We start from the raw sequence: 47557 nt of genomic DNA on the forward strand, positions 1-47557 counted from the left end.
GGACGGACCGAGGTGCGGTACCTCCCCTGCGGGGGAGGACCGGGCAGCCCGATCAGCCTCGTCAGCAAGGAGAGAGTCGCCGCGTGGGTGATCCCCCCCTCGAGTCGATAGTGTCGATGTTGTCGCCGGAAGCACTGGCGAAGGCGGTCAACGCCGCTCAGCAGGCCATCGCGCTGGCGGACAATCTGGACGCGTTGGCGCGTATCAAGACCGAACACCTCGGTGACCGCTCGCCGCTGGCGCTGGCGCGCCAAGCGCTCGCCACCCTGCCCAAGGCAGAGCGCGCCGACGCCGGCAAGCGGGTCAACATCGCGCGCGGCGACGCCCAGCGCAGCTACGACGAACGGTTGGCGACGCTACGCGCGGAGCGTGACGCGGCGGTGTTGGTCGCCGAAGGAATCGACGTCACGCTGCCATCGACGCGGCAGCCGACAGGGGCCCGGCATCCGATCACAATCCTGGCCGAGCACATCGCCGACACCTTCATCGCGATGGGCTGGGAACTGGCCGAGGGCCCAGAGGTCGAGACCGAACAGTTCAACTTCGATGCCCTGAACTTCCCAGCCGACCACCCGGCCCGCAGCGAGCAGGACACTTTCTACATTGCGCCCGAGGATTCCCGCCAGCTGCTGCGCACCCACACCTCGCCGGTGCAGGTGCGCACCCTGCTGCAGCGCGAATTGCCGGTCTACATCATCTCGATCGGCCGCACCTTCCGCACCGACGAACTTGATGCCACCCACACGCCGGTCTTCCATCAGATTGAAGGCCTGGCGGTGGATCGCGGGCTCACCATGGCGCACCTACGAGGAACGCTGGACGCGTTCGCGCGCGCCGAGTTCGGACCGTTGGCGCGCACCCGGATTCGGCCGCATTTCTTCCCATTCACCGAACCCTCCGCGGAGGTTGATGTCTGGTTCGCCAACAAGAAGGGGGGCGCCGACTGGGTGGAATGGGGCGGCTGCGGAATGGTGCATCCAAACGTGTTGCGTGCCGCCGGAATTGACCCGGAGGTCTACTCCGGCTTCGCGTTCGGGATGGGCCTGGAGCGAACCTTGCAGTTCCGCAACGGCATTCCCGACATGCGCGACATGGTCGAGGGAGACATTCGATTCACGTTGCCGTACGGGGTGGGGGCGTAGTGCGCGTTCCGTATAGCTGGCTGCGCGAGGTCATTTCGGTCGGCGCACCCGGTTGGGATGTTGACCCCGGCGAGCTTGAGCAGACGCTGGTGCGCATCGGCCACGAGGTCGAAGAGGTAATCACCCTGGGGCCGGTCGAGGGCCCGCTGACTGTCGGTCGGGTGCTCGAGATCGAGGAGCTCGCCGGGCTCAAGAAGCCGATCCGAGCCTGTCTGGTAGACATCGGCGACGGCCAACAGCACGAGATCGTGTGCGGTGCAACTAATTTCGCTGCCCGTGAGCTAGTCATGGTGGCGCTGCCCGGCACCATATTGCCTGGCGGATTTACCATCACGTCCCGCAAGACCTATGGCCGCAACTCCGACGGCATGATCTGCTCGGCGGCCGAACTCGGATTGGGCGCGGACCACTCCGGCATTCTGGTGCTACCACCCGGAACGGCCGAACCCGGAACCGCGGGTGCCGGGGTGCTGCAACTCGACGATGTGGTCTTTCACCTGGCCATTACCCCTGACCGCGGTTACTGCATGTCGGTGCGTGGCTTGGCGCGTGAAATCGCCTGCGCTTACGACTTGGACTTCGTAGACCCGGCCTCTAATACCGTGGTGCCTGCGCTGCCGGTCGAGCGGCAGGCATGGCCGCTGACGGTGCAGCCGGAAACCGGGGTGCGCCGCTTCGCGTTGCGCCCGGTCACCGGGATTGACCCGACCGCCGTATCGCCCTGGTGGCTGCAGCGCCGGCTGCTACTTTGCGGCATCCGCGCGACCTCGCCGGCCGTGGACGTGACCAACTACGTGATGCTCGAACTTGGCCACCCGATGCACGCGCACGACCGCAATCGGATTACCGGGGGCTTCGGCGTGCGCTTTGCCCGGCCCGGCGAGACCGTCGTCACTCTTGACGACGTCGAGCGCCGACTGGACCCGGCCGATGTCCTCATCGTTGACGACGTCGCGACCACAGCGATTGGCGGCGTGATGGGGGCGGCAAGCACCGAGGTGCGCTCCGAATCGACCGACGTGCTGCTGGAGGCCGCGGTATGGGACGCCGCGGCGGTGTCGCGCACCCAGCGGCGGCTACACCTGCCCAGCGAGGCGGCCCGTCGTTACGAGCGCTCGGTAGACCCGGCCATTTCGGTGGCCGCCCTGGACCGGTGCGCCGCATTGCTCGCCGACATTGCCGGGGGAGCGGTGGACCCGACCCTGACCGATTGGCGCGGGGAACCGCCGCGTGATGACTGGTCGTTGCCGCCGATCAGGATCGCCGTCGATCTGCCGGATCGCCTTGCCGGAGTGGCTTATCCGCAAGGCACGACCGCTCGCCGGCTGGCCCAAATCGGTGCCCGGGTAACCCAAGACGGCAACAACTTGACCGTGACGCCGCCGAGCTGGCGCCCGGATCTGCTGCAGCCTGCCGACCTTGTCGAGGAGGTGCTGCGATTGGAGGGCCTGGAGGTGGTTCCGTCGGTGCTTCCCGCGGCACCCGCGGGTCGTGGGCTCACGGCGGTACAAAAGCGTCGCCGCGCGATCGGTAAGTCGCTGGCGCTGTCCGGCTATGTCGAGATTCTGCCGACGCCTTTTCTGCCCGCCGGTGTGTTCGACGTGTGGGGGCTTTCGGCGGATGACCCGCGACGTATCACGACGCACGTACTGAACCCGCTGGAGGCCGATCGTCCGCAGCTCGCTACCACGCTGTTGCCAGCTCTGCTGGAAGCGTTGGCGCGCAACGTATCCCGAGGTCTCGTTGACGCCGCGCTGTTTGCCGTCGCCCAGGTGGTACAGCCCACCGAGCAGACTCGTGGCGTCGGGCTGATCCCGGTGGACCGCCGACCGACCGAAGCCGAGATCGCCATGCTGGACGCGTCTTTGCCTCGGCAACCGCAACATGTCGCCGTGGTACTTGCCGGCCTGCGCGAACCGCGCGGTCCGTGGGGTCCCGGGCGACCAGTGGAAGCCTGGGACGCCTTCGAAGCCGTGCGAATCATCGCGCGCGCCAGCGGTGTTGACCTAGCCCTCCGGGCGGCCCAGTACCTGCCGTGGCACCCGGGCCGGTGCGCGGAAGTACGCGTCGGTGAAATTGTTGTTGGTCACGCAGGGCAGCTACATCCCGCGGTGATTGAGCGCTCGGGCCTGCCGAAGGGGACCTGCGCGATCGAGCTGAACCTGGACGCGATTCCGATCGTCGAGGCATTGCCGGCGCCCAGGGTCTCGCCCTTCCCGGCCGTATTCCAGGACGTCAGCTTGGTGGTGTCCGCGGATGTTCCCGCTCAGTCGGTGGCGGACGCCGTTCGGGAAGGGGCCGGCGCCCTGCTCGAGCACATTGAGCTGTTCGATGTCTTCGCCGGCCCGCAGATCGGCGAGCATCGCAAGTCGCTGACGTTCGCCCTGCGGTTTCGCGCGCCGGATCGCACGCTTACCGAAGACGACGCCACCGCGGCCCGCGACGCCGCGGTGCAACGCGCGGCCGAGCTGGTCGGCGCCGTGCTGCGCACCTGATCCGCGTCACCCTCATCGACCAGCAGAAATGCATTCACATTCGCGATCCGTGTGTCGCTGACGAACGCCGGTTCTGGCATCACCTGTCGAAAACCGTACGAAATACTGGCAATTCCCTGAAAATTCGACACATGTAGAGCTGTGCGGGCGACGTGAGATTTAGATTCATCTGTGGATGACCATCGGTCATTTTGGGGATGAATCAGGGAGATGAATATGTCGTATGTGATCGCGGTGCCGGAACTCGTCGAGGCGGCGGCCCAAGAACTTGCCAGTATTCGCTCGGCGCTGAACGAGGCCGCTGCGACCGCCGCAGGCCCCACGACTGGGGTTGCTGCTGCGGCCGCCGATGAGGTGTCGATGGCGATCTCGCAATTGTTCGGTGCGCATGGTCAGGAATTTCAAGCACTTAGCGCCCAGGCTGCGGCGTTTCATGACGAGTTCGTCAACTTGCTCAACGCTGGTGCCGCTGCCTACGGCAACGCCGAGGCCACCGGCGTACAGGCCATGCTGAGCGCGGTGAACGTGCCCGCACCGATTCAGGCGGTCGCGGCGCCATACGAAACGCTCTTGTCGCACACCGCTACCAACCTGCAAAGCCTCGGAAGTGCCGTCGCCGCGAACCCGGCGCCCTTCCTGCAACAGCTCGTCAACAACCAGATCGGCTACGGCCAGTTAATCGGCACCTCGTTGCAAAACACGGTGACCAACTTGCCCGCGACATTGGCCGAGTTGCCGGCGGACGTCCAAGCTGCATTCCAGGGCCTACAGGCTGTCAATCCGGCTGCCGTCGTGCAGCAGCTGGTGACCAACCAGGCCGGCTTCGCTCAAACGATTTCCTCGGCACTGCAGAGCGCCGGCCAGGACTTTGTCGTCGGGGCGCAAGCTTTGCCGGCGAGCCTCCAAGCCGCGTCGCAAGCCCTTTCGGTGGGTGACTTCACCGGCGCGGCGGACGCTGTTGGCGCTGGCGTAACAAACCTGTTCATAACGGGATTCGACGTGACGGCAGGGGCGGATGGAGTCTTGGCCATCACGCCCACCGGGACATTGGGAGAGTTGTTACCCATCTTCTCCATCCCCGGACAGATGGCGCAGAACTTCACCAACATGTTGCCCGCAGGCTCCATTTCGGCAATGGTGTCGCAGAACTTCACCAACTTGGTTCAGACCGCCACGGATGCCGGTGTCACGTCAACGATCAGCATCTTCTTCGACCCAACAACCCCGACGGGCATTGGAGTGGCCATCGACGCCACCGTGGGTTTGCCGCTCGCGTTGGGTATCGATGCGCTCGGCGGGCCAATCAACGGGCTGAATGCGCTGGGCTCCAGCGCGATCACGTTCGTCAACGCCGTGCAGACCGGCAACGCGCTCGAAGCCGCCACTGTAGTCCTGGGTGCTCCAGCCGTCGTCGCCGATGCCTTCCTCAACGGCCAGTCAACCTTCCCCCTCACAATTGACGCGCTGGGGATTCCCACCACCCTCAACTTGCCGTTGGATGGAATTCTTGTTCCGCCAGGGCCCTACACCGCAACGATTCCACTTCTTGGTTCAACCGCTACCGTCACGGGCACGCCCCTTGGCGGCATCGTTCCCGCGCTGCTGACCTTCCTGCCCGAACAGCTAGCGGAGGCAGTTGGCGCGGCTGCGTAACCTCTGGTGCCAAGTCGCTAAAGGTTGACAACCCTCGTCGAATGCTACGTACTGCCGCCCATGTAATTGCGCGCAAATGTTTGCTGTGCGCCTCTGTGGGGAGTGCGGATGACCGTCGAGTTCCGGTTGCTCGGCGACGTCGAAGTTCGAGTCGACGGGCGCCGGCTCGACGCTGGCCATGCGCGGCAGGTCGGATCGCGCCCCATATTCCGCACGAAGTTCGTTGACCCGTTATCTGTCTCGGCTGAGGAGTTTGATTGCACCGATTGCACCGGTAGATGGCGTGGTGATTTCACGTGGGCCGGGGGGATATGTGCTCATGACGGATGCGTCTTCGGTCGATTTGCATCGGTTCCGAAACTTGGTCGCTACGGCGAGGGCTACCGACAACCCCGTTGGGGCGGCTGCATTGTTCGATCGCTCGCTGGCTCTGTGGTCTGGTGAGCCGTTCGCGTCCTTGGACGCGCCGTGGGTAAACGATTTGCGCGGCGCTCTTGTTGCCGAGTGGCGTTCGGCCACATTGGATCGCAACGACGCCGCGTTGCAAGCCGGGCGGCATGCTGAGTTGCTGGTGGAGCTGACCGCTGCGCATGCGGCCAGCCCGCTCGACGAACGCTTGGGCGGACAGTTGATGTTGGCCCAATACCGCGGTGGGCGGCAGGCCGATGCGCTGGAGACCTACCGGCAGATGCGCAAGCGGTTGGTCGACGAACTCGGAGTTGAACCCGGACCTTCATTACGCAAGGTGCGCCAGCAGATTCTCACCGGCGATGAGGCGAACCGCCGGCAGCAGAGCAGGGCTGAATCGCTGGTCCGTGCTGTGGTGTCGCCGGGGCCTAACTTCGATCGGTCGCGTTCGGGACTGCCGCGGCGGGCAACCAGCTTTGTCGGCCATGAGCAAGAGGTGAAGCGCGCCGTCGACGCGCTTCGTGCGGGACCGCTGGTGACGTTGACCGGGGTTGGGGGCGTCGGCAAGACACGGCTGGCTATCGAAGTCGCGCGCCACGAGGAAGAGCGATTCAGCGATGGAGTAGCGATTTGCGAACTGGCGCCGGTGGAGCACGGAGGCGCGATCGGGCACACCGTCGCAACGGCCTTGCGGTTGCGCCAACAGTCACACATGGACATCGAGGAATCGGTAGTCGAGTATCTGCGGGCGCGTCAGGTTCTGTTAGTCGTCGACAACTGCGAGCATCTCCTCGACGCGACCGCAGGTTTGCTGGAGCGCATTGTGCAGCACTGCCCGGGTGTGTCGGTCCTGGCGACCAGTCGACAACCGCTGGGCGTGGAGGGGGAGCGGATTGTCGTTCTGCCGCCGTTGTCGGTGGAGGATGCCACGCGGTTGTTTGCCGACCGCGCGCGCCTGCAGGCCGGACTTCAACCTTGACCAGCAGCCGACGGGCGCGGTGGCTGAGATTTGCCGGCGGGTTGACTGCTTGCCGCTGGGTGTGGAGTTGGCCGCAGCGCGGATGCGGATGATGAGCACGTCGGACATGGTCCGGCGGTTGGACGGCCTGGGCATGTTGCGTGGCGGGATGCGAAGTAGCCTTCCCCGGCACCAGAGCCTGACCGCGACTATCGAGTGGTCTTATCGAATGCTCACCGAATCCGAGCAGGCGTTGTTTGCGCGGCTTTCGGTGTTCGCCGGCTCGTTCGACTTGGATGCCGTCCACGGTGTGTATGGGGCCGACGACGGCCGGGGGGTCGAAGCCGTTGACGCGCTCGAGGACACGCTCGAGTCGCTTGTCGGTCTGGTCGACAAGTCGATGGTGGTCGTGCGCAGCGTCACCGACCGGACCCGGTACGGGGTCTTGGTAACGCTGCGCGCCTACGGTCGGGACCGTCTGAAAGAGCAAGGGATTGACAAGCAAGTGGCCAAGCGCCACGCGGTTTATTTCACCGAGCTTGCCGAGCGTGCTGGGATCGGCCTGCACACAGCCGAAGAGCGGGCCTGGGTCGAGCGGATGTTGCCCGACTACGACAACCTACGTACGGCATTCGAGCACGCGATGGCCGACAACGACACCGACCTGGCGTTGCGAATGGTCGCCGCGGGCGCGGAGGTGCTCGGCGTACGCGTCGGCTGGTTGCTCTTGCTCACGGGCACGTTCCTGGCCGCGGTACCTTGCGTGTTGCCTATCCCGGAGACGTGCTGGCCGACGTGGCTCTTTTTGAGGGTGACGCGAGCGGCTTTCTGGCGTACTGGGAGAAGGAGGTGGCCCGTGCACGTAGCGACGCCGACCCGATCCGGCTGGTGCACACGATCTGCGTCCTGGCTACCTGTCAGGTAGTGCTGGGCAATCCTGATACCGCGTTACCTGCCGCCGAGGAGGCGGTGGAAGTCGCCGACAGCACGGCCAACCCTACGACACAGTCGACGGCCTACTTCACGCTTGCCTACTCGCTCAAGAAGTCTGAACCAGAGCGTGCTTTGAAACTGTTCGACGAGGCTGCCCGGCTGGCCGGCGAGGTGCAGAATTTCTGGTGGTACGGCATCGCGTTGATGGAGGCAGCGGCGACGCGTGCTGTGCATGGTGATCCCGTGGCTGCGGCGGGATTGTTTATCGAGGGGCTTGACCACTGGGATCGGGGTGGGGACTGGGCCCAGCAGTGGATCACACTGCGTCACGTCACCCGGTTGTTGGCTCGGCTCGGCGCCGACGACGACGCGGTAGTCGTGCACTGCGCATTGCTGTAAGCGGGCAAGCCGTCACCGCTGCACGCCGCGCAATTGAGCATCCTGCAAGACCGGCTGGGAGCAGACCGGTTCCAAGCCCACGTTGCATCCGCCGCCGACGGCACTGCCGCGGTCGCTCGGGCGCGATCCGGACTGCAGCAATTCGCCGAACGTACCGCCATGTTTGCGGTGTAACAGCTAGATTGAACCGAGGGAATTGCGCCGGTGGATTCAGCCGGAAATATGGTGCAATTTGGGAGTTTGAATAGTGGGTCTCGGCGGGTATAGACCGCAGCAATACCCGCTGTCGTGTCGAGACGACGGTTGAGGGTGCCCGGTTGAGTCGAGGAGAGGCCAAAATGTCGTTTGTTATCGCGCCGGAATTGGTGAGTGCGGCAGCTGGGGAAATGGAAGGAATTGGGTCCGCACTTGGCGCGGCAACCGCTGCGGCGGCGGCTCCCACGACAGGGGTGGCCGCGGCAGCAGCCGATGAGGTATCAGCGGCCATCTCGAGGCTTTTCGGCGCTTATGGGCAAGAATTTCAAGCTATCAACGCCCAGGCGGCGGCATTTCATGCCGAATTCGTGCGGCTGTTGAACGGTAGTGCGGCCGCCTATCTCAGCACCGAAATCGCCAACGCTGAGCGGAATCTCCTCAACGCGCTCAGTGCTGGCGGCTTGGCCGCCGCGTCGAGCGGCGCGGCTGCGGCCGCGGCCGAGCCCCTTCTTGGCTTGCCGATCCTCGGCGGTGGCAGCGGCGGAATTGGCGAGATCCTCGGCGGTAGCGGCGGGCTGCTGGACCCGATCATCTTCGGGGGCACTGGGGGACTGCTGGGTCCGCTCATCGGCGGCAATGGCGTCCTCACCTCGCTTGTCTCGGGTGGTCCGTTGGGCCCGTTCTTCAGCAGCCTTGGTCAGCAATTCGGTACCGCGTTGTCCGCTCTGATCGGCGGCAATGCGGCCAGCCTGCTGGCCAACCCGCTCCCGCTGCTTACCGGCAGCCTCCCCAGCCTGCCCGTGCTGGGGCCGCTACTTCCAGGCCTGCTACCCGGGCTGTTCCCAACGCCCACCGGTGGTGCTCCGGCACCCGTCAGCCCGTGGTACCTGCTCATCTCGAACACCAACAACAACTTGGCCGCACTCGGCAGTAATTGGGCTGCCGACCCATTCCCATTCCTGCGTCAGATCATCGCCAATCAACAGGGTTATGCGGTGCAGGCAGGCAATGAGATCTCACTTTTCGTCCAGAACCTGCCCAACGAGATAGCGCACTTACCGGAGAACATTCCACAGCGTCTACAGGACCTCGCGAACGTTAATCCGGCCGCGTTCGCGCAGATGATTGCCAACGACACGGCCAATGACTGGCAGACAATCGGCAGGTCGCTCGCAGAGGCGAACCGAGACCTGCAGACCGGACTGGCCGGCTTCCCGGCCGATTGGCAGGTGGTCCAACAGGACATCGCGACAGGCCAGTACAACCTGGCGGTTAATGACGCGACGAAGGCCTTGCTCAATGTCTTCATCACCGGATTCGACACCAGCAACTTGAACGACGTCAGGTTGCTCGGGCCGGTGGCCGATCTGTTCCCGATACTGGCCATCCCCGGCGAGAACCTTCAGGGTGCCGCCACCCTCATGCCTCCTGGCTCCATCCCTGCACAGATGACGAATAACTTTGCCAACGTGCTTAATACCCTGACGGATACCAGTATCTCGACGACGATCACCGGAACCCTAGATCCACCCGCCTTGGTGCTCGGCGCCAACTTCGGGTTGCCCCTATCGGTTCTTTTTGGGGTAGCGGGTGCGCCGGTCGCCGCACTCGACGGGCTGGCTACCGCAGGAACGGTAATCGGAACGGGCATTGCTACCGGAAACCCGTTGCTGGTGCTCGGCGGTTTCGCGGATGCTCCGGCCTACGTGCTGAACGGATTCCTCAATGGCGAAACCATCGTCGATATGGCGCTGCCGGTAACGTTCAGCGTGCCGCTGCTTGGGGACATCAACATACCCGTGGTGGTCCATCTGCCCTTCCAAGGGCTGCTTGTCCCGCCGCACCCCATAACGGCGACGGTGCCGCTGGAGATCCTTGGAATCGATATCCCCATCAACCTGACCCTCGGTGGAACGCAATTTGGCGGGCTGCTTCCTGCTTTGGTGAACACCGTGCCCCGGGCCCTAGCCGATTCGATTACACCCGCCGCATAGTCGCCGCTGACCCTGGCTCAATGTTTGGCTGTTGCGCCGCTAGATCGGACGCAACGAATACGTGCCTGAACTGAACACTCAGAAGTGCGGCTACCCGAGGCGGACGGATCGGCTGTCGCGGTAATTTTGCAGGTGTTCGGCTCATGCAGCCCGGAATTTCAAATGCATACCGTTCGCTGTCAGCGATTCAGCAAGCTTACAAATTCACAAATCTGTTGCCTGCTGGCTTCTATTTCTGTCCAAATGTTGCGGAACTCACCGATGTGGCCAAGTCGCTAGCCGACACAACCATCGCGACGAGATATGGCCGAAACACATGCGTCCACTTTCCCGACTCTCTTCGATGCGCCGGGGGTCGTCGCGAACGGCTTCCGGTGACACTGCAGTTTCGTTTCGACTGGATTCTCGGATGACGCATGGCATTACGGCGACTCCAACAGTTTCGGTGCTGGGCCTCAACGGCTCGGCAGGTAATCGCACGCGCGGGGTAGTCGGCCCCGACCTCGACCGGGATGGCGGGTCGGGGCACTGCGGCACAGCGCTGGCGTCGAACGCCACAACTGTGCGGCCATACTTGAGTCAATGTCTGGACATGCTTTGATGGTGAATTCGTGCACACTTAACCGCAGATCTGCACATGTCTGACCTTGGATACAAAATACCTCGACCCCTATTGCTCTGGTCAACGTGCCTTGATGGCAATTGAGTGAATGCTTATTTGCGTCGAGGCGAGGCTGAATATGTCATTCGTCCAACGCGCGGCAACACCTGCGGTGTGATCGCAGCCAAGGCTGCCAGCGTGCGATGCATGCTCGCACAACCCATGTTTGCTGCGTGCCTTTGTCACGAGGCTGTACCCGATGACGGTTCAGTTTCGCTTGCTCGGTGACGTCGAGGTGCACGTTGATGGGCGGCTGCTGAATATCGGTCATGCGCGTCGTCGGTGTGTTTTGTTGAAGCAGGAGCGCTTCGATTGGGACGTATGCCTGTGCGAATTGGCGGTGGAACACGGTGAGGCAGCGGAGCACACGAGAGAGGTGCTCGACCACTGGGATCGCGCCGCGGACTGGGCGCAGCAGTGGCTCAGCGTGCGCTCCATCACCAGGTTGTTGGCTCGCCTCGGCGTCAACGATGACGCGGTGTTCCAGCACTGCGCATTGCTGAAACGGGCAAGCCTCCGTCGTTGCGCGCGGCGCAGTTGGACGTCCTACAGGACCGTCGGGGCGCAGACCCGTCTTTGAGGCCTACCGCGCATCGGCCGTGGACCGGGCTACGGCGGTCATCCGGGTGCGTGCCGCTCTGCAGCGGATGTGATGCCGGGATCCATATCTACTCGAAAAACACGCGACGCCTACGCCACAGCCTCTGACATCTTCCGGCGGCTTATGCGGTTTCCGGCGGCTTATGGCGGCCTAGGCGGCCGCGTTGAACCCGATGCTGGCCCTCAAGGCCGCTTCAAGAGCGAGCTGAAGGTTGATCAGGATATCGCGAACGTCGGCAGCAATTTCTACACCCGCAACGTTTACCGCCGTTAAGAACGCGACGCCGGTTTCGCTGAGCTCAGCGACGGCACCCTCAACGCTCGCCACCAGGGCCTCGCCGGTTTGTCCAAGTCCGGCCAGCCCGACACCGAAGCTTGCACCCGTAGCGCCCTCAATTGCGGCGGTTATTTGGGCGCTGGCATTCAACCAAATCCTCGCCAGCGAGTTGCCGGTCTGCGCCACGCTGGCCAGCCCCGCACCGAGGCCGCCGGCTAGGGCCTCACCGGTCTGCACCAGCCCCGTCAACCCTGCACCCAAGCTGGTTACCAGCGCGCCGCCGGTTTGCACCAGCCCGGAAAGCCCGCTGCTCAGGCTCGCAGACAATGCCGCACTGAGCTCTGCGGCCAGTTCGGCGCTGAGGCTTGCCGATAGGGCTGCGTTGAGGCCGCTGAAGGCCGCGTTCACGGCGCCACTGAGGCCTGAGAGCCCACCGGTAAACATGGCACTGAGGGCGGCGGACAGGCCGTCGAATCCGCCGCTGAAGGCGCCATTAAGGGCGGCGTTGAGGCCGGCCAGGCTCGCGCTGAAACTGCCGCTGAGTTGAGCCGCCAGGCCGGGCAGCGCCGCGGTGAAGCTGGCGGCGAAGTTTTGGCTGGCGTTGATCAGTGCGGTTAGTGCCGCTTGGAAGGCTGGGGCGCCGCTCAAAGCGGCGTTGAGGGCGGCCTGGAAGGCGGCGTTCAATCCGGTCAGGCTGGCTTGGAAGGCGGGCAGGCTGCCGGACAGGATGGCGTTGAGGGTGGCGTTGAAGGCGGCGCTGAGGGCGGGCAGGGTGGCCCCGAAGGCGCCCGAGAGCGCGGCATTGAGTTGAGCGGCCAGGCCGGGCAGCGCCGCGCTGAAGCTCGCGGCGAAGTTTTGGCTGGCGTTGATCAGTGCGGTCAGCGCCGCTTGGAAGGCTGGGGCGCCGCTCAAAGCGGCGTTGAGGGCGGCCTGGAAGGCGGCGTTCAATCCGGTCAGGCTGGCTTGGAAGGCGGGCAGGCTGCCGGACAGGACGGCGTTGAGGGTGGCGTTGAAGGCGGCGCTGAGGGCGGGCAGGGTGGCCCCGAAGGCCCCCGAGAGCGCGGCATTGAGTTGGGCGGCCCAGGCCGGGCAGCGCCGCGCTGAAGCTCGCGGCGAAGTTTTGGCTGGCGTTGATCAGTGCGGTCAGCGCCGCTTGGAAGGCTGGGGCGCCGCTCAAAGCGGCGTTGAGGGCGGCCTGGAACGCCGCATTCAATCCGCTCAGGCTGGCTTGGAAGGCGGGCAGGCTGCCCGACAGGACGGCGTTGAGGGTGGCGTTGAAGGCGGCGCTGAGGGCGGGCAGGGTGGCCCCGAAGGCCCCCGAGAGTGCGGCATTGAGTTGAGCGGCCAGTCCGGGCAGGGCGGCGGTGAAGCTGGCGGCGAAGTTTTGGCTGGCGTTGATCAGTGCGGTCAGCGCCGCTTGGAAGGCTGGGGCGCCGCTCAAAGCGGCGTTGAGGGCGGCCTGGAACGCCGCATTCAATCCGCTCAGGCTGGCTTGGAAGGCGGGCAGGCTGCCGGACAGGACGGCGTTGAGGGTGGCGTTGAAGGCGGCGCTGAGGGCGGGCAGGCTGGCCCCGAAGGCCCCCGAGAGTGCGGCATTGAGTTGAGCGGCCAGGCCGGGCAGCGCCGCACTGAAGCTCGCCGCGAAGCTTTGGCCGGCATTGAGCACTGCGGTCAAACCGGCTTGGAAGGCTGGGGCACCGCTCAAAGCGGCGGTGAAGGCGGCGTTGAGGGCAGCGTTGAGGCTGGCTAGGCCAGTGCCGAAGCCGCCGCTGAGTTGCGCGGCCAGCGCCGGCAGCGTGGCGCTGAAATTGCCGGCCAGGTTTGCACCGGCCGTGATCAGTCCGTTCAAACCGGCGCCAAAATTGGCCGCCAAGGCGCCACCGGTGGTCGCGAGCTGTGACAGCGCAGCAGAGAAGTTGCCTATCAGGATCCCGCCGGTTTGGGCGAGTTCAGCGAGCGTGGGGAGCTGAGCACTCAGGCTTGCCGTGAGGGCCGCGCTGAGGTTGGCGCCCAGTGCACCGTTTAGGAGAGCCGAAAGGGCGGCATTGCCCTGGGCAGTCAACGCGGCGCCGGTTTGCGACATGGCGGCACCGATGTTCTCGAAGGTCAACCCAGCGTTGATGATGGCCTGGCCAGTCTGGGCCAGCCCACCGCCGAACCCCGACGCGAGCGCTCCACCGGTTTGTAGGGCCAGCCCAGCGGCGAGGCTCGGAAGGGCATTCAGAGCACGGAGAAGAAGCGAAATATCGAAGCCAAACGTTAGCGTGCCACCGAGTTCACCGCTGACCCCAGCAGCGGCGGCTACGGTATTTTGCGCGGCGGCCGCGAAGGAACCACCTCGGAGCAGCGACGCGACATTAGCTGCCTCGGCGGCGACGTAAGAGGACGCGCCACGGCTCAACAGATTGACGAACTCGTCGTGAAACGCGGTCGCCCGAGCGCTCATGGCTTGGTAGTCCTCGCCGAAGGTGCCGAACAACGTCGCAATTGCGGCCGATACCTCGTCGGCGGCCGCAGGCGCCAACCTGGTAGTAGCGCTTGCTGCTGATGCAGTGACCTCGGCCAACGCCGTCCGAATGCCTGCTAAATCCCGGGCTGCTTCCTCTACGAACTCCGGCACCGCGACCACAAAAGACATGTCCACCACCCCGTTGGACCCACATGAACAAGCTCTGACAGTGACCCGACGACCCCGCGACCATCGAGGCAACATGTGCCCAATTGGTGCCCCGTTGTGGGCCTGGTTAAACCGACATTTTCAATAAATGTTTTTTCCCGATACGCAGGCATTTCGAGCGATCGAGCGGTAGTATCCGACCCCCGAATTCGACTGCGGGAAAGAGCAATTGCTCCGTTCGTAGAGACCCGGATGCGCGCGCGAAGATCCCCGACCACCCGAGCCAGGCCCCCAGGGAGAGCCGCCAGCAGCGCTGGACGTGCGAAAGAATGGATTTGCAAACATCTGCATAACCATGCAGAATCGCCAAATGGCCGATCCGACAAAGGTAGCGGTTGCGGGTGCCAGCGGTTATGCGGGAGGTGAGATCCTTCGGCTGCTGCTGGGCCATCCGGCGTACACCGATGGCCGACTGATAATCGGCGCACTGACCGCCGCCGCCAGTGCCGGTAGCGCGCTCGGTGAGCATCATCCACACCTGACGCCGTTGGCCCAACGGATACTCGAACCTACCGAGTCCGATGTACTCAAAGACCACGACGTTGTCTTCTTGGCGCTGCCACACGGCCATTCGGCGGTGCTGGCCGAGCAACTTGCCGCACAGACTGTGATCATCGACTGCGGTGCGGACTTCCGGCTGACGAACCCCGCTATATGGGAGCGCTTCTACGGATCTCCCCACGCCGGCAGTTGGCCATACGGGTTGCCCGAGTTGCCCGGTGCGCGGAAGCGATTACAAGCGGCGCGCCGCATTGCAGTGCCAGGCTGCTACCCGACCGCGGCATTACTGGCTTTGGTACCTGCCGTGGCCGAGGATCTCGTCGAGGCCGCGGTCACTGTTGTCGCCGTCAGCGGTACCTCCGGCGCCGGTCGTTCGGCCAAGACCGAACTGTTGGGTTCGGAGGTCATTGGGTCGGCGCGCGCCTACAACATCGCCGGCGCCCACCGGCACACTCCCGAGATCGCGCAAGGGCTACGGACCGTAACTGATCGCGACGTCACGGTGTCGTTCACGCCGGTCCTCATCCCGACCTCGCGCGGCATCTTGGCAACCTGTACCGCACGCACCCGCGCTCCTCTGTCGCAGCTGCGAGCTGCCTATGAAAAGGCCTACCAGGCCGAACCTTTCATCTATCTGATGCCCGATGGGCAGCTGCCCCGCACCGGCGCGGTGATCGGCAGCAACGCCGCGCACATCGCCGTCGCCGTCGACGAGGAAGCCGAGACGTTTGTAGCGATTGCGGCGATCGACAATCTGGTCAAGGGCACGGGCGGCGCCGCAGTGCAATCGATGAACCTGGCACTCGGATGGCCGGAGACCGACGGCCTGTCGGTGCTGGGGGTGGCGCCGTGACCCGCGCCGACGACGATGATGCCGGCGCAGCCGGGATTGAGGAGTGGCGCCAAACGGCCGGAGTGATCGATGCAACAAGACTGGTGCGCGCCCAAGGCGTCACCGCGCCGGCGGGATTTCGCGCCGCCGGCATCGCTGCTGGGATCAAAGCGTCAGGTGCGCCGGACCTGGCACTGGTGTTCAACGAGGGCCCTGACTACGCAGCCGCCGGGGTGCTCACTCGCAATAAAGTCAAAGCGGCGCCAGTGCTTTGGACTCAGCAAGTACTGACCACCGGGCAGCTTCGCGCAGTGATCCTTAACTCCGGTGGCGCCAACGCTTGCACCGGGCCGGCTGGCTTTCAGGACACTCATGTCACCGCTGAGGCGGTAGCGGCGGCATTGTCGGATTGGGGGACTGAGACCGGGGCCATCGAGGTCGCCGTCTGTTCCACGGGCCTGATCGGCGACCGACTACCCATGGACAAGGTACTCAGCGGCGTTCGTGACATCGTGCACGAGATGCACGGTGGGCTAACCGGTGGCGATGACGCCGCCCACGCCATCATGACCACCGACACCGTGGCCAAACAGGTTGCGCTGCACCACCAAAACAATTGGACCGTCGGCGGGATGGCCAAAGGAGCAGGTATGCTGGCGCCCTCTCTGGCCACCATGCTGTGTGTGCTCACCACGGACGCGGTCGCCGAACCGCCAGCGCTCGAGCAGGCGTTGCGTCGGGCCACTGCCCGCACCTTCGATCGCCTTGACATCGACGGCAGTTGTTCCACGAACGACACCGTGCTATTGCTTGCTTCGGGAGCTAGTGAAATCACCCCTACTCAAGCAGATCTCGACGATGCAGTGCTCAAGGTCTGCGGCGATCTGTGCATACAGCTGCAAGCCGACGCCGAAGGCGTCACCAAGCGTGTCACGGTAACCGTGATTCGCGCCGCCACTGAAGACGACGCCGTGACCGCCGCCCGGGTAATCGCACGCGACAGCCTGGTCAAGACCGCGGTATTCGGGTCTGACCCCAACTGGGGCCGGGTGCTTGCAGCCGTCGGCATGGCGCCAATAGCCCTTGATCCGAACCGAATTAGCGTGTCGTTCAACGGGTCTGCGGTGTGCATCGACGGTGTGGGGGCCCCGGGTGCGCGTGAGGTGGACCTGTCGGCCCCAGACATCGACATCACCGTCGACCTCGCTGTCGGCGACGGCCAGGCCGCGATCCGTACTACCGACCTGTCGCACGCCTACGTCGAAGAGAACTCGGCGTATAGCTCATGAGCGTGGAAGCGTTGCCCACCGAGATCAAGGCGCAGGTGCTGGCTGAAGCGTTACCTTGGCTCAAGCAGTTGCATGGCAGGATCGTTGTCGTCAAATACGGCGGCAACGCGATGACGGATGACACCCTGCGGCAGGCGTTCGCCGGGGACATGGCCTTCCTGCGCAACTGCGGTATACACCCCGTCGTCGTCCACGGCGGCGGACCCCAAATCAGCGCCATGCTCCGGCGACTCGGCATCGAAGGTGACTTCAAGGGCGGATTTCGGGTCACCACACCGGAAGTGCTGGACGTGGCGCGGATGGTGTTGTTCGGGCAGGTGGGTCGTGAACTGGTCAACCTGATTAACGCGCACGGACCATACGCCGTTGGAATCACCGGCGAGGACGCACAACTGTTCACCGCGGTACGGCGAAGCGTCACTATTGACGGCGTGGCCACCGACATCGGCCTGGTCGGTGACGTCGACCACGTCAATGCCGCGGCGGTCCTGGATCTCATTGCGGCGCGGCGGATTCCGGTGGTATCGACTCTAGCCCCGGATACCGACGGCGTGGTGCATAACATCAACGCCGACACCGCTGCCGCGGCCCTGGCCGAAGCCCTGGGAGCCGAAAAGCTGTTGATGCTCACCGATGTGGAGGGTCTGTACACCAGCTGGCCGGACCGCGCTTCGTTGGTCAGCGAAATAGATACGGCCACATTGGCACAACTCCTGCCCACGCTGGAGGCCGGCATGATCCCCAAAATCGAAGCGTGCCTGCGGGCGGTCACGGGTGGCGTACCCAGTGCGCACGTGATCGACGGGCGGGTCAAACACTGCGTGTTGGTGGAGCTGTTCACCAATGAGGGCACCGGCACCAAGGTGGTATCTGCATGACGAACACCGACACGATGCAGGCCAGATGGCAAGCAGTGATGATGAACAATTACGGAACTCCACCGATGGCGCTGGCCAGCGGTGATGGTGCCGTGATCACCGACGTGGACGGCAAGGCCTACGTTGACCTACTCGGCGGCATCGCCGTCAATGTCCTCGGTCATCGCCATCCGGCCGTCATCGAGGCCGTCATGCACCAGATGTCGACGCTTGGCCACACCTCAAATTTGTATGTCACCGAACCGGGGATCACTCTGGCCGAGGAGCTGGTAGCCCTGCTGGGGGCCGAAACCCAAGCGCGAGTGTTCTTCTGCAACTCTGGCACCGAGGCCAACGAGGTGGCGTTCAAGTTGTCCCGGCTTACCGGACGGACGAACCTGGTTGCCGCGCAAGAAGCGTTCCATGGTCGCACGATGGGCTCGCTGGCGCTGACCGGCCAGCCCACCAAGCAGGCGCCATTCGAGCCGTTGCCGGGCCATGTCACGCATATTCCATATGGAGACGCCGACGCACTGGGTGCCGTCGTCGATAACGACACTGCCGCAGTGTTTCTCGAACCGATTATGGGGGAGAGTGGGGTCGTGGTCCCTCCTGAGGGCTACCTGGTGGCTGCCCGCGAGATCACCGCACGACACGGCGCCCTACTGGTCCTCGACGAAGTGCAAACCGGAATGGGCCGCACCGGAGCCTTTTTCGCGCACCAGCACGATGGCATCACACCGGACGTGGTGACGCTGGCCAAGGGACTTGGCGGTGGCCTGCCGATCGGAGCGTGCCTGGCCATCGGACCAGCTGCGGATCTACTGACTCCCGGTTTGCACGGCAGCACATTCGGCGGAAATCCGGTATGCACCGCGGCGGCGCTGGCGGTGCTGCGGGTGTTGGCCGCCGACTGTCTGGTCCGCCGCGCTGAAGTGTTGGGCAAATCGCTAAGGCACGGCATCGAATCGCTCGGCCACCGGCTGATCGACCATGTCCGTGGCAGGGGATTACTGCAAGGAATCGTCATGACAGCACCATGTGCCAAGGGCGTCGAGACCGCCGCACGCGAGGCGGGTTACCTGGTAAATGCCCCTGCGCCCAACGTCATTCGGCTGGCGCCGCCGCTCATCATTACAGAGTCTCAGCTGGATGGCTTCGCCGCCGCCCTGCCAGGGATCCTGGACAAGGCCGGGGCCCAAGCATGACTAAGCATTTCCTGCGCGACGACGACCTCTCGCCGCAAGAACAAGCCGAGGTCCTGGAGCTGGCCGCCCAACTGAAAAAGGACCCGTTCAGCCGGCGTCCCCTCGACGGTCCGCGCGGGGTGGCGGTTATTTTCGACAAGAACTCCACCCGTACCCGATTCTCCTTCGAGATCGGCATCGCGCAGCTCGGAGGTCACGCCGTTGTCGTCGACGGCAGTAGCACCCAGCTGGGACGGGACGAAACTCTGCAGGACACCGCAAAAGTGTTGTCCCGCTATGTTGATGCCATCGTCTGGCGGACTTTTGGCCAGGAGCGGCTCGCCGAAATGGCGTCCACCGCGACCGTTCCGGTCGTCAACGCCCTCTCCGATGAGTTCCACCCTTGTCAGGTGCTGGCCGATCTCCAGACCGTCGCCGAACGTAAGGGGGCACTGAAAGGCGCACGACTGTCCTACTTCGGAGACGGTGCCAACAACATGGCCCACTCGCTCATGCTCGGCGGGGTTACCGCTGGCGTGCACGTAACCGTCGCCGCTCCAGCAGGGTTTACGCCCGATCCAATCGTCCTGGCCGCGGCCGAACAGCGTGCCCAGGTGACCGGAGCCTCGGTAACGGTGACGACTGACGCCGACGCGGCCGCCAAGAACGCCGACGTGCTGGTGACCGATACCTGGACATCGATGGGCCAGGAGAACGACGGGCTAGACCGGGTCAAGCCGTTCCGGCCGTACCAGCTTAACGAGCGACTTTTGAGCCTGGCCGACCCGGAAGCCATTGTGCTGCACTGTCTTCCGGCTCATCGGGGAGACGAGATCACCGACGAGGTGATGGACGGACCGGCCAGCGCGGTGTGGGACGAGGCCGAAAACCGGCTGCACGCGCAGAAAGCGCTGCTGGTGTGGCTGCTGGAGCGGTCGCGATGACGAGCGAAGCCAAGCCCCGAGCCGTTCAGGGGCCCGAAGTCACCGTCAATCGTGCCGGGCGCCAAGCCCGCATCGTGGCGATCCTGTCGTCGGCCGAGGTGCGGAGCCAAACCGAACTGGCGACATTGCTGGCCACCGAGGGCATCGAAGTCACTCAGGCCACGCTGTCGCGCGATCTCGAAGAACTTGGCGCGGTGAAGTTGCGCGGCGCCGACGGCGGTACCGGCGTCTACATCGTGCCCGAGGACGGCAGCCCGGTCCGCGGGGTCGCGGGTGGCACCGACCGGATGTCGCGCCTGCTCGGTGAGTTGCTGGTGTCCACCGACGCCAGCGGTAACCTCGCCGTGTTGCGCACGCCCCCGGGTGCGGCGCACTACCTGGCCAGCGCCATCGACCGCGCGGCCTTACCCCAGGTCGTCGGCACAGTCGCGGGTGATGACACCATCCTTGTGGTCGCCCGCGAGCCGATGACTGGCGCGGAACTCGCCGGCATGTTCGAGAACATTCAGTAAGGGAGATTGGTTCATGTCAGAGCGCGTCATCCTGGCGTATTCCGGCGGCCTGGACACCTCGGTGGCCATCAGCTGGATCGGCAAGGAGACCGGCCGCGAGGTCGTGGCGGTGGCGATTGATCTCGGCCAGGGCGGCGAGGACATGCAGGTCGTGCGCCAGCGGGCCCTGGACTGCGGCGCGGTCGAGGCCGTCGTCGTCGATGCCCGTGACGAGTTCGCCGAGGGCTACTGCCTGCCCACCATTCTCAATAACGCGCTGTACATGGACCGCTACCCGCTGGTGTCGGCCATCAGCCGGCCGCTGATCGCTAAGCACCTGGTCGCGGCCGCGCGTGAGCATGGCGGAAAGATCGTCGCCCACGGCTGCACCGGCAAGGGCAACGACCAGGTCCGCTTCGAGGTCGGATTCGCCTCGCTGGCACCGGATTTGGAAGTGCTTGCGCCGGTCCGCGACTACGCGTGGACGCGGGAGAAGGCGATCGCGTTCGCCGAGGAGAACGCGATCCCGATCAATGTCACCAAACGCTCGCCGTTCTCGATCGACCAAAACGTCTGGGGCCGTGCCGTGGAAACCGGCTTCCTCGAGCACCTGTGGAATGCGCCCACCAAGGACGTCTACTCCTACACCGAAGACCCCACCGTCAACTGGAACACCCCCGACGAGGTGATCGTCGGCTTCGAACAAGGGGTACCCGTGTCGATCGACGGCAAGCCGGTATCCATGTTGCAGGCCATCGAGGAACTCAACCGGCGTGCAGGCGCTCAGGGCGTCGGGCGCCTCGACGTCGTCGAGGACCGGTTGGTGGGCATCAAGAGCCGCGAGATCTATGAGGCGCCGGGGGCGATGGTGCTCATAACCGCGCACACCGAACTCGAACACGTCACGCTGGAGCGCGACCTGGGCCGGTTCAAGCGTCAGACCGACCAGCGCTGGGCCGAGCTGGTATACGACGGACTGTGGTACTCGCCGCTGAAGGCCGCGCTGGAGAGCTTCGTCGCCAAGACCCAGGAACACGTGTCCGGCGAGGTTCGAATGGTGTTGCACGGCGGCCACATCGCGGTCAACGGGCGGCGCAGCGCCGAATCCCTCTACGACTTCAACCTGGCCACCTACGACGAGGGCGACACCTTCGATCAGTCCAACGCGAAGGGCTTCGTCTACGTCCACGGCCTGTCGTCCAAGCTCGCCGCCCGCCGGGATTTGCGGTGACGGTTTCCCGGCGAGCAGACACAGAATCGCACCGACACGCCCGTCGGAGTGCGATTCTGTGTCTGCTCGCGGAGAAAAAGTGAGCACCAACGAGGGGTCGCTGTGGGGCGGCCGGTTCGCGGGCGGTCCGTCGGACGCGTTGGCCGCGCTGAGCAAGTCCACCCACTTCGACTGGGTGTTGGCGCCCTACGACATCACAGCGTCGCGCGCCCACGCGAAAGTGCTGTTCGGCGCAGGGCTGCTCACAGAAGAGCAGCGCGATGGCCTGTTGGCCGGCCTCGACAGCCTCGCTCACGACGTCGCCGACGGCAGCTTCACACCGCTGGTCACCGACGAGGATGTGCACGCCGCCCTGGAGCGCGGACTGATCGACCGCGTCGGCCCGGACCTGGGCGGCCGGCTACGGGCCGGCCGGTCTCGCAACGACCAGGTGGCCACGCTATTCCGGATGTGGCTGCGCGACGTGGTGCGCCGGGTCGCCGACGGTGTCATCGAAGTCGTGAAGGCGCTGGCCGATCAGGCCGCCGCGCACCCGACGGCCATCATGCCCGGCAAGACCCACCTGCAGTCCGCCCAGCCGATCCTGCTGGCACACCATCTGCTCGCCCACGCCCACCCGCTGCTGCGCGACGTGGACCGCATAGTCGACTTCGACCAGCGCGCCGCGGTGTCGCCGTACGGCTCCGGAGCGCTCGCCGGATCGTCCCTGGGCCTGGACCCGGACGCGATCGCCGCGGATCTCGGTTTCACTGCCGCTGCCGACAATTCCGTCGACGCGACCGCAGCCCGGGACTTCGCCGCCGAGGCCGCGTTCGTGTTCGCCATGATCGCCGTCGACCTGTCGCGGCTCGCCGAGGACATCATCATCTGGAGCTCGACGGAATTCGGTTACGTCAGCCTGCACGACTCGTGGTCCACGGGCAGCTCGATCATGCCGCAGAAGAAGAACCCGGACATCGCCGAGTTGGCCCGCGGCAAGTCCGGGCGATTGATCGGAAACCTGGCCGGGTTGCTCGCGACGCTGAAGGCGCAGCCGCTGGCCTACAACCGCGACCTCCAGGAAGACAAGGAGCCGGTGTTCGATTCGGTGGCCCAGCTGGAGCTGCTGTTACCGGCGATGGCTGGATTGGTGGGCACCCTGACTTTTCACGTCGAGCGGATGGCCGCCCTGGCCCCTGCCGGCTACACCCTTGCCACTGATGTCGCCGAATGGCTTGTGCGGCAGGGTGTTCCGTTCAGGTCCGCCCACGAGGCCGCCGGCGCGGCCGTGCGCGCCGCCGAGGAGCGCGGGGTGGGGCTGCCGGAGCTCACCGACGAGGAGCTGGCCGCCATCAGTCCCGAACTGACACCGCGGGTGCGTGAGGTGCTGACGGTCGAGGGCTCGGTGTCCTCCCGTGATTCCCGCGGTGGTACCGCGCCGGGTCAAGTCGCCAAGCAATTGGGTGTGCTATTGGTGAACGCCGATCGGCTGCGGCAGCAGCTAAGACGCTGAGCGTTTCTTTGCCGGTCAGATGCCGGCCGACTAAACTCGCAGCTCTAAAGCGATCGGGTTGACCGCCGGTTGAATCTTGTGGCCTTGATGTCCGTATCAAAGGGGTGGGACCAATGAGCGTCATCGCAGGTGTATTCGGTGCGTTGCCGCCATATCGGTATTCCCAGCGAGAGCTCACCGACTCATTCGTCAGCATCCCGGATTTCGAGGGTTACGAAGACATCGTTCGGCAGCTGCATGTCAGCGCCAAAGTCAACAGTCGCCACCTGGTCATGCCGCTGGAAACGTATCCGAAGCTGACCGACTTCAGCGAGGCCAACAAGATATTCATCGAAAAGGCCGTGGACCTGGGCGTGGAGGCGCTGGCCGGCGCGCTCGATGAGGCCGGGCTGCAGCCGCAAGAACTCGACGTGCTGATCACCGCGACCGTGACCGGTCTTGCGGTCCCGTCGTTGGATGCCCGGATCGCCGGCCGGTTGGGACTGCGGGCCGATGTGCGGCGGGTGCCGCTTTTCGGCTTGGGCTGTGTGGCCGGAGCGGCCGGGGTGGCGCGACTGCACGACTACCTGCGCGGTGCCCCCGACGGCATCGCGGCCTTGGTCTCGGTCGAGCTTTGCTCGCTCACCTATCCGGGATACAAGCCGTCTCTCGCGGGTTTGGTCGGCAGTGCGTTGTTTGCTGACGGCGCCGCCGCCGTGGTTGCCGTCGGTGAGCGTCGTGCCCAGGAGGTCGGTGCAGCGGGGCCGGACATACTCGATTCACGCAGCCACCTCTACCCCGACTCGCTGCGCACCATGGGCTACGACGTCGGCTCCGCCGGGTTCGAACTCGTCCTGTCCAAGGACCTCGCGGAGGTTGTCGAGCAGTATCTGGCGAACGACGTCACCACGTTTCTGGCCGCCCACGGACTCACCACGACGGACATCGGCGCCTGGGTGACACATCCCGGGGGCCCCAAGATCATCAACGCGATTACCGAGAGCCTAGGGCTGCCGCCGGAGGCCCTGGAGCTGACGTGGCGTTCATTAGGCGAAATCGGCAACCTGTCGTCGGCGTCAGTGCTGCATGTGCTGCGGGATACCATCGCCAAGCCGCCGCCCAGCGGAAGCCCGGGTTTAATGATTGCCATGGGGCCCGGTTTCTGCTCCGAACTGGTACTGCTGCGCTGGCACTGATTCGCGCCGCATGGACAGCACTCATCAAGACCTCGTCAAGGCCCTCCGCAAATCGCTCAAGGAAAACGAGCGACTCAAGCGAGAGAACCGCGATTATCTGTCTCTGATCACCGAGCCAATCGCGGTGGTGGGGATGGGTTGCCGGTATCCGGGTGGTCTGGAGTCGCCCGAGGCGCTGTGGGAAATGGTGGCCGATGGCCGTGATGTCGTCTCGGAATTTCCCACGGATCGTGGCTGGGATCTGGCCGGCTTGTTTGATCCGGATCCCGACGCGGTCGGAAAGTCGTATACGCGGTGCGGCGGCTTCTTGACGGATGTGGCGGGTTTTGACGCCGAGTTCTTCGGCATAGCACCCAGCGAGGTGCTGGCAATGGATCCCCAGCAGCGGCTGTTGCTGGAAGTGTCGTGGGAGGCGTTGGAGCGCGCGGGGATTGACCCGTTGCGACTGCGGGGTTCGTCGACGGGCGTGTTCGCCGGAGTGTTCCACGGATCGTATGGGGGCCAAGGCCGGGTTCCTGGGGACCTGGAGAGGTATGGGCTGCGCGGTTCCACGTTGAGCGTTGCGTCGGGTCGGGTGTCGTATGTGCTGGGATTGGAGGGGCCGGCGGTCTCGGTGGACACCGCGTGTTCGTCGTCGTTGGTGGCGCTGCATTTGGCGGTGCAATCGCTGCGTTCCGGGGAATGTGATCTCGCGCTAGTCGGTGGGGTTACGGTAATGGCCACCCCGGCCATGTTCATCGAGTTCAGCCGGCAGCGGGCGCTGTCTGCCGACGGTCGGTGCAAGGCGTACGCGGGCGCCGCCGACGGGACCGCATTTGCTGAAGGTGCCGGCGCTCTCGTGGTCGAACGGTTGGCTGATGCGCGGCGGCTGGGGCATCCGGTGCTGGCAGTGGTGCGTGGATCGGCGGTCAATCAGGACGGTGCATCCAACGGGTTGGCCACGCCGAACGGGCCGTCGCAACAACGGGTGATTCGAGCCGCGCTGGCCAATGCGCGGTTGGGTGTGACGGATGTCGACATGGTGGAGGGACATGGCACCGGGACCACGTTAGGGGATCCTATTGAGGCGCAGGCGATTTTAGCGACATACGGGCAAGAGAGGGCGGAGCTCGGGAAAGAACCGCTGTGGCTGGGCTCGATCAAATCCAATATGGGTCATACCTCAGCCGCTGCGGGGGTGGCCGGGGTGATCAAGATGGTGTTGGCGATGCGGCATGGGGTGATGCCTAAGACGTTGCACGTGGATGTGCCTACGCCGCATGTGGATTGGTCGGCGGGTGCCGTCTCGTTGTTGACCGAATCCCGCGCGTGGGACGTGCACGGTCGACCTCGGCGGGCTGGGGTGTCGTCGTTTGGGATCAGCGGGACGAATGCACACGTCATTCTTGAGCAAGCGCCGGCAGTGGAACGGCCTGTCGCCGAACATGATCGAGGTGTGCCGGCGGTTGCGTGGGTGATATCGGCGCGGTCGGCGCACGCGTTGGCTCATCAGGCAGAGCGGCTGCTGGCGTGGGTCGGGGCCGCTGACGGCCCGCGTGCGTTGGATGTGGGGTGGTCGTTGGCATCAACGCGGTCACTGTTCGAACACCGTGCGGTGGTCGTCGGCAACGATCGCAAGGAGTTGATGGAGCGACTCGTCGGCCTGGCAGCCGGTGAACCGGGATTGGGCGTGGTCGTAGGTCGTGCCCGGTCCGTGGGCAAGACGGTGTTCGTGTTCCCGGGACAAGGATCCCAGTGGCTGGGTATGGGCATCCGGTTGCTTGCTGATTCGACGGTATTCGCCGATCAGTTACACCGCTGCGGGAAAGCCCTTAGCGAATACGTGGATTGGTCGTTGATCGATGTCCTGCGTGGCATGCCAGGCGCACCGGGGCTGGATCGCGTCGATGTTGTGCAGCCGGCGCTGTGGGCGGTCATGGTGTCGCTGGCCGCCTTATGGCGCTCGATGGGTGTGATGCCGGACGCGGTGATCGGGCATTCGCAGGGCGAGATCGCGGCGGCCTATGTGGCCGGAGCGTTGTCGTTGGAGGATGCCGCGAGGGTGGTCGCGCTGCGGAGCCAGTTGCTACTGCAGTTGTCAGGCGCCGGCGGCATGGTTTCGGTCGCGTGTGGGCCTGTGCGAGCCCAGGAGCTGGTGGCTTCATGGGGCGAGCGACTGAATATCGCTGCGATCAACGGTGTTTCGACAGTCGCAGTGGCTGGCGAGGTTGCCGCCATCGAAGAGCTGATACAGCGGTGCGAGGCTGACGGTATCCGCGTGCGGAGGATCGACGTCGATTACGCCTCACATTCACCTCAGGTGGACGCGATCCATGCGGATCTTGTTGCGTCGCTGGACCGCATCGATCCTCGCTCCTCGACGGTGGCGTTCTATTCAACGGTCACCGGCAAACCGATGGACACCGCAGGTTTGAACGCGGAGTACTGGTACCGAAGTATCCGGCAGACCGTGCGCCTGGAACAGGCTGTCCGGAGTGCCTTCGGCGACGGATGCCAGGTGTTCATCGAATCCAGCCCGCACCCGGTATTGATCGCCGGTATCGAAGAAACCCTGGCCGACGCCGGTCGGCGCGGCGCCGTTGAACCGATCATCGTCCCGTCTCTGGGCCGTGATGACGGTGGGCTCGAGCGGTTTTGGCTGTCGGTGGGGCAGGCCCATGTTGCGGGTGTGGGTGTGGATTGGCCCGCAGCGTTTGCGGGTCTGGGCGCCCAGCTGGTGGAGTTGCCGACGTATGGGTTTGTGCGCCGCCGGTTTTGGTTGGGGCCGTTGGGTCTTGACAGTGGCGATGTGAGTGGCATCGGTTTGGTGGGGGTTAGTCATCCGTTGTTGGGCGCGGCGCTGGAGCGGCCCGATTCCGGTGGAGTGGTGTTGACGGGTCAACTATCGATGACCGCTCAGCCCTGGTTGGCCGATCATGCGGTGGGCGGGGTGGTGTTGTTTCCAGGGGCGGGGTTCGTGGAGTTGGCAATCCGGGCCGGTGATGCGATCGGATGCGGGGTGGTGGAGGAGTTGACCTTGTTGGCGCCGTTGGTGTTGCCACCGGCGGGTGGCATGCGCGTACAGGTGGTGGTGGGAGACGCGGGCGAATCCGGCAGCCGGGCGGTATCGGTGTATTCGCATGGCATGGCGGCAGATTCGGTATGGGTCTTGCATGCCCAGGGCGTGTTGAGCGGGGCGGCGAAGGCGTTCAGGGCGTCGACCACGGATCTGTCCGTGTGGCCACCGGTAGGAGCGCAGGCGGTCGGTACCGGTGATGCGTATGAGGTGTTGGGCGGGCTGGGATATGGATATGGACAGTCGTTCCAGGGTTTGCGCGCGTTGTGGCGACGGGGGCGTGAGGTTTTCGCTGAGGTGGGCCTTCCAGAGGGAGTAATGGTTGGGGGGTTTGGGATTCATCCGGTGCTATTGGATGCGGCCCTGCATGCGTGGGGGGTTGTTGAGGGTGGCGATCACACGGTGTTGCCGTTTTCGTGGCAGGGAGTGTGTTTGCATGCGGCGGGAGCGACACGGGTTCGGGTGAGGTTGGCGCCGGTAGGTGTGGGGGCGGTGTCGGTGGAGTTAGCCGACACGGACGGGTTGCCGGTGCTATCGGTACGGGAGTTGGTGCTTCGTCCGGTCTCGGCGCATGCGCTGTCGGCGGCGGTGGCCGCGGCGGGTGGTGGTGCCGGCTCTGGCGGTGGGGGGCTGTTGGAAGTTGCTTGGTTACCGATGTCGTTGGGCGCTAGCGATGTTGGTCGCCGAAAGGTGTTCCTGCGCGAGCTCCATGTCCGAGGCGACGTCGGCGACGATGGTCTCACGGGCTCGGTCCATGCGGGCGTACACGAGGTGCTGGCGGGGTTGCGGTCGTGGTTGAGCGGTGCTGAGGACGAAGCGTTGGTGGTGGTGACGCGGGGGGCGGTGGGCTTGATTGGCGAGGACGTCACGGATTTGGTGGGTGCGGCGGTTTGGGGGTTGGTGCGTGCGGCTCAGGCCGAGCATCCGGGTCGGGTGGTCCTGGTTGATTCCGACGGGTCAGTGGAAGTTGCAGACGTAGTCGCATGTGGTGAGCCGGTTTTGATGGTTCGTGGGGGTGTGGTGTATGCGGCTCGGTTGACGCCGGTGGGTGCGGGATCGGTGTTGGAGTTGCCGTCGGGGTCGGTGGGATGGCAGCTCGCCGTAGGGGGCGGGGGCACGTTGGAGGATTTGGTGGTGGCGCCTGTTGGGCGAGCGGAGTTGGCGGCTGGGCAGGTGCGGGTGGCGGTGGCTGCTGTGGGGGTGAATTTCCGGGATGTGCTGGTGGCCTTGGGGATGTATCCCGGCGGCGGGGAGTTGGGCGCCGAGGGTGCTGGGGTGGTCGTGGAGGTCGGCCCCGGGGTCGAGGGATTGGTGGTGGGCGACGCGGTAATGGGTTTGTTGGGAGTGGTGGGCGCCGAGGCGGTAGTGGATGCACGGTTGGTGACGGCGGTGCCGGCGGGGTGGTCGTTGGTGACGGCCGCCGGTGCCCCGGTGGTGTTCTTGACGGCGTATTACGGGTTGTCAGTGTTGGCCGGCGCGGCGGCCGGGGAGAAGGTGTTGGTGCACGCCGGCACCGGTGGGGTCGGCATGGCGGCCGTGCAGCTGGCCCGGCACCTGGGTTTGGAGGTGTTCGCGACCGCCAGCCGTGCTAAGTGGGACACATTGCGGGCCTTGGGTTTTGATGACGATCATATCTCCGATTCGCGCAGCCTTGAGTTTGAGGAGAAGTTTCGAGCGGTCACTGGTGGTCGTGGGGTGGATGTCGTGCTCAATTCGCTGGCTGGCGAGTTCACCGACGCATCACTGCGGTTGTTGGCTCCGGGTGGGCGTTTTATCGAGATGGGCAAGACCGATTTTCGCGACCCGCAAGTCGTGGCCGAGCGGTATGGAGGGGCGTACTATCGGGCGTTCGATCTCATCGAGGCCGGCCCGGAGCGTATTGCGGCGATGCTTGTCGAAGTGGTGCGGTTACTGGCGGTTGGCGCGTTGACGCCGGTGCCCGTCCAGACTTTTGATGTGCGGGGTGCCTCGGCGGCATATCGGTTCGTCAGTCAGGCCCGTCACATTGGAAAGGTGGTGCTGACGCTACCCGAAGGGCCGGAAGGGCCCGGTCATGAGGTGCTCAGTGGGGCCGGTGCTGAGCTAGCCGGGGGCGCGGTGCTGATCACCGGCGGTACCGGAATGGCCGGTTCGACGGTGGCGGCTCATCTGGTGGAACGCTACGGCGTGGCCAATGTGGTGTTAGCCAGTCGTAGTGGTGAGCGGGCCACTGGGACGGCACAGTTGGCGGCCCGGCTGCGTGATGCTGGAGCTCAGGTGACAGTGGTGGCCTGTGATGTCGCCGATCGTGAGTCAGTGGCGGCGTTGTTGGCCGGTCTGGATCCGCGGTATCCGCTCAAGGGGGTGTTTCACGCGGCGGGGGTGCTCGACGATGCGGTGATTACGGGGTTGACAGCCAAGCAGGTGGATACGGTGTTGCGGGCCAAGGTCGATGCGGCGTGGAACCTGCATGAGCTCACCGCGGATCAGGATTTGGCGGCGTTCGTGATGTTTTCGTCGATGGCTGGAATCGTGGGAACCGCGGGCCAGGGCAATTACGCGGCGGCGAATGCGTTCTTGGACGGGCTGGCGGCCTATCGACGGTCAAGGGGATTGGCGGGGTTATCGGTGGCGTGGGGATTGTGGGAACAGGCTTCGGCGATGACCCAACACTTGGGAGAGCGGGATCGCGCCCGGATGAATCGCATCGGACTCGCTCCGATATCGACCGAGGCGGCGCTGGGCCTACTAGATACCGCACTGCTGGCCGATCGCCCGGTGCTGGTGGCCGCCCGGCTGGATCCGGCCGCGCTCCCGGGGGCCGAGGTGCCCCCGCTCTTGAGTGGGTTGGTGACCCATCCGGTCCGCCGAGTCATCGAAGACACGGACACCGCGACGTCGATGTCGGGATTGGCGCGGCGGCTCGACGGACTAACCCCTGAGCAGCGTCGCCGGGAACTGAGTGAATTGGTCTGCACCAACGCGGCAACGGTATTGGGGCGCTCCAGCATCGCAGACATCAACGCCCACCGCGCTTTTCAGGATCTCGGGTTCGATTCGTTAACCGCCGTGGAATTGCGCAATCGGCTCAAGAACGCGACAGGGCTCGCCTTGTCACCCACCCTCATCTTCGATTACCCCACTCCCGCCGATCTGGCCGAACACCTCGTCATCCGACTTAACACGGTCGCATCCGCCAGCAACGAGCCAAGCCCCTTGGCCCGCTTTAACGAAATCACCCACGAACTACAGACATTGCTCAACCGACCCGACTGGAGCCAGGACGACAAGACACAGCTGAGCAGCCGGCTGCAAACACTGCTGTCCAGCCTCAGCGTCCCATCCATAGACGACGACATCACCAACGCCACGGAAAGCCAACTCTTCGCCATCCTCGACGAAGAACTCGGCCCCTAAGGCCATCCCGGACAAGGAGCCACCATGCCGGGCAGTACCAAGCATGTTGATTACCTGAAACGCCTCACGGCGGATCTGCGGCGCCCCCGAAGACGCCTCGCCGGGTTGGAAGCCAAGTCGACCGAGCCGGTGGCGCTGGTCGGCATGGGCTGCCGGTATCCGGGTGGGGTGGATTCCCCGGAAGCGTTGTGGGAGATGGTCGCGACGGGACGTGACGCCGTGTCGGATTTTCCAACCGATCGTGGTTGGGACGTGGCCGGGTTGTTCGATCCGGATCCGGACGCCGCCGGGAAAATGTACACCCGCCGGGGCGAGTTCTTAGACGATGCAGGCGCTTTCGATGCCGGCTTCTTCGGGATCGGGCCCAGTGAAACGCTGGCGATGGACCCACAGCAGCGGCTGATGTTGGAGGTGTCATGGGAAGCGTTGGAGCGCGCCGGGATTGACCCGACGACGTTGCGAGGCTCGGCCACCGGAGTGTTCGCGGGGGTCATTCACGCCGGCTATGGAGGTCGCGTACAGGGCGAATTGGAGGGCTACGGCCTGACGGGTTCGACGTTGAGTGTGGCATCCGGGCGGGTGGCGTACGTGCTGGGATTGGAGGGCCCGGCGGTGTCTGTGGACACGGCGTGTTCGTCGTCGTTGGTGGCGTTGCACTTGGCAGCCCAGTCGTTGCGGTCGGGGGAATGTGATCTGGCGCTGGCCGGTGGGGTCACGGTGATGGCCACTCCCGCCGCGTTTGTGGAGTTCAGCAGGCAGCGGGCGCTCGCGCCCGACGGTCGATGCAAGGCATACGCCGGCGGCGCCGATGGGACGGCTTGGTCGGAAGGCGTTGGTGTGCTGGTATTGGAGCGCTTGGTCGATGCGCAGCGGTTCGGGCATCCGGTGCTGGCGGTGGTGCGCGGGTCGGCGGTCAACCAGGATGGCGCCTCCAACGGGTTGACGGCACCGAATGGGCCGTCGCAACAGCGGGTGATTAGGGCGGCGTTGGCTAATGCGTGCCTAGGGACACCCGATGTGGATGTGGTGGAGGGGCATGGGACGGGCACCAGGTTGGGCGATCCGATTGAGGCGCAAGCGCTTCTAGCGACCTACGGTCACGATCGGCCAGCGGATCGGCCGCTGTGGTTGGGGTCGATCAAATCGAACATCGGCCATACGTCTGCGGCGGCGGGTGTGGCCGGCGTGATCAAGATGGTGCAAGCGATGCGCCATGGGGTGATGCCGAAGACCCTGCATGTGGATGTGCCCACGCCGCACGTGGATTGGTCGGCGGGTGCGGTGTCGCTGTTGACCGAGTCACGTCCGTGGCCGGTCGCGGACCGGCCACGCCGGGCGGGGGTGTCATCGTTCGGGATCAGCGGCACAAATGCGCATGTGATCTTGGAGCAAGTTCAGCCGGAAACCGCTGTCGCGGAGCCGGATAACGGCCTGTCGGTCGTGCCGTGGATTCTATCGGCGCGGTCCGTGCAGGCGTTGACCGGTCAGGCAAAGCGGCTACTGTCCCGGGTGCAGGACGATGAGGCGCTCGACCCTATGGATGTGGGGTGGTCGTTGGTCAACACCCGCGCGGTGTTTGAACATCGGGCGGTGGTGCTGGGCAATGGTCGCGCATCTCTGCTAAAGGGGCTGTCGGAGTTGGCCGCTGGCGAGCCGGGCACGCAGGTAGTGGTGGGCCGTGCGCCGACGGTGGGCAAGACGGCGTTCGTGTTCCCCGGGCAGGGTGCGCAATGGCTCGGCATGGGAGAGCAGTTGTATGCGGAGTTGCCGGCATTTGCGCAAGAGTTCGACGCCGCAGCTGAGGCGTTGGACCCGCACTTGCGGCTGCCGCTGCGAAAGGTACTTTGGGACTCCGATGAGGCGCTGTTGACCAGCACCGAATTCGCCCAGCCAGCCCTGTTCGCAGTCGAAGTTGCGCTGGCAAAGCTGTTGCAGTGCTGGGGAATTAACCCGGACTTGATGATCGGCCACTCGGTGGGCGAGATCGCGGCCGCACATGTGGCGGGGGTGTTGTCGCTGCCCGATGCTGCGCGGTTAGTCGCGGCCCGGGGGCGGCTGATGGCAACATTGCCGGCCGGAGGCGCGATGGTGGCGGTGGCCGCCGGCGAAGACGAAGTGTTGCCGTTGTTGGTTGATGGCGTAGATCTCGCTGCGGTGAATGCGCCGAACGCGGTGGTGATTTCTGGCAGCGAGGCATCGGTTCGCGCTATTGCGGATCGGTTTGCCCGCCAGGGTCGCCGCACGCAGCGACTGACTGTCTCGCATGCGTTTCATTCGTCATTGATGGAACCAATGCAGGAGGAGTTCGCACGAATCGCCGCCGGTGTTGCCGTGGCAGATCCACAGATTCCGGTGGTGTCGAATGTGACTGGGCAGCTATCTGGGGCGGGGTACGGATCGGGGCAGTACTGGGTTGAGCACGTGCGCCGCCCGGTGCGGTTCGCCGATGGCGTGCGGTCGTTGGAATCGGTTGGCGCTACCGCGTTTGTTGAGGTAGGTCCAGGCGCTGGGTTGGCGGCTTTGGTCGAGCGGTCTGTGTCGTCGGCGGAGCCGGTGTCGGTCACGGTGTTGCGCCGTGATCACCGGGAACTGGAGTCGGTGCTGGATGCCGCGGCGCGGCTGTTTTCCGCTGGTGTTGCGGTGGACTGGCCGGAGATATATGGAGGCCGTGGTCGGCGGATTGATCTGCCCACCTATGCGTTTGAGCGGCAGCGGTTCTGGTTGCCGGTGGGATCGACAGTTCTAGGAGACATTAGTGGCGTGGGTCTGACCAGGGCCCAGCACGGCTTGTTGGGTGCGGTTGTGGAGCAACCGGACTCGGGCGGGGTGGTCTTGACGGGCCGGTTGTCGACTGGGGATCAGCGGTGGCTGGCCGATCACGCCGTTGGTGGGGTAGTGCTGCTAGCGGGCGCAGCTTTCGTGGAGTTGGCGTTGCGGGCCGCTGACGAGGTGGGCTGCGGGGTGGTGGAAGAGTTGACAGTGGTGTCGCCGTTGGCGTTGCCGGCCGTGGGTGCGGTGCAGTTGCAGGTCGTCGTTGGGGCACCCGGGGAATCGGGCCAGCGCGCGGTGTCGGTGTATTCACGCGCTGCCGAGTTGGATTCGGAATGGGTACTTCACGCCCAGGGCGTGCTGGGAGTGAAGCCGGTTGCGCCGTCGGCGGGTTTGTCGTTCTGGCCGCCGGCGGGTGCTACCCCGGTGGATATTGATGGTGCATATGACCGGTTGGCTGGACGTGGCTATGAGTATGGTCGAGCGTTTCGGGGCTTGACCGCCATGTGGCAGCGGGATTCTGAGGTTTTTGCCGAGGTCGCGATTCCCGCGGGGGCTGATATCACCGTGGCCGGCTTCGGCATTCACCCGGTGGTGTTGGACGCGGCCCTGCATGCACTGGGGATGGTTGACCACCAGGAATCGACGATACTGCCGTTTTCGTGGCAAGGGGTGTCGCTGCATGCCGCGGGTGCCTCGCGGGTACGGGTGCGGATTGCCCCGGCCGGCGATGGGGCGGTGTCCGTGGAATTGGCCGACGGAGCGGGGTTTCCGGTGCTCTCGGTGCAAGCACTCGTCATGCGTGCGGTTTCGGCTCAGCAGCTATCGACGGTGATCGCTGGTGCCGATGCGGCCAGTCGTGGACTCCTCGAGGTGATGTGGTCGCCGGTCTCGACGGCCGACAACGACCTCGGCATAGAGGCCGAAGTCGTCGAGCCGGGGACCGCTGATGGGACCGTGGAGTCGGTGCATTCGGCCACGTATCGGGTGTTGGAGACATTGCAATCCTGGTTGGCCGACGAGCGGGCTGGGCTACTGGTGGTGCTGACGCGCGGGGCGGTGGGGTTGGCCGGCGACGATGTCACCGATTTGGCCGGCGCTGCCGTGTGGGGGTTGGTGCGGTCTGCCCAAGCTGAGCATCCGGATCGAGTGATGCTAGTCGACTCCGATGATTCGATAGAAATCAGCGATGTAATCGGTTGCGGTGAACCACAATTAGTGATCCGCTCCGGCAAGGTGTACGCCGCTCGGCTGACGCCGGTGAGCCAAGTGCCGGTATTGCAGGTGCCTGACACCCAGTGGCGGCTGGTCGCTGGCGGCGGCGGGACGTTGGAGGATTTGACATTAGTGTCATGTCCGGCAGCGGAGTTGGCGCCCGGGCAGGTGCGGGTGGCAATGCAGGCGATGGGGGTCAATTTCCGGGACGTGTTGGTGGCGTTGGGGATGTATCCGGGCGCGGCGGAGTTGGGAGCCGAGGGGGCCGGTGTGGTCAACGAAGTGGGTCCGGGGGTGACGAGCTTAGCTGTTGGCGAACGGGTGATGGGGTTGTTGGGGCTTGCCGGCTCCGAGGCAGTGGTGGATGCGCGGTTGGTGACGAAGGTGCCCGCGGGCTGGTCGCTAACCGAAGCGGCAAGTGCCCCGGTGGTGTTCTTGACGGCCTACTACGCGCTGCGTGTGTTGGCGGACGTGCGGGCGGGGGAATCGGTGTTGGTGCACGCCGCGGCGGGCGGGGTAGGGATGGCGGCGGTTCAGCTCGCACGGTTGTGGGGTTTGGAGGTGTTCGTCACTGCCAGTCGTGGTAAGTGGGACACGTTGCGGGCAATGGGGTTTGACGACACGCACATCGCCGATTCGCGCACGCTGGCGTTCGAGGACAAATTCTTTGTGGCCACCGAGGGCCGCGGTGTGGATGTCGTGCTCAACTCCCTAGCTGGCGAGTTCAACGATGCGTCGTTACGGCTGCTGCCGCGGGGGGGCCGCTTTATCGAGATGGGCAAGACCGACATCCGGGATCCGCGGGTCATCGCCCAGGCTCATCACGGCGTGGTGTATAGGGCTTTTGATCTGATGGAAGCCGGGCCGCAGCGCATTGAGCAGATGTTGGCCGAATTGGTCGCGCTATTCAAAGCCGGTTCCCTGCAACGGCTTCCGGTCAGGTCGTGGGATGTGCGGCACGCCCCGGAGGCGTACCGTTTCTTGAGTCAGGCCCGCCACGTCGGCAAAGTCGTGTTGACCATGCCCGATGCGTGGGCGGCGGGCACAGTACTGATCACCGGTGGCACCGGGATGGCCGGTTCGGCGGTGGCGCGTCATCTGGTGAGCCGATACGGGGTACGGCAGCTGGTGTTGGCCAGCCGTGCCGGCAAGCGCGCCGACGGGGCGGATGAGTTGGTGGCCGAGCTGGGCGCGGCTGGTGCTCGGGTGCAGATAGTGGCGTGTGACACGGCCGACCGCGGCGAGGTGTCGGGTCTGGTGGCAACATTGCCCGATCTCACGGCTGTGTTTCATGCCGCGGGCATTGTTGATGATGCGGTGATCGCCTCGTTGACCCCAGAGCGTGTCGATACGGTGTTGCGGGCCAAGGCCGATGGAGCCTGGAACTTGCACGACGTCACCAAGGAACTGAACCTGTCGGCGTTCGTGATGTTTTCGTCGCTGTCGGGGATCGTGGGCGCGCCGGGGCAGGGCAACTACGCGGCGGCAAACGCGTTCTTGGATGGGTTGGCGGTGTATCGGCGCTCCCAGGGGTTGCCGGGGTTGTCGGTCGCGTGGGGATTGTGGGAACAAGCTTCTGCGATGACGCGACACCTAGGGGAGCGGGATCGCGCCCGCATGAATCGGGTCGGGCTGGCGCCGTTGAGCACCGAGGAGGCGATGGGATTCCTCGACAGCGCGCTGCTGGCTGATCGCGCCGTGTTGGTGGCCGCCCGGCTGGATCGCGCCTCGCTGGGTGCTAGCGGGGCGGCGATACCCCCGTTGTTTAGCGCGTTGAGAACCGGCCGGGCTCGCCGGTCCGTCGCTGCAACCCATGCCGCGGTCTCGATGTCGGGACTGGTGTCCCGGCTGCACGGGCTGACGCCGGAGCAGCGGCAGCGCGAACTCACCGAATTGGTGTGTACCAACGCCCTAGCCGTGCTGGGGCAATCCGGCACCCCAGATATCGACGCCCACAAAGCATTCCAAGAATTCGGGTTTGACTCCCTGACCGCTGTGGAACTGCGCAACCGCCTCAAAGCCGCGACTGGACTCACCCTCTCGCCGACCGTGATTTTCGACTACCCCACGCCGGCCGCCCTAGCCGAACACCTCGACAACCAACTCAGCTCCGCACCCGCAGTCGTCAGCACCGAATCGAACCTATTGGCCCGCTTCAACGACATCGCCCGTGAGCTCGACACTCTCGTCAACCAACCCGGCTGGACCCCCGAAGACAAAACGCACCTCAGCAAGCGGCTGCAGACGATCCTGACCGAGCTGACCACCCCACGTCCCATAGTCGAGCCAACGCCGGACGACGAGGACCTCAGCACCGCAACCGAAAGCCAACTCTTCGCCCTCCTCGACGAAGAACTCGAACCTTAGATAGCGCAGACTCGATCAGTATGTCGACGGACATCGCCATCATCGGGCTTGCGTGCCGGTTCCCGGCCGCAGCCAACCCGCGGGAATTCTGGCGACTCATCCAGGATGGACGCGAAGCAACCGAATACCTCGAGGACGTCAAGGCGTTCGACGCCGACTTCTTCAACCTGTCGCCGCGCGAGGCGTGCGCCATGGATCCCCGGCAGCGATTGGCACTGGAGCTGACCTGGGAACTATTCGAAGACGCGTTTATCGTGCCGGAAACGGTGCGCGGGCAGCAGGTCGCGGTGTACCTGGGCGCGATGAACGACGATTACGCGTTCCTGACGCTGCGCGACGCCGCGGATGCCGTTGACCACCACTCATTTGCCGGCACAAGTCGGGCGATGATTGCCAACAGGGTCTCGTACGCCTTTGGACTGCGAGGCTCAAGCATGACCGTTGACTCCGGGCAATCGTCGTCACTGGCGGCGGTGCACCTCGCGTGTGAAAGCTTGCGGGCAGGTGGCACGCCGCTAGCGGTAGCCGGTGGGATCCATCTCAACCTGGCACGCGAAACCGCAATGCTGGAAACAGAATTCGGAGCTTTGTCAAGGACGGGCCACACGTATGCGTTCGACGACCGGGCCGACGGCTACGTACGGAGCGAAGGCGGCGGGCTCGTTCTGCTGAAGCCGCTGCGCGCTGCGTTGGACGACGGAAACCGGATCCGCGCAGTCATTGCCGGCAGTGCGGTTGGTAACGCCGGGCACACTTCCGCTGGACTAGCCGTGCCCTCGCTCTCCGGAGAAGCCGACGTAATCCGCCGCGCGCTGTCCAACGCGGGCCTCGACTGCACTCAGCTCGACTATGTCGAGGCACATGGAACCGGCACCGAAGTCGGCGATCCGATCGAGGCCCGGGCGCTGGGTGAGATCTTCGCCGAGCGTCGGCATCGTCCGGTGAGCGTGGGATCGGTGAAGACCAACATTGGCCATGCCGGTGCGGCCGCGGGCATCGCGGGCCTGCTAAAGACGGTGCTGGCGGTCGAAAATGGCTTTGTTCCACCGAGTCTCAACTATGTCAGCTCACGCGTCGACTTGGAAAGTCTTGGCCTGCACGTCAACACCGCCCTGACGCCCTGGCCCGTGAACGGACAGCCGCGGCGGGCCGGGGTTTCGTCGTTTGGAATGGGCGGCACGAATGCGCACCTGATTGTGTGTCAGGCGCCCGCGACCACGAAAGATTCTGCAGAACAACATGACCCGACAACCGTGCCATGGGTGCTGTCGGCCCGGTCGAGCCAAGGGTTAGTGAACCAGGCGCAGCGTTTGTTGGCATGGGTTGATGCGGAGGAATGGTTGAGCCCCGTCGACGTGGGGTGGTCGTTGGTAAGTACTCGATCGGTGTTCGAGCATCGCGCCGTGGTAGTGGGCGCCGAACGTAGTCAATTGATGGACGGGCTGGCGGGTCTGGCGGCAGGTGAGCTCGGTGCGGGTGTGGTTGCGGGTCAGGTCCGATCGTCGGGCAAGACGGCGTTTGTGTTTCCCGGACAGGGCTCGCAGTGGTTGGGCATGGGGCAACCGCTGTATCAACGATTCCCCGTGTTCGCCCAGGCCTTTGATGATGTCGCCGCCGCGTTGGATGCGCAGCTGAGATTGCCGTTGCGGCGGGTGTTGTGGGGCGCCGATCCCGGGTTAGTGGAGAGTACGGAGTTTGCGCAGCCGGCGTTATTCGCGGTCGAGGTGGCGCTTGCCGCATTGTTGGCGGACTGGGGCGTGGTGCCCGATGTTGTGCTGGGGCATTCGGTAGGCGAGCTTGTCGCGGCGCATCTAGCCGGGGTGATGTCGCTGGACGACGCCGCAAAGGTGGTGGCGGCGCGGGGTCGGTTGATGGCGGCGTTGCCCGCGGGCGGCGTGATGGTCGCGGTAGCCGCCAGCGAGCAGGAAGTGGCGCCGTTGCTGCATGAGGGCGTGAGCCTCGCCGCGGTGAATGCGCCTGATTCGGTGGTGATTTCGGGTGAGCTGGCTGCGGTGGATGCGGTGGTGGATCGGTTAACGCGCCAAGGTCGCCGGGCGCATCGGCTGGCTGTGTCGCACGCGTTTCACTCGGCGTTGATGGAGCCGATGGTCGAGGAGTTTTCGCAGGTGCTGGCGCAGGTGTCGGTGTCGCAGCCCCGGATCGAGTTGGTGTCGAACGTAACTGGTCAGCTGGCCGGTGCCGGCTATGGATCACCGGCGTATTGGATAGAGCATGTGCGGAAGCCGGTGCGGTTTGCCGACAGCATGGATTACACGAAGTCGTTGGGGGCTGAGTTCTTTGTCGAGGTGGGCCCCGAGGCTGGGCTGACGGCATCGGTGGCGCTGTTGGTCAAGGACCGCCCCGAGGTTGATTCGTTATGCACCGCGGTGGCCCAATTGTTCGCCGCGGGTGTGGCGGTGGACTGGCGCCCGGCCTACCAGGGCTTGGGTGCCCAGCGGGTGGACCTGCCGACGTATGGGTTTGCGCGGCAACGGTTTTGGTTGGATGCCAGTGGCGAACCACCCGCCGGCGATGGCGACACTGAACCGGGGATGATGGCGCGGTTGCGAGCCTTGACCCCGGTCGAACGGCGCCGTCAGTTGGTGCAGTTGGTATGCAAGCATGCGGCGATCGTGTTGGGCCATTCGAACAGTCATGACATCGATCCCGAACGCGCCTTTGAATACCTCGGCTTTGAGTCAATGACCGGCGTTGAACTACGCAACCGTCTTGCGACGGCTACCGGGTTGGTGTTGCCACGCTCTCTGATCTTTGACTATCCGACACCAACAGCTTTGGCCGATCATCTTGTTGCCCAACTATCGACCGGTTATCACCCGGGATCGGATGACCAGAATATTTGGTCTGTGTTGAGAAATATTCCTATCCAAGAGCTTCGACGGACCGGATTACTCGACAAGCTATTGCTGCTGGCTGGACAATCCCAAGAATCCGTATCCTATCGACCTGTCAGCGACGATGTCATCGACACTTTAAGTCCCGAAGCTCTGATCGCAATGGCGCTCAATCCAGATGTCGAGAATGACATTCACTGACGTGTAAATGCGACAGGTGTTGAATACGTTCGACTTTGCGGGAATGCGGAAATCCGCCTAAACTTCGGACTCCGGGGGAGTCCAATGGGGGCCGGCTTTAGTTACTTATGAAGGCAGGGCATGAGCGTCATCGCAGGTGTGTTCGGTGCGTTGCCACCACACCGGTATAGCCAGAGTGAGATCACCGATTCGTTCGTTGCGTTTCCCGGCCTGAAGGAGCACGAGGAGATCGTTCGGCGCCTGCACGCGGCCGCCAGGGTCAACAGTCGTCATCTAGTTCTGCCGCTCGAGCAATATCCGTCTCTCACCGACTTTGGCGACGCCAATGAGGTCTTTATCGACAAGGCGGTCGATCTCGGCATCGAAGCCCTTACCGGCGCGCTGGACGAGGCCGGGCTCAAACCACAGGACATCGACCTGATCGCCACCACGACGGTCACCGGCGTCGCGGTGCCGTCACTGGATGCCCGGATCGCCGGACGGATAGGGCTGCGCCCCGACGTACGCAGAATGCCGCTGTTCGGTCTGGGCTGCGTGGCGGGGGCGGCAGGAGTGGCCCGCCTGCACGACTACTTGCGCGGAGCGCCCGACGGTGTGGCGGTGCTGGTATCGGTTGAGCTCTGCTCGCTTACTTACCCGGCGGTCAAACCGACGGTGTCGGGCCTGGTCGGGACGGCCTTGTTCGGCGACGGCGCCGCTGCGGTGGTCGCCGTGGGTGACCGGCGTGCCGAACACCTGCGCGCCGGCGGGCCGCAGATCCTCGATTCCCGAAGCAGTCTTTACCCTGAGTCGCTGCACATCATGGGCTGGGACGTGGGCTCCCACGGCCTGCAGCTGCGGTTGTCGCCGGACCTGACGAATCTGATCGAGCGCTACTTGGCCGACGACGTCGATGCTTTCCTGGCGACACACCAGCTGACCAGGGACGACATCGGCGCGTGGGTGAGCCACCCGGGTGGTCCCAAAGTCATCAGCGCGATCACCAAGGCCCTCGATCTGCCCCCGGAGGCGCTCGAGCTGACCTGGCGCTCGCTCGGTGAAATCGCCAACCTGTCGTCGGCTTCGGTGTTGCACATCCTGCGCGACACCATCGAAAAACGGCCGCCCAGCGGAAGCCCTGGGTTGATGCTGGCGATGGGTCCGGGATTCTGCGCGGAGCTCGTGCTACTGCGCTGGCACTGAGCCGGCGACCTCGGTGACTTCCAGGGTCAAACCGGGTCGCGGGCATAGTGCCGCCATATGTCCCGCGCGGATGCGCTGAGCGGGCATTCGAAGCCTTGTCCTGGCGATGAGCCGGGCGAGCATCACCGTCATCTCGGTGGTAGCCATGACCGATCCGATGCAGCGGTGCAAGCCGCCACTGAACGGGATGAATTCATGGGGCGCGGGTTTGCGATAGTCCGGTGCGGAGGGGTCCCAGCGCCGCGGACGGAATTCGGTTGGTGCGGGCCACAGTTCGGGGAGCCGGTGGGTGACGTAGGCGCTGAAGATCAGCAATCGTCCCGCCCGGATGCGATGACCGTCGAACCACAGGTCTCGCGTCACCCTGCGGGCCGAAATCACTCCAGGCGGGTAGAGCCGAAGCGTCTCGTGCACAACACCATTGAGGTAGGTGAGCTTGTCTAGATCGCTAGCGACGGGTGGTCTGTCTCCGAGCACGCGGTCGACCTCTTCCGCGGCGGCGTCCCAGGCCCCCGGCATGGTCAGCAGCGTGTAGGCCGCCCAAGCCAGGGCGCCGCTGGTGGTCTCGTAACCGGCCGTGATGAGCGAGACGATTGAATCGCGAATCTCATTGCCGCTCAACGTGTAACCGTCTTCGGAGCGGCCGTTGATCAGCATCGACAACATGTGGTCGTCTGGCTTGGGTTTGGCGCGTGCGTCGGCGACTTGGGCGTCGATGAGGTCGTCGATGCGCTTGCGGGCGGCCATCGCCCGCCGCCAGGCAGGGGAGTTGAGCCGCTGTTGCAGTTTCATCACCTGCGGCGGCCGGTGAGTCAGGTCCAGCAGGGGCTGCAGTTGTTCGCCGAGGAAGTCCGAGTGCACGGCCAAGCGCTGGCCGAACAGGCTCTCGGCGGTGCTGCGCCGGACCGCCGAGCGGAACGCTCGATAGATGTCCAGCCGCTGCCCCGGCCGCCAGCTATCGATGAGGACATCGATATTGGACACCATTGTGTGCACGTATTCCTGAATCTGGCGGTGCCGCAGGCCGGGCGCCACCACGGCGCGGCGGCGCCGATGGTCCTCGCCGTCGCTGACGATCAGCGCGGTCGGACCGTCGACCGGAGCCAGGCTCTCAAAGGTCTCGCGCCAGGAGAACGCGTCGGCATTGGCGAAAACGAACTTGTTTGCCTCGGCGCCCAGCAGGTAGGTGTAGCCGCGTCTACCGAATCCGGAATTGATCACCGCTCCCCGGCGCCGATACAGCGACAGCAACAGCTCGCCGGGCCGGTAGGGCACCGTCCGGTAGGAAGTCATTCGAGTGCCTCCGATAGCTCGAGCCATTTCGCCTCCGTCTCGGCGACCTCGTCTTCAAGGGCGCGTAACTCCTGGGTCAGGCGGGTGATTGCGATGTGGTCTGACTGGTCATGCTCGGCGAGTTCATCGTGTTTGGCCCCGATCCGGTCGGCCAGGCGTGCCAATTGTCTGTCGATTGCCGCCAGCTCCTTCTCGGCGGCGCGTCGCCGCGCACCTGACATCACCTGTCCATCGGGCGCGGCCGGGGCGGCCTTGGCTGGTGGCCGGGCGACGAGCCGCAAGTATTCGTCGATGCCGCCGGGGAGATGCCGCAACCGGCCGTCCAGAATCGCGTACTGCTGATCGGTGACACGTTCGAGCAGATATCGGTCGTGCGAGACGACGATCAAGGTGCCCGCCCAAGAGTCGAGCAAGTCCTCGGTGGCGGTCAGCATGTCGGTGTCCACGTCGTTGGTGGGTTCGTCGAGCAGCAGCACGTTGGGCTCGGACAACAGCGTGAGCATCAGTTGCAGCCGCCGACGTTGGCCGCCGGAGAGTTCACTTACTCGCGCGGACAATTGGCCACGGGCGAAGCCGAGTCGCTCCAGTAGCTGGGCCGGAGTGACCTCGCGGCCCTCGACCTCATAGCCGACGCGTAGCCTGCCCAACACATCGGCGATCCGTTCGTCGGTCGCTAGCGCCTCTATCCCGATGCCTCGCTGATCGAGCACCGCAAGCCGGACCGTCTTGCCGTGCTTGACGCGCCCCGCGTCGGGCCGGATGGTGCCCGCGATCAATCCGAGCAAGGTGGACTTACCGGCGCCGTTGGCGCCGACGATGCCGGTGCGTTCCCCGGGCCCGATCCGCCATTCGATATCGCGCAGTACGGTTTGGCCGTCAAACGAGACCGACACGTCGAGCAAATCGACTACGTCCTTGCCGAGTCGGGCGGTCGCCAACTTGGCCAACTCCACCGTGTTTCGCAGTGGCGGAACGTCGGCGATCAATTGGTTGGCGGCCTCGATCCGGAACTTGGGTTTCGAGGTCCGCGCCGGTGCACCGCGACGCAGCCAGGCCAGCTCCTTACGCATCAGGTTCTGTCGCTTGGCCTCCGCCGCGGCGGCAAGCCGGTCCCGCTCGACACGCTGCAGAATGTAGGCGGCGTACCCGCCTTCGAAGGGCTCGACGATTCCGTCGTGCACCTCCCAGGTGGTGGTGGCGATTTCGTCAAGAAACCAGCGGTCGTGGGTCACCAGCAGCAGCCCGCCGGTGTTGCGGGCCCAGCGTTGTTGTAGATGGCCGGCCAGCCAGGTGATGCCTTCAATGTCGAGGTGGTTGGTGGGCTCGTCGAGAGCGATCACGTCCCAGTCGCCGACGAGTAGCCTGGCTAGCTGGACTCGTCGCCGCTGACCACCGCTGAGCGTCGAAACGGTTGCGTCCCAGGCGATGTCGGACGCCAGTCCGCCGACCACGTCGCGGATGCGCGCGTTACCGGCCCACTGATGTTCGGGTTGGTCGCCGACGAGCGTCCAGCCGACAGTGCGGTCAGGATCCAGGGTGTCGGCCTGGCTCAGGGCACTCACCCGCAAGCCGGTGCGCCGGGTGACCCGGCCGGAGTCCGGCCGCAGCTGGCCGGTGAGCAGACCTAGCAGGCTCGATTTGCCGTCGCCGTTGCGGCCCACGATTCCGATGCGTGCGCCGTCGTTGACTCCGAGTGTGACTGAGTCGAAGACCACCTGGGTCGGATATTCCAGGTGTACGGCCTCGGCTCCGAGCAGGTGTGCCACAGGACCGACGCTACCGACCGAATTGCTCAGCTATCGCTTACCCGTGCCGAATGCAACAATGTCACGCGTAAGGCGATGACGATGCAGGAAGCCGGTGCAAATCCGGCGCGGTCCCGCCACTGTCATCGGGGAGCGACCCTCGTGTGCCACGGCGTCCAGCTGGAAGGCGAGGCGAGCAGTGATCCGAGAGCCAGGAGACTCGCGTCATCGCGTCCTGTGACCCGGGGCGGTGTACCCCGAGAGAGCGGCATTAGCGATGACCGTCCCGATCTGGATGGCCTCACCTCCGGAGGTGCACTCGGCGCTGCTGAGCAGCGGCCCGGGCCCGGGCCCATTGCTGGCTGCCGCCGCGGCCTGGCATTCGGTGAGCATCGAATACGCGGCGACGGGCGAGGAGCTCGCGGCGCTGTTGGTCGCGGTGCACGGCGGGACCTGGGATGGCCCGACCGCTGCGGCGTATGTGGCCGCCCATGTGCCGTATCTGGCGTGGCTGATGCAGGCCAGTGCCAACAGCGCGGCGATGGCTGCCCAACAGGAAACTGTGGCCGCCGCCTGGACCACCGCACTGGCTGCCATGCCGACATTGCCGGAGTTGGCCGCCAACCACACCGTGCACGCAGCGTTGGTGGCGACGAATTTCTTTGGCATCAACACGATCCCGATCGCGCTCAACGAGGCCGACTACGCGCGGATGTGGATTCAGGCCGCCACCGTGATGAGCGTCTATCAGGGCGTTGCCACTACGGCGGTGGCCGCTGCGCCGCCGACCCCGCCGGCGCCGCAAATCATGAAAGCCAACGCGCCTGCGGCCGCCCAGTTGTTGCCGCAACCCTCCGACTGGCAGCAGCTGATCCTGCAGTTCTTGCAGGAGATCGGGTATACCGCCTTCTACAACAACGTCATTCAACCGTTCATCACGTGGCTGGCGAACATCCCGTTCTTGCAAGCTTTGTTCGCATTTGATCCTTACCTGCTAATCCTCGGTAATCCACTGACCTACCTCAGTCCGCTCAACATCGCCTTTGCCATCGGCTATCCGATGGACATCGGTACATATGTTGCTTTGCTTTCAGAAACCTTCGCATTCATCGCGGCGGACCTCGCAGCGGCATTCGCTTCGGGTAATCCTGCGACCATCGGTTTCGCCCTGCTGTTCGCCACCGTCGAGGCCGTCGGCACGATCATCACCGATACCATCGCGCTGCTGAAGACTCTGCTCGAACAGACTCTTGTGCTGCTCCCGGCGATTGTGGCGCTGGTGAGTGCCCCGTTGGCGTCGTTGGCTACCGGCGCTGTGTTAGTGCCGATCGGCGCCAAGGGCTTGGCGGTGCTGGTTGCCGTGCCACCTGCGCTGCCGGTCACTCCCGCAACGCCGCCCATCGCGGGGCTTGCCCCGAACATCCCGACCTCCACTTCGTCCCCGACACCGACTCCCGCGGACGTGACGGCTCCGCCCCCCACATCCGCGTCGCCACCACCGCCGGCGACCGCTGCTCCGCCGGTGACGGGTGCGGGCATCGGTGCGGGCATGGGCGCGGGCATGGAGAACTTCGCCTACCTGGTGGGTGACCTGAACTCGGTTGCCAAGAGGGGGGCTGACAGCAGCGCCCGAAAGAAGGCACCGGAACCCGACAGTGCCGAGGAACCAACGGCCGCGGCGACGCCTCAGGAGCCGGCTCGATCACAGCGCCGCCGGCGCACGAAGGTCAGACAGATCGATCGCGGTTGGGGATACATGGACCTGGAGCCCGATATTGGCGCTTCGGGGCAGGGCGCGGGAAGCCTGGGATTTGCCGGGACCACACCTAAGGAGACGGGCACAGCGGCGGCGGGCTTGACAACACTGGCCGACGACGAGTTCGGCGGCGGTCCGCGTATGCCCTTGATGCCGGGGACCTGGGGGGAAGCCGACGGCTGACGAGTCAACCCGTCGGTGGAGTGTGGCATAATCGAATGTATGTTCGAAGAGATCCGTGCACGGTTCGATGAGTACTTCGAACGCCATCATCCTTCGACGACGGCGGAGTCGGCGGCGATGGTGGATCGGATCTGTGCGTCGGCGCGGGCGGAGAACCGTGCGGCGGCCGCGCAGTTGGTGGCGATCGGGGAGTTGTTCGCCTACCGGTTGTCGCGGTGTTCGGAGACCGAGCAGTGGGCGATCGACACGATGGCGGCGGTGGCTGCCGAGGTGGCCGCGGCGTTGCGGATCAGCCAGTCGCTGGCGGCTGGCCGGGTGGGTGATGCCCGGGCGATGCGCGAGCGGCTGCCGCAGACCGCCGAGGTGTTCAAGGCCGGTGATATCGGTTACCAGATGTTTCGGACGATCGTGTTTCGCACCGATCTGATCACCGATCCCGAGGTGTTGGCGGGAGTGGATGAGCAGTTGGCGCTTAGCGTGCGGTGTTGGCCCTCGATGACCAAGGGCCGGCTGGGTGCGCAGGTCGACAAGATCGTGGCGAAAGCCGATGCCGATGCGGTGCGGCGGCGCAAGGAGCGTCAGAGCGATCGTGAGTTTTGGATTGGGCCGAGCCACGACGGGCTCTGTGAGATCGGCGGCAGCCTGTTGGCCCTCGAGGCCCAGGCCCTGTATCGGCGGTTGACGGCGTTGGCGGCCACGGTGTGTGAGCATGATCCGCGCACTTGCGAGCAGCGCCGCGCCGATGCGTTCGGGCCGTTGATGTCTAACGCTGATCGGCTGGGCTGCCGTTGTGGGCGCTCCGATTGTGCGGCGGGGCAGCGGCCTGCGGCCTCGCCGGTGGTGATTCATGTGATCGCCGACCAAGCCACCCTCGACGGCGCCGGTTCGGTGCCGGCCTCGATGGTCAGCGCCGATGGGTTGATCACTCCGGAGTTGGTGGCCGAGTTGGCTCAGTCGGCCAGGTTGGTGCCGCTGATCCATCCCGGCGACGCCGCGCCCGAGCCCGGCTATCAGCCCTCCCGGGCGTTGGCCGATTTTGTGCGGTGTCGGGATTTGACGTGTCGGTGGCCGGGTTGCGATCAGCCCGCCACCAATTGCGATGTGGACCATACGGTTCCCTTCGCGCAGGGTGGGCCTACGCATGCGTCG

The 47557-nt window shown here is 64.9% G+C and carries 28 protein-coding genes, 1 pseudogene and 1 riboswitch; of the genes and pseudogenes, 25 read left to right on the forward strand and 4 right to left on the reverse strand.

Annotated features, from left to right (window positions below; genetic code table 11):
• The first annotated feature begins 116 nt into the window (after positions 1 to 116).
• The 9 genes from pheS (at position 117) to MSIMFI_RS24625 (ending at position 11418) form a co-directional block, all read left to right on the forward strand.
• The gene (gene pheS / locus MSIMFI_RS24600) at positions 117 to 1142 is read left to right on the forward strand and encodes a phenylalanine--tRNA ligase subunit alpha (RefSeq protein ID WP_396820588.1); all 1026 of its coding nucleotides are present in this window, start codon (positions 117 to 119) and stop codon (positions 1140 to 1142) included.
• Positions 1142 to 3637, forward strand: coding sequence for a phenylalanine--tRNA ligase subunit beta (gene pheT, locus MSIMFI_RS24605; RefSeq protein ID WP_191499543.1), 2496 nt, complete (start codon positions 1142 to 1144; stop codon positions 3635 to 3637). Before pheS ends, pheT begins: the two co-directional genes overlap by 1 nt.
• 216 nt (positions 3638 to 3853) lie before the next feature.
• Positions 3854 to 5290 carry a PE family protein gene (locus MSIMFI_RS24610; RefSeq protein ID WP_191499544.1) on the forward strand — a complete coding sequence of 479 codons (1437 nt, stop codon included), beginning with the start codon at positions 3854 to 3856 and terminating at the stop codon, positions 5288 to 5290.
• Between the two features lie 319 nt (positions 5291 to 5609).
• Positions 5610 to 6677, forward strand: coding sequence for an AfsR/SARP family transcriptional regulator (locus tag MSIMFI_RS28555; RefSeq protein WP_224770416.1), 1068 nt, complete (start codon positions 5610 to 5612; stop codon positions 6675 to 6677).
• Positions 6678 to 6696: 19 nt separating this feature from the next.
• A complete protein-coding gene (locus MSIMFI_RS28560) occupies positions 6697 to 7581 on the forward strand; it encodes an ATP-binding protein (protein WP_224770417.1) in 885 nt (294 codons plus the stop codon).
• Positions 7581 to 7988, forward strand: a complete 408-nt coding sequence (locus MSIMFI_RS28565) for a hypothetical protein (RefSeq protein WP_224770418.1) — start codon at positions 7581 to 7583, stop codon at positions 7986 to 7988. The genes MSIMFI_RS28560 and MSIMFI_RS28565 overlap by 1 nt, the downstream gene beginning before the upstream one ends.
• Positions 7989 to 8021: 33 nt before the next feature.
• Entirely contained in the window at positions 8022 to 8162 is a 141-nt protein-coding gene (locus MSIMFI_RS28570) for a hypothetical protein (RefSeq protein WP_224770419.1), read from the forward strand.
• Positions 8163 to 8326: 164 nt separating this feature from the next.
• Complete coding sequence (locus MSIMFI_RS24620) at positions 8327 to 10177, forward strand: PE family protein (RefSeq protein ID WP_191499545.1); 1851 nt, start codon at positions 8327 to 8329, stop codon at positions 10175 to 10177.
• An 860-nt stretch (positions 10178 to 11037) separates the two neighbouring features.
• Complete coding sequence (locus tag MSIMFI_RS24625; RefSeq protein WP_191499546.1) at positions 11038 to 11418, forward strand: hypothetical protein; 381 nt, start codon at positions 11038 to 11040, stop codon at positions 11416 to 11418.
• A gap of 171 nt (positions 11419 to 11589) precedes the next feature.
• Here MSIMFI_RS24625 and MSIMFI_RS24630 read toward each other — a convergent pair whose 3' ends face one another.
• Positions 11590 to 12663 carry a methyl-accepting chemotaxis protein gene (locus MSIMFI_RS24630; protein ID WP_191499874.1) on the reverse strand — a complete coding sequence of 358 codons (1074 nt, stop codon included), beginning with the start codon at positions 12661 to 12663 and terminating at the stop codon, positions 11590 to 11592.
• A 55-nt stretch (positions 12664 to 12718) separates the two neighbouring features.
• On the opposite strand from MSIMFI_RS24630, the gene MSIMFI_RS24635 reads away from it, so the two are divergent.
• Positions 12719 to 13465: a hypothetical protein gene (locus MSIMFI_RS24635; protein WP_191499875.1), complete on the forward strand. Its 747-nt coding sequence runs from the start codon at positions 12719 to 12721 to the stop codon at positions 13463 to 13465.
• A 618-nt stretch (positions 13466 to 14083) separates the two neighbouring features.
• On the opposite strand, the pseudogene MSIMFI_RS29840 reads toward MSIMFI_RS24635, so the two are convergent.
• A pseudogene (locus tag MSIMFI_RS29840) lies at positions 14084 to 14428 on the reverse strand (PE family protein); the annotation flags it as partial.
• Between the two features lie 259 nt (positions 14429 to 14687).
• Here MSIMFI_RS29840 and argC point away from each other — a divergent pair.
• The 13 genes from argC to MSIMFI_RS24705 all read left to right on the forward strand — a co-directional run bounded on the left by argC (position 14688) and on the right by MSIMFI_RS24705 (position 41431).
• Positions 14688 to 15746: an N-acetyl-gamma-glutamyl-phosphate reductase gene (gene argC, locus MSIMFI_RS24645; protein WP_191499547.1), complete on the forward strand. Its 1059-nt coding sequence runs from the start codon at positions 14688 to 14690 to the stop codon at positions 15744 to 15746.
• Entirely contained in the window at positions 15701 to 17014 is a 1314-nt protein-coding gene (gene argJ, locus MSIMFI_RS24650) for a bifunctional glutamate N-acetyltransferase/amino-acid acetyltransferase ArgJ (protein ID WP_191499548.1), read from the forward strand. Before argC ends, argJ begins: the two co-directional genes overlap by 46 nt.
• Positions 17011 to 17892 (forward strand): acetylglutamate kinase, encoded by an 882-nt coding sequence (gene argB, locus MSIMFI_RS24655; protein ID WP_191499549.1) that lies wholly within the window; start codon positions 17011 to 17013, stop codon positions 17890 to 17892. Before argJ ends, argB begins: the two co-directional genes overlap by 4 nt.
• Positions 17889 to 19079: an acetylornithine transaminase gene (locus MSIMFI_RS24660; protein WP_191499550.1), complete on the forward strand. Its 1191-nt coding sequence runs from the start codon at positions 17889 to 17891 to the stop codon at positions 19077 to 19079. Before argB ends, MSIMFI_RS24660 begins: the two co-directional genes overlap by 4 nt.
• Positions 19076 to 20002 carry an ornithine carbamoyltransferase gene (gene argF / locus MSIMFI_RS24665; RefSeq protein ID WP_191499551.1) on the forward strand — a complete coding sequence of 309 codons (927 nt, stop codon included), beginning with the start codon at positions 19076 to 19078 and terminating at the stop codon, positions 20000 to 20002. Before MSIMFI_RS24660 ends, argF begins: the two co-directional genes overlap by 4 nt.
• Positions 19999 to 20514, forward strand: coding sequence for an arginine repressor (locus MSIMFI_RS24670; RefSeq protein WP_191499552.1), 516 nt, complete (start codon positions 19999 to 20001; stop codon positions 20512 to 20514). Before argF ends, MSIMFI_RS24670 begins: the two co-directional genes overlap by 4 nt.
• 13 nt (positions 20515 to 20527) lie before the next feature.
• Complete coding sequence (locus tag MSIMFI_RS24675; RefSeq protein WP_191499553.1) at positions 20528 to 21724, forward strand: argininosuccinate synthase; 1197 nt, start codon at positions 20528 to 20530, stop codon at positions 21722 to 21724.
• Positions 21725 to 21803: 79 nt separating this feature from the next.
• Positions 21804 to 23216, forward strand: coding sequence for an argininosuccinate lyase (argH, locus tag MSIMFI_RS24680; protein ID WP_191499554.1), 1413 nt, complete (start codon positions 21804 to 21806; stop codon positions 23214 to 23216).
• A 113-nt stretch (positions 23217 to 23329) separates the two neighbouring features.
• On the forward strand, positions 23330 to 24391 hold the full coding sequence (locus MSIMFI_RS24685; protein WP_191499555.1) for a type III polyketide synthase: 1062 nt from the start codon (positions 23330 to 23332) through the stop codon (positions 24389 to 24391).
• Between the two features lie 10 nt (positions 24392 to 24401).
• On the forward strand, positions 24402 to 30842 hold the full coding sequence (locus MSIMFI_RS24690; RefSeq protein WP_191499556.1) for a type I polyketide synthase: 6441 nt from the start codon (positions 24402 to 24404) through the stop codon (positions 30840 to 30842).
• 24 nt (positions 30843 to 30866) lie between these two features.
• A complete protein-coding gene (locus MSIMFI_RS24695; RefSeq protein ID WP_191499557.1) occupies positions 30867 to 37193 on the forward strand; it encodes a type I polyketide synthase in 6327 nt (2108 codons plus the stop codon).
• A gap of 20 nt (positions 37194 to 37213) precedes the next feature.
• Positions 37214 to 40249 (forward strand): type I polyketide synthase, encoded by a 3036-nt coding sequence (locus MSIMFI_RS24700; RefSeq protein ID WP_191499558.1) that lies wholly within the window; start codon positions 37214 to 37216, stop codon positions 40247 to 40249.
• A gap of 120 nt (positions 40250 to 40369) precedes the next feature.
• Complete coding sequence (locus MSIMFI_RS24705; protein WP_191499559.1) at positions 40370 to 41431, forward strand: type III polyketide synthase; 1062 nt, start codon at positions 40370 to 40372, stop codon at positions 41429 to 41431.
• Here the strand turns inward: MSIMFI_RS24705 and MSIMFI_RS24710 are convergent.
• Entirely contained in the window at positions 41414 to 42706 is a 1293-nt protein-coding gene (locus MSIMFI_RS24710) for a cytochrome P450 (RefSeq protein WP_191499837.1), read from the reverse strand. The two genes, MSIMFI_RS24705 and MSIMFI_RS24710, sit on opposite strands and share 18 nt — an antisense overlap.
• A 14-nt stretch (positions 42707 to 42720) precedes the next feature.
• Positions 42721 to 44490, reverse strand: coding sequence for an ABC-F family ATP-binding cassette domain-containing protein (locus MSIMFI_RS24715; RefSeq protein ID WP_191499560.1), 1770 nt, complete (start codon positions 44488 to 44490; stop codon positions 42721 to 42723).
• A 41-nt stretch (positions 44491 to 44531) separates the two neighbouring features.
• Positions 44532 to 44711: riboswitch (cobalamin riboswitch) on the forward strand.
• Between the two features lie 35 nt (positions 44712 to 44746).
• Here MSIMFI_RS24715 and MSIMFI_RS24720 point away from each other — a divergent pair.
• Positions 44747 to 46408: a PPE family protein gene (locus tag MSIMFI_RS24720; protein ID WP_191499561.1), complete on the forward strand. Its 1662-nt coding sequence runs from the start codon at positions 44747 to 44749 to the stop codon at positions 46406 to 46408.
• Positions 46409 to 46447: 39 nt separating this feature from the next.
• Positions 46448 to 47557, forward strand: a 1110-nt coding sequence (locus MSIMFI_RS24725; protein ID WP_191499562.1) for an HNH endonuclease signature motif containing protein, incomplete at its 3' end; no start/stop codon positions are given.

Source organism: Mycobacterium simulans, assembly GCF_900232995.1.
Taxonomy (GTDB): Bacteria; Actinomycetota; Actinomycetes; order Mycobacteriales; family Mycobacteriaceae; genus Mycobacterium; species Mycobacterium simulans.

Excerpts from the sequence above, each read along its gene's own strand:
- argF (WP_191499551.1), top strand. The coding sequence starts at position 19,076 with ATGACTAAGCATTTCCTGCGCGACGACGACCTCTCGCCGCAAGAACAA.
- MSIMFI_RS24620 (WP_191499545.1), top strand. The coding sequence starts at position 8,327 with ATGTCGTTTGTTATCGCGCCGGAATTGGTGAGTGCGGCAGCTGGGGAA.
- MSIMFI_RS24670 (WP_191499552.1), top strand. The coding sequence starts at position 19,999 with ATGACGAGCGAAGCCAAGCCCCGAGCCGTTCAGGGGCCCGAAGTCACC.
- MSIMFI_RS24705 (WP_191499559.1), top strand. The coding sequence starts at position 40,370 with ATGAGCGTCATCGCAGGTGTGTTCGGTGCGTTGCCACCACACCGGTAT.
- argB (WP_191499549.1), top strand. The coding sequence starts at position 17,011 with ATGAGCGTGGAAGCGTTGCCCACCGAGATCAAGGCGCAGGTGCTGGCT.
- MSIMFI_RS24625 (WP_191499546.1), top strand. The coding sequence starts at position 11,038 with ATGACGGTTCAGTTTCGCTTGCTCGGTGACGTCGAGGTGCACGTTGAT.
- MSIMFI_RS24660 (WP_191499550.1), top strand. The coding sequence starts at position 17,889 with ATGACGAACACCGACACGATGCAGGCCAGATGGCAAGCAGTGATGATG.
- MSIMFI_RS24685 (WP_191499555.1), top strand. The coding sequence starts at position 23,330 with ATGAGCGTCATCGCAGGTGTATTCGGTGCGTTGCCGCCATATCGGTAT.
- pheS (WP_396820588.1), top strand. The coding sequence starts at position 117 with ATGTTGTCGCCGGAAGCACTGGCGAAGGCGGTCAACGCCGCTCAGCAG.
- MSIMFI_RS24690 (WP_191499556.1), top strand. The coding sequence starts at position 24,402 with ATGGACAGCACTCATCAAGACCTCGTCAAGGCCCTCCGCAAATCGCTC.
- argC (WP_191499547.1), top strand. The coding sequence starts at position 14,688 with ATGCAGAATCGCCAAATGGCCGATCCGACAAAGGTAGCGGTTGCGGGT.
- MSIMFI_RS24675 (WP_191499553.1), top strand. The coding sequence starts at position 20,528 with ATGTCAGAGCGCGTCATCCTGGCGTATTCCGGCGGCCTGGACACCTCG.
- MSIMFI_RS24700 (WP_191499558.1), top strand. The coding sequence starts at position 37,214 with ATGTCGACGGACATCGCCATCATCGGGCTTGCGTGCCGGTTCCCGGCC.
- MSIMFI_RS24695 (WP_191499557.1), top strand. The coding sequence starts at position 30,867 with ATGCCGGGCAGTACCAAGCATGTTGATTACCTGAAACGCCTCACGGCG.
- MSIMFI_RS24610 (WP_191499544.1), top strand. The coding sequence starts at position 3,854 with ATGTCGTATGTGATCGCGGTGCCGGAACTCGTCGAGGCGGCGGCCCAA.
- MSIMFI_RS24720 (WP_191499561.1), top strand. The coding sequence starts at position 44,747 with ATGACCGTCCCGATCTGGATGGCCTCACCTCCGGAGGTGCACTCGGCG.
- argJ (WP_191499548.1), top strand. The coding sequence starts at position 15,701 with ATGGCCGGAGACCGACGGCCTGTCGGTGCTGGGGGTGGCGCCGTGACC.
- MSIMFI_RS28555 (WP_224770416.1), top strand. The coding sequence starts at position 5,610 with ATGACGGATGCGTCTTCGGTCGATTTGCATCGGTTCCGAAACTTGGTC.